Source organism: Pontibacter brevis, assembly GCF_054779655.1.
Window position 1 is genome coordinate 1 of record NZ_BAAGXV010000003.1, and the last position, 52895, is coordinate 52895.

42 protein-coding genes and 1 pseudogene are annotated in these 52895 nt (G+C 43.9%); 17 read left to right on the forward strand and 26 right to left on the reverse strand.

Annotated features, from left to right (window positions below; genetic code table 11):
* The 5 genes and pseudogenes from ACYVB1_RS00490 to ACYVB1_RS00510 form a co-directional block, all read right to left on the reverse strand.
* Positions 1–458, reverse strand: a 458-nt coding sequence (locus tag ACYVB1_RS00490; RefSeq protein WP_460919380.1) for a transposase, incomplete at its 3' end; no start/stop codon positions are given.
* Positions 459–528: 70 nt separating this feature from the next.
* Positions 529–747: pseudogene (locus ACYVB1_RS00495) on the reverse strand (transposase); the annotation flags it as partial.
* Positions 748–789: 42 nt separating this feature from the next.
* Entirely contained in the window at positions 790–1200 is a 411-nt protein-coding gene (locus ACYVB1_RS00500) for an acyltransferase family protein (RefSeq protein ID WP_460919382.1), read from the reverse strand.
* 12 nt (positions 1201–1212) lie between these two features.
* The gene (locus ACYVB1_RS00505) at positions 1213–1479 is read right to left on the reverse strand and encodes a hypothetical protein (RefSeq protein WP_460919384.1); all 267 of its coding nucleotides are present in this window, start codon (positions 1477–1479) and stop codon (positions 1213–1215) included.
* Positions 1480–1571: 92 nt separating this feature from the next.
* A complete protein-coding gene (locus ACYVB1_RS00510; protein WP_460919386.1) occupies positions 1572–2105 on the reverse strand; it encodes a DinB family protein in 534 nt (177 codons plus the stop codon).
* Between the two features lie 233 nt (positions 2106–2338).
* On the opposite strand from ACYVB1_RS00510, the gene ACYVB1_RS00515 reads away from it, so the two are divergent.
* The 3 genes from ACYVB1_RS00515 (at position 2339) to ACYVB1_RS00525 (ending at position 4829) form a co-directional block, all read left to right on the forward strand.
* On the forward strand, positions 2339–3055 hold the full coding sequence (locus ACYVB1_RS00515) for a class I SAM-dependent methyltransferase (protein WP_460919388.1): 717 nt from the start codon (positions 2339–2341) through the stop codon (positions 3053–3055).
* Between the two features lie 64 nt (positions 3056–3119).
* Positions 3120–3785 (forward strand): nitroreductase family protein, encoded by a 666-nt coding sequence (locus tag ACYVB1_RS00520; RefSeq protein WP_460919390.1) that lies wholly within the window; start codon positions 3120–3122, stop codon positions 3783–3785.
* Positions 3786–3920: 135 nt separating this feature from the next.
* On the forward strand, positions 3921–4829 hold the full coding sequence (locus tag ACYVB1_RS00525) for a YihY/virulence factor BrkB family protein (protein ID WP_460919392.1): 909 nt from the start codon (positions 3921–3923) through the stop codon (positions 4827–4829).
* 119 nt (positions 4830–4948) lie between these two features.
* Here the strand turns inward: ACYVB1_RS00525 and ACYVB1_RS00530 are convergent, their stop codons facing one another.
* Together ACYVB1_RS00530 and ACYVB1_RS00535 are read right to left on the reverse strand one after the other, a co-directional pair.
* The gene (locus tag ACYVB1_RS00530; protein WP_460919394.1) at positions 4949–5935 is read right to left on the reverse strand and encodes a pyruvate dehydrogenase complex E1 component subunit beta; all 987 of its coding nucleotides are present in this window, start codon (positions 5933–5935) and stop codon (positions 4949–4951) included.
* Positions 5936–6023: 88 nt separating this feature from the next.
* Positions 6024–7802 (reverse strand): tetratricopeptide repeat protein, encoded by a 1779-nt coding sequence (locus tag ACYVB1_RS00535; RefSeq protein ID WP_460919396.1) that lies wholly within the window; start codon positions 7800–7802, stop codon positions 6024–6026.
* 138 nt (positions 7803–7940) lie between these two features.
* On the opposite strand from ACYVB1_RS00535, the gene ACYVB1_RS00540 reads away from it, so the two are divergent.
* Positions 7941–8159 carry a PspC domain-containing protein gene (locus ACYVB1_RS00540; RefSeq protein WP_460919398.1) on the forward strand — a complete coding sequence of 73 codons (219 nt, stop codon included), beginning with the start codon at positions 7941–7943 and terminating at the stop codon, positions 8157–8159.
* Here the strand turns inward: ACYVB1_RS00540 and ACYVB1_RS00545 are convergent.
* From ACYVB1_RS00545 to ACYVB1_RS00630, 18 genes are all read right to left on the reverse strand, one after another.
* The gene (locus ACYVB1_RS00545; RefSeq protein ID WP_460919400.1) at positions 8154–9176 is read right to left on the reverse strand and encodes a glycosyltransferase family 2 protein; all 1023 of its coding nucleotides are present in this window, start codon (positions 9174–9176) and stop codon (positions 8154–8156) included. The genes ACYVB1_RS00540 and ACYVB1_RS00545 overlap by 6 nt on opposite strands.
* Positions 9166–9501, reverse strand: a complete 336-nt coding sequence (locus ACYVB1_RS00550; protein WP_460919402.1) for a YbaB/EbfC family nucleoid-associated protein — start codon at positions 9499–9501, stop codon at positions 9166–9168. Before ACYVB1_RS00550 ends, ACYVB1_RS00545 begins: the two co-directional genes overlap by 11 nt.
* Positions 9502–9701: 200 nt before the next feature.
* Positions 9702–11609 (reverse strand): T9SS type B sorting domain-containing protein, encoded by a 1908-nt coding sequence (locus ACYVB1_RS00555; protein WP_460919404.1) that lies wholly within the window; start codon positions 11607–11609, stop codon positions 9702–9704.
* A gap of 105 nt (positions 11610–11714) precedes the next feature.
* Entirely contained in the window at positions 11715–13205 is a 1491-nt protein-coding gene (gene hutH / locus ACYVB1_RS00560) for a histidine ammonia-lyase (RefSeq protein WP_460919406.1), read from the reverse strand.
* Between the two features lie 7 nt (positions 13206–13212).
* Positions 13213–14607 (reverse strand): histidine--tRNA ligase, encoded by a 1395-nt coding sequence (gene hisS / locus ACYVB1_RS00565; protein WP_460919407.1) that lies wholly within the window; start codon positions 14605–14607, stop codon positions 13213–13215.
* 98 nt (positions 14608–14705) lie between these two features.
* Positions 14706–16088: an undecaprenyl-phosphate glucose phosphotransferase gene (locus ACYVB1_RS00570; RefSeq protein WP_460919409.1), complete on the reverse strand. Its 1383-nt coding sequence runs from the start codon at positions 16086–16088 to the stop codon at positions 14706–14708.
* A 36-nt stretch (positions 16089–16124) separates the two neighbouring features.
* Positions 16125–17255: a glycosyltransferase family 4 protein gene (locus ACYVB1_RS00575; protein WP_460919411.1), complete on the reverse strand. Its 1131-nt coding sequence runs from the start codon at positions 17253–17255 to the stop codon at positions 16125–16127.
* A 307-nt stretch (positions 17256–17562) separates the two neighbouring features.
* Positions 17563–18786, reverse strand: coding sequence for an O-antigen ligase family protein (locus tag ACYVB1_RS00580; protein ID WP_460919413.1), 1224 nt, complete (start codon positions 18784–18786; stop codon positions 17563–17565).
* Positions 18770–19876, reverse strand: a complete 1107-nt coding sequence (locus ACYVB1_RS00585) for a glycosyltransferase family 4 protein (RefSeq protein ID WP_460919415.1) — start codon at positions 19874–19876, stop codon at positions 18770–18772. The genes ACYVB1_RS00580 and ACYVB1_RS00585 overlap by 17 nt, the downstream gene beginning before the upstream one ends.
* Positions 19852–21021 (reverse strand): hypothetical protein, encoded by a 1170-nt coding sequence (locus tag ACYVB1_RS00590; RefSeq protein WP_460919417.1) that lies wholly within the window; start codon positions 21019–21021, stop codon positions 19852–19854. The genes ACYVB1_RS00585 and ACYVB1_RS00590 overlap by 25 nt, the downstream gene beginning before the upstream one ends.
* On the reverse strand, positions 21000–22112 hold the full coding sequence (locus ACYVB1_RS00595; RefSeq protein ID WP_460919419.1) for a GumK N-terminal domain-containing glycosyltransferase: 1113 nt from the start codon (positions 22110–22112) through the stop codon (positions 21000–21002). Before ACYVB1_RS00595 ends, ACYVB1_RS00590 begins: the two co-directional genes overlap by 22 nt.
* Before the next feature lie 90 nt (positions 22113–22202).
* Positions 22203–24107 (reverse strand): asparagine synthase (glutamine-hydrolyzing), encoded by a 1905-nt coding sequence (asnB, locus tag ACYVB1_RS00600; protein ID WP_460919421.1) that lies wholly within the window; start codon positions 24105–24107, stop codon positions 22203–22205.
* A gap of 51 nt (positions 24108–24158) precedes the next feature.
* Positions 24159–25373: a glycosyltransferase gene (locus tag ACYVB1_RS00605; RefSeq protein WP_460919423.1), complete on the reverse strand. Its 1215-nt coding sequence runs from the start codon at positions 25371–25373 to the stop codon at positions 24159–24161.
* Entirely contained in the window at positions 25373–26206 is an 834-nt protein-coding gene (locus ACYVB1_RS00610; RefSeq protein ID WP_460919425.1) for an FkbM family methyltransferase, read from the reverse strand. The genes ACYVB1_RS00605 and ACYVB1_RS00610 overlap by 1 nt, the downstream gene beginning before the upstream one ends.
* The gene (locus ACYVB1_RS00615; protein ID WP_460919427.1) at positions 26206–27507 is read right to left on the reverse strand and encodes a lipopolysaccharide biosynthesis protein; all 1302 of its coding nucleotides are present in this window, start codon (positions 27505–27507) and stop codon (positions 26206–26208) included. Before ACYVB1_RS00615 ends, ACYVB1_RS00610 begins: the two co-directional genes overlap by 1 nt.
* Positions 27508–27621: 114 nt before the next feature.
* Positions 27622–28599, reverse strand: coding sequence for a Gfo/Idh/MocA family protein (locus ACYVB1_RS00620; RefSeq protein WP_460919429.1), 978 nt, complete (start codon positions 28597–28599; stop codon positions 27622–27624).
* 6 nt (positions 28600–28605) lie between these two features.
* The gene (locus ACYVB1_RS00625; protein WP_460919431.1) at positions 28606–29175 is read right to left on the reverse strand and encodes an acyltransferase; all 570 of its coding nucleotides are present in this window, start codon (positions 29173–29175) and stop codon (positions 28606–28608) included.
* Positions 29175–30314, reverse strand: a complete 1140-nt coding sequence (locus ACYVB1_RS00630; RefSeq protein WP_460919433.1) for a DegT/DnrJ/EryC1/StrS family aminotransferase — start codon at positions 30312–30314, stop codon at positions 29175–29177. The genes ACYVB1_RS00625 and ACYVB1_RS00630 overlap by 1 nt, the downstream gene beginning before the upstream one ends.
* Before the next feature lie 162 nt (positions 30315–30476).
* On the opposite strand from ACYVB1_RS00630, the gene ACYVB1_RS00635 reads away from it, so the two are divergent.
* From ACYVB1_RS00635 to ACYVB1_RS00690, 12 genes are all read left to right on the forward strand, one after another.
* On the forward strand, positions 30477–31388 hold the full coding sequence (locus ACYVB1_RS00635) for a chain length determinant protein (protein WP_460919435.1): 912 nt from the start codon (positions 30477–30479) through the stop codon (positions 31386–31388).
* Between the two features lie 193 nt (positions 31389–31581).
* Positions 31582–32397 (forward strand): glycosyltransferase, encoded by an 816-nt coding sequence (locus ACYVB1_RS00640; RefSeq protein ID WP_460919437.1) that lies wholly within the window; start codon positions 31582–31584, stop codon positions 32395–32397.
* A gap of 187 nt (positions 32398–32584) precedes the next feature.
* The gene (locus tag ACYVB1_RS00645) at positions 32585–33703 is read left to right on the forward strand and encodes a glycosyltransferase (protein WP_460919439.1); all 1119 of its coding nucleotides are present in this window, start codon (positions 32585–32587) and stop codon (positions 33701–33703) included.
* A 31-nt stretch (positions 33704–33734) separates the two neighbouring features.
* Entirely contained in the window at positions 33735–34118 is a 384-nt protein-coding gene (locus ACYVB1_RS00650) for a hypothetical protein (RefSeq protein WP_460919441.1), read from the forward strand.
* Between the two features lie 33 nt (positions 34119–34151).
* Positions 34152–35969 carry a glycosyltransferase family 4 protein gene (locus ACYVB1_RS00655; protein ID WP_460919443.1) on the forward strand — a complete coding sequence of 606 codons (1818 nt, stop codon included), beginning with the start codon at positions 34152–34154 and terminating at the stop codon, positions 35967–35969.
* 19 nt (positions 35970–35988) lie between these two features.
* Positions 35989–37134 carry a non-hydrolyzing UDP-N-acetylglucosamine 2-epimerase gene (wecB, locus tag ACYVB1_RS00660; RefSeq protein WP_460919445.1) on the forward strand — a complete coding sequence of 382 codons (1146 nt, stop codon included), beginning with the start codon at positions 35989–35991 and terminating at the stop codon, positions 37132–37134.
* Positions 37135–37179: 45 nt separating this feature from the next.
* Positions 37180–40434 (forward strand): PQQ-dependent sugar dehydrogenase, encoded by a 3255-nt coding sequence (locus ACYVB1_RS00665; protein WP_460919447.1) that lies wholly within the window; start codon positions 37180–37182, stop codon positions 40432–40434.
* A 192-nt stretch (positions 40435–40626) separates the two neighbouring features.
* A complete protein-coding gene (locus tag ACYVB1_RS00670) occupies positions 40627–44448 on the forward strand; it encodes a glycosyltransferase (protein ID WP_460919449.1) in 3822 nt (1273 codons plus the stop codon).
* 2 nt (positions 44449–44450) lie between these two features.
* On the forward strand, positions 44451–45575 hold the full coding sequence (locus ACYVB1_RS00675; protein ID WP_460919451.1) for a glycosyltransferase: 1125 nt from the start codon (positions 44451–44453) through the stop codon (positions 45573–45575).
* A 2-nt stretch (positions 45576–45577) separates the two neighbouring features.
* Positions 45578–47743, forward strand: coding sequence for a glycosyltransferase (locus ACYVB1_RS00680; protein WP_460919453.1), 2166 nt, complete (start codon positions 45578–45580; stop codon positions 47741–47743).
* Positions 47744–47752: 9 nt separating this feature from the next.
* Positions 47753–48547, forward strand: coding sequence for an ABC transporter permease (locus ACYVB1_RS00685; protein WP_460919455.1), 795 nt, complete (start codon positions 47753–47755; stop codon positions 48545–48547).
* 11 nt (positions 48548–48558) lie between these two features.
* Positions 48559–49362 carry an ABC transporter ATP-binding protein gene (locus tag ACYVB1_RS00690; RefSeq protein WP_460919457.1) on the forward strand — a complete coding sequence of 268 codons (804 nt, stop codon included), beginning with the start codon at positions 48559–48561 and terminating at the stop codon, positions 49360–49362.
* A 68-nt stretch (positions 49363–49430) separates the two neighbouring features.
* Here the strand turns inward: ACYVB1_RS00690 and ACYVB1_RS00695 are convergent, their stop codons facing one another.
* A complete protein-coding gene (locus ACYVB1_RS00695) occupies positions 49431–50750 on the reverse strand; it encodes an O-antigen ligase family protein (protein WP_460919459.1) in 1320 nt (439 codons plus the stop codon).
* 354 nt (positions 50751–51104) lie between these two features.
* On the opposite strand from ACYVB1_RS00695, the gene ACYVB1_RS00700 reads away from it, so the two are divergent.
* Positions 51105–52742, forward strand: a complete 1638-nt coding sequence (locus tag ACYVB1_RS00700) for a T9SS type A sorting domain-containing protein (protein ID WP_460919461.1) — start codon at positions 51105–51107, stop codon at positions 52740–52742.
* Positions 52743–52895: the final 153 nt, after the last annotated feature.

A 52895-nucleotide genomic window follows, 5' to 3' on the forward strand; every position in this document is an offset into this window, starting at 1 on the left:
CGCTCCACAATCCAGCGTTTGGGCAAGGCCACAAAAGCCTTCTTGTGAATCTTGTTCACTATCTGAAGTCTCCATCCCAGTTCCCTGAAGGTGCTCCTGACCCAACCCCGCATCCTTTGCCCTCCCTGCTGCACGGTTTTCACGCTCTGCGAGTCCAGGATGCCCACACTCGGGGAATGTGCTTTGCCGTGCCTGCTCCTCACTTTCTTGTGGAGGCAGTCATGGAGCAAGTCCCAGAAACCATTGTGCCGCCATTTGCGGTAATAGTAGTAGACTGTTTGCCAAGGCGGAAGCTCCAAAGGCATCATGCGCCACTGGATGCCCCCTTTGCTCACATAAAAGATGGCGTTGAGAATGCTGCGAAGGGGCCAGATGCGCTTCCTGTCAAGCATTTCATCTTCTACTATCTTTTCTATACATTGCCATTGGGTGTCGGTTAAGTCGCTTGGGTAAGCCATAAGTCTGCAAACTTTTCTTATCCAACAACCGGCACCTATTTTTTTACTCAACTAAATCAAAACAGCCTCTTAGATCCGCCACCAACTGCTTGAGTTGACGGTTCTCCTCCTCCAGTTGCCGCAGCTTGCGCAGCTCACTCACCCCTAAACCACCGTATTTTTTCTTCCAGTTGTAGAAGGTGGCATCCGAGATGCCCATCTTGCGGCATACCTCCTCCACCTTGACACCCGTCTCTGCTTGCTTGATGGCGAAGATGATTTGCGCCTCTGTGAACTTTGATTTTTTCATGGCAATTCGCTTTTGGTTCTATACGATTATTGCCCGTTTTCTCTAATTTACAAAGGTCCGGTTTTGCGGGGGGAGGTCACTGATGATTCCGCCAAGTAAAAAGTAGAATAAGGAAAAGGAGAAGTAGGTGGTAAAAGGGTTAAGGTAGCCGCCTATGTTTATCTTCTCCTGTAGATAGCGCTCTTTTTGCAGCAGGTAGCTCCCCACATGAAGCAGGTTTTCCTGTGCGACACCTCCGAAAGTGAAAAGGAAAACAAGGGAGAACAGGTAGGTTCTGTGCTCTGCTTTAGGAGAGTCGTAAAGAGCCTTTAGTAACGGGAAGAGTAAATAAATATATATAAGTGCCTGCAGGAACCAGAGGTGAGATGTTTCCTGACGCCCCAGCAGAAAACCGTGCAGAAGCAGTGGGGTCAGGGAATATGTACCTTCACTTAAAGGCTGTGTCAGGAGCAAAGTCAGCGCCGCTCACAGCAGCAAAAGCATCAGAATGGCACCTGTTTTAAACAGGTGCTTTTTTAAATCATACCCCTTGTTGAGGAGCAGGGCACCGTTCACCATCAGAAACAGCAGAACCCCTGTGCTTGAAACGCCAAGCAGGAAATAGTTGATATAAGAGGAGTGGCCTGGATTGTTTATAAAGTCATAGCCATCTATTCCGTAGTGATACAGGCAAACCAGGTAGATAGCAACAACCTTTATAAATTCATAATAAGAAACGCGCTGCTCTATCATTCACAAGTCCGGATTCAACCACACATACACTGTACTCCTGGCTCAGCTTCTTTTGCTCCAATGCAAATGTAATAGCTTTTCTGTAGCACGCGCTAAGATATTAACTGTTGCTTCAGCTGCTGTATGGTGCGGAGGTGATGGTTGAAATGGTCCTGCAGAAAGGTAAGGGTTTGGGGAAGGGTAAGCGGACCTGCATACGGATGCCTGAAGAGGCATTTGTCCAGCAGTTCATCTGGTACGGCAGTCAGTACGTCTTCTAACTCAAACCGCACGTCGTCCCACTCTTTGCGTAAGGCTGAAAGTACAGCTGTGTCCGGTACGGTGGCCACGGGGGCAGGGGCTTTGAATTTCCTCCCCGACTGTAGCGCCAGTTTCAGAAGAACAGATTTAAAGTAACCAGAGAAAGTAGCGGAGGGCAGTTCTTCCTTTTTCTTCAGTTTGTGTTGAACATAACCCATTGTAACCCTATCCACCAGTATTAGGTGCGCCAGGTGCTGGTTAATAGACCATTTTCCTCCCGGGGCTGGAGAGTTCAATATATCTTCATCAAGGCCCTCCAACTCATCAAGCAGGCGGTTTCTGGACTTCTCCATGCGAAGGTATTTTGCTTCCAGTTTTAAATTCATAAGCTCTACATGGCTATAAATTTCTGTACTCATGGTCTCGGGGTATGAAAACATAGGCTAAAGCTACAGTAATTTTCAATAAAAGCAATGTAATATATAGTAAAATATTATGTAACAAAATTGTACATAAAAGCTATGCGACACCTACATGTTTCTGTTATTGTTAGCTTTAATCCAAAGCTGTTTTTACTTTAAGCTTTTGTGCCGAAATTGCATCAAATAAGTATAAGCAGATGAAAAATGACCCGATAGGTGCCGCTCTGGCAGATTATTTACAAGGAGCAAAGGACGCTGAGGTGGTGGTAGCCAGCAACCTGGCCGAGGATGATGTGATTCCGGTGCATTACCTTTTCCGCAGCTTTAACGAGATGCCTGAGCTGGAGCGCCTGGCTTTGAAAGAATGCAGGGGGGCTGTGTTGGATATAGGTGCAGGCGCAGGTAGCCACAGCCTGGTACTGCAGGAGCGGGGGCAGGAGGTAACAGCACTGGATATATCGGCCGGGGCAGTAGCCATTATGCAGAAGCGGGGTGTGCGCCGGGTGCTGCATCAGGACGTGTTCGAACTGAAAGGGCAGCAGTATGATACGCTCCTGATGCTTATGAACGGAATCGGTATTGCCGGAAACCTGATGGGGCTGGAGCGTTTTCTGGAGCAGGCTAAAATGCTCCTGAAGCCGGGAGGGCAAATCCTGCTGGAGTCTTCTGACATCCTGTATATGTATGAAGACGAAGAGGGAGGGGTTTTGCTGGACCTCAACGCAGGCTATTATGGCGAGGTGAGGTATAACATGCGCTACAAGGATCAGGATACGGGGTGGTTCAACTGGCTCTTTATCGATCCGGCTATTTTAGAGGACTATGCCACACAGCATGGTTTTACTTTCGAAATTCTGTATGAAGGGGAGTCTGGGGAATACCTGGCAAAGCTTCAATATACGGAAAACAGGTAGCTTTCTTATATTCAGTTTTATACGCTTCAAAGTATCTTTTATATCTGTTACGCCTTTTCCTTTTGTGCCTTATTACCCCGAGCAGCTATCAGAAGAAGAAACACGGCTGCGTGCACGGGAGTTTTACCAGTTTATGGACAAGCGCCGCACCGTCCGTGATTTTTCAAATAAGCCCGTGGCAAAAGAAGTGATAGAACAACTCCTGCTGTCTGCCTCCACAGCGCCGTCAGGGGCACACAAGCAGCCCTGGACCTTCTGTGTCGTTTCTGATCCCCTCCTGAAGAAACAGATAAGAGAGGCGGCTGAGAAAGAAGAGTTCGACTCTTACAATGGCCGCATGACACCAGAATGGCTTGAAGATCTGGCGCCCTTAGGAACCGACTGGCAAAAGCCTTTTTTAGAGGTGGCACCTTACCTGATTGTGGTGTTCAAGAAAGCCTATGATATCAGGCCAGACGGTGTGAAGCGCACTAATTATTATGTATCTGAGTCAGTGCGCTTTGCCTGTGGCTTCCTGATCGCGGCCATACACCAGGCTGGTCTGGTTACCCTGACCCACACGCCCAGCCCTATGAACTTCCTGACAAAGCTGTTGAAGCGGCCCGAGAATGAGCGGCCTTTTCTGCTCCTGCCCGTTGGCTATCCTGCAGAAGCGGTAAAGGTACCAGACCTGAAGCGTAAGCCTCTGGAGGAGGTGGCGGTATGGTATGAGCAAAATCCGGAAATTTAGTTCGTACTGCTTTCTTATCATGCTGTTGTGACATCGTGATAGTTGATGTGCCGTAATAGAAAACAATAGTGCCTGTTTAAGCAGCTTGGTAAAGGCTGTAGCAGCAGGCATCACATTGGAATTCAGTTATAGCACATGAAAGAAGGATTAAAAACTACCTGGAATATCATTAAGAGTACATTCAAGGAATTTGCAGACGACAGGCCTTTAGATTATGCTGCCATCATAGGCTTCTACACCATCTTTTCAATGCCTGCTGTGCTCATTATCCTTATCCGCATAGCAGGTGCTGCCTTTGGCCAAGAGGCAGTGAGAGGAGAAGTGGTGAACCAGGTGGGAGGCATCATTGGCCGGAGCAGCGCAGCGCAGATACAAAGTATCATTGAGAACGCCAGCCAGTCGGAGTCAAGCACTGTCGGCACCATAATCGGTATTGCTACCATGGTTTTTTCAGCCACTACGGTTTTTGTGGCCCTGCAGGATTCTATCAATGCCATGTGGGAGGTAAGGGCAAAGCCTGAAAAAGGATGGTTAAAACTGATTGTAGACCGGGTACTTTCGCTTGCCCTGGTTGTTAGCCTCGGTTTTTTATTGCTTGTATCGCTTTCTGTTGATATTGTGCTGGGGATAATAGACGACTACCTGCGGGAGCAAATAACAGGTATAGCGGTGTACTTTATGACAGTAGCCAACGTTGTGGTTTCTATTTCGATTAGCATCCTCATTTTCGCGGTTATCTTTAAAGTGCTCCCGGATGCTCAGATCAGGTGGCGCAATGTTTGGGTAGGGGCTTCCGTTACGGCTATTTTGTTTGTGCTGGGCAAGTTCGTGCTCAACATTTACTTTCAGCACGACCCGCTTTCAGACACCTATGGCGCTGCAGGATCCCTGGTGCTGATACTTGTGTGGGTCTACTATGCTTCCATTATTTTTCTGCTGGGTGCAGAATTTACCCAGGTATACTCCCGTGTGCATGACAGGGGCATCAAGCCGCAGGATAACGCAGTGAAAGTACGTACTCAGGAAATTGAGTCAGAGCAGTAAGCAGTAGCACGAGTGTAAGGTGCTGCTTACTTCAGGTTCAGTAAGAAATGTGTATAAAAAGCAAAAGCGAAGCACCTGCAGAGGGCTTCGCTTTTGCTTTTTATAGAAAATCAGCTGTTTTAAGCTTCTTTCTGATACATTACTTGCTTCACGGCATCAATAGTACGCTCAATGTTCGGAAGCGATGCTTCTATCAGGGTAGGAGCGTAAGGAAGAGGCACGTCGCGGCAGGTTACACGCTTAACAGGTGCATCCATGTAATCGAACGCGTTGCTCTGGATGTGGTAAGCCAGTTCAGCAGAGATGGAAGCCAATGGCCACGCTTCTTCTACCACTACCATACGGTTTGTCTTTTTAACAGACTTGATCAGTGTTTTATAGTCGATTGGGCGAACAGTTCGCAGGTCTATAACTTCTGCATTCACACCGTCTTTTGCCAGTTCGTCGGCAGCAGCCAGGGCTACTTTCATGATTTTACCGAAAGAAACGATGGTTACATCAGAACCTTCGCGCTTGATATCGGCTACACCAATCGGAATTGTGTACTCCTCTTCAGGTACCTCGCCTTTGTCGCCGTACATCTGCTCAGATTCCATGAAGATAACCGGGTCGTTATCACGGATAGCAGACTTCAGCAGTCCTTTGGCATCGTAAGGATTAGAAGGAACGATCACTTTTAAACCAGGTGTGTTGGCAAACCAGTTCTCAAAGTTCTGTGAGTGCTGAGAAGAGAGCATACCCGCGCTACCAGTAGGGCCACGAAAAACCATGGGAGCACTGTACTGGCCACCGGACATTGACATTATTTTTGCGGCAGAGTTTATAACCTGGTCTATCGCTACGAGCGAGAAGTTGAAGGTCATGAACTCAATGATAGGGCGGAGGCCATTCATGGCAGAACCCACACCGATACCGGCAAAGCCTAGTTCCGCAATAGGGGTATCGATTACGCGCTCCGGACCAAATTCATCCAGCATGCCCTGGCTCACTTTATAGGCACCATTGTAATCAGCTACTTCTTCACCCATCAGGTAAACGCGTTCATCGCGGCGCATTTCCTCTGACATGGCTTCGCGCAGAGCTTCTCTAAATTGTATACTTCGCATATATGATGTTTTTTGTCTTCTGTTCAGAAAGTAAAATTAAAAGAAGTATGTCAATTTCCAACGTACTTACTTCTTTTCTGCCCTTGCATTAAAGTCTAAAGGCGTCTTTGTAGGCTTGTGTGCTGCGGTACAGCTCAAATTCAGGGTCGTTGATGGCCCGTTCCATATACGTCCGGTCTGCCTGAATGGCCCTTATGAGCCCATGTTTCAGCATCGCCTCATTTTTGGTGCGGGCACCAAGTAAGGCTGTGCTGTAGTAGGCAAGGGCATCGTTTGGCTTTAGCTCCAGGGCGCGGGTATAATAACGCTCGGCTCCCTCATAGTTTTCTTTCAGCATGTAACTGAGTCCAAGGTTCATGTTTGTCTGATAGCTGTCGCCGGCATAGCGCAGGCTTCCGATGGCATCGTCGTACTGCCCGATCTCTATTTCCAGGGCTGCTTTTTCGGCAAATATCCTGTTCAGCACAGCCTCCTCTGTGCCTAGCCTGATTGCATAGTCGTAGTACTGGAGTGCCTCCAGCATATCGCCCCGCTGATGGTAGGCGCTGGCCAGGCTGTAATATACTTCCGCAGTAGGGTTTCGGAAGCCGGCAAAGGAAAGGTTATGAATGGCCCGATCCAGCAGCGCCTTCTTCGCTTCAGGCCGGTAGTCTTTGCGGGCCATTTCGTTGTACACCACCCCCAGGTTGTAATAGGCCGGCCACTTATCCGTGGACTTAACGGCTGCTTCGTAAAACTTCCGCTTCTCAGCCAGCAGGGGCGTCAGGGTGGCGGCATACTGCAGCTCTTCTTCCGTCAGTTCGTCTGCGTCGGCCTTTTCTTCTGCAATTTTCTTTGCGAGGATGTACAGCTCATAATCCGATTTGCGGCTGCGGTTGTAATTGAACTCCACGCTGGCCGAGCGCAGACCCGGGAAGATGTACCGTTCAATGTAATCGTATGCCTGGGCCTGCTTCAGCGCCTTCAGCTTAGCGCTCTGGCTCTGGTCGCTGCTGAGGATGGCTATGGCCTCCTGCTTTTCCTCACCGGGCAGGGCGGAGGCTTTTAATTTCTGAAGGAGCAGGTCCAGGTCAGCCTTTTGTACATTTGTCTGGATGTCCACTTTCTTGTCGCTGTAATCAAGTATCCTGAGTTTTTTGCGGTAGTAGTCTTCCAGCGTCTGTGCCCGCTTTTCGGCTAACCTGCTTCCGTTTTCATCCGGCGACTGGCTTGCGGTGATAGTGATGCGCTGTGCGTCCACGTTATCCAGTACATACTGGTCCAGCACCTGCAGCCTGGAACCCAGGTTACTGCGGAGCTCGGTTTTATCTTCCTCAAAAAAGAAAGTAAACTTTGCAGGTTGATTTGCCTTCTCTTTATAGGTATCCGTTACAAAATCAAAGTCGTTGTTGCGTACCAGCAGCAGGGGGGTAGTGACCAAGCCTGTTGCTACCTGTTGTGGAGCCGTGTAGCGCACATCGTCATCTTTGTTGTCGATGGCGCGGCCCTGCACCATCAGGCGGCCCTTGTTTTTCTCTGGTGCGTAGGGGAAGGATAGCTGTTTGGTGATAGTGGGTTCACCACCTTCGTAAACAAACTCTCCGAACTGGAAATTGTAAGTAGCTATGTTTTCACGCTCCAGCCCATATTCATAGTAAACATCCAGCTTGTAGGTTTGCTTGTCTTTTACGAGTTTCTCCGGCACCTGCGCTTTCAGTTCAAAGTTTACCTGCTGGCCATTGGCCGCTAAGGGATTGGGTTGTACTATAACCTTCTGCTTTTTCTCGGCTGTCCTTACCATGCGCTGCAGTGTACAACTGGTGCCGCCGATGCTGAGGGAGAGGGAGAGGAACAGAATTAAACTTTTCTTTTTGTTGTACTGTTGCATATCCTGTTATTGGCTTTGAACGTAAAAAGTACTTAAGGCACCAACCGCTCAAGCTGGTGGCCAAATTGTACCGATTCAAGCGTGGTAGTTTTGCTTTTCTGAAACAAAGCGTAAATTAGTGAATTAAATTTAACGTAAATGAAGCGTCTGCAATACTTTATCGAGTCCCGGGCATTTGGTGTATGTACGATGCTGGGTGATAAGCTTGGCATTGCTACCAGTAGCATCCGCCTTTCATTTATATACCTGTCTTTCCTGACAATGGGCTCTCCGGTGCTCCTTTACCTGATGTTGGCGTTCTGGATGAACGTGCATAAGCACTGGCGCCGTGAGCGCAGCACTGTATGGGATTTATAATTCCTGTACAGTTCTTTTCTGCCTGATAAAATACTCCCAGACAATACTGCCTTTGTAAACGCCCGCCATGTTCGGGAAATTGCCTTTTGGGTGCTGTGCTTTTCTTTGTTTTTGCCAGTAGCGCCTGTGGCGTAACAGGTCGGCGTGTGCCTTCAGTACTGCCTTAGCATCTTTTGTCTGGCCGGCTAACACCATACGTAGGGCAGCCACCCAGTCCAGCACCACGCGTAGCCCGATAGTAGACAGAAGTGTACCGGACGGGATGTTCTTGTAAAGCAAGGCAAGGCCATTCCGGAAGTTTAGGTACGTTTTCCTGGGATTTGATTTGTGTAGCGTGCCACCCCCTACATGGTAGACGTGGCTGTGGCCGTTGTACATCACCTTGTAGCCTGCATTCTTGGCGCGCCAGCAGAAGTCAATTTCCTCCATGTGGGCAAAAAAGGCAGGTTCCAAACCTCCCAAAGCATGAAAAGCATCGGCCCGGACAAACATGCAGGCCCCGGTAGCCCAGAAAATCTCCTGCACATCATTATATTGGCCCATGTCTTCCTCCAGCGTTTCAAACAGGCGGCCCCGACAATAAGGATAACCTAAGCTGTCTAAAAGTCCGCCTCCGGCTCCGGCATATTCAAAAAAGCCGGGATGCTGCAGCGCGTTTATTTTTGGCTGGCACACTGCTATGCGGGCATCGGCAGCCATCAGTTCGGTGATGGGGTCCAGCCAGCCGGGAGGTACAGAAACATCAGAGTTCAGCAGTACGTAATAAGTTGCTTTTACCTGCCGGAGCGCTTTGTTATAGCCCTCGCAAAAGCCATAATTTTCGGGTAACAGAATAAGGCGCACCTGCGGGAAGTGCTCCTGTAAAAAGGGAACGGAACCATCGGTGGAGGCATTATCAGCTACAATAACCTGGCAGCCGGCACTGTGAGCCACCACCGATGGCAGAAACTCCTGCAAATAACGCAGCCCGTTCCAGTTAAGGATAACAATGGCTGTCTGAGGGCTGTTAAAGGCCAAAGCTTCCTAAGTCTAAGCCAGGGATGTTTGGCAATAGGCCTTCGGTATTCTTTTTCATTTCTTCCTGTGCACGCTCAGCTGCTGTCAGCATGGCGTTATTTACAGCGGCAACAACTAAGTCATTTACCATTTCGCGGTCATTCACATTCATGATTGTCTCATCGATTTCTACCTTCAGGAGCTTGCGCTGCCCGTTTACCGTTGCTTTCACCAGTCCGGCACCCGATTCGGCCGTAACGGTTATATCCTGTAGTTTATCTTGCGCTTCTTTTAGTTTGGCCTGGACTTCTTTCATCTTGCCCATCATGCCCATCATATCAAACATAGTTTTTCTGTTTTGGTAAGTGTATTTGTACGAGGTTCAGGCTTCATTGCCTGTTGTTTCTGCAAATATACGCATACAAACTGCTTTTTATATATTTGTAGAAGTGTATGGGAGTTACTTCTCCCGGAGCCGCTCCTTCTCCTATACATCAGTCCTTCAGTAGTATTTTATTGGGCTCACAAATCAACTGCGCGTGCCGTTTACCGCAGCAAAGTAATGGTGCCCGTGCGTCGCCTGGTGGTTCCAAAGCTGTTTCGGGCACTGATCTCATACACGTAAGCTCCATCAGGCAGCATTTTGCCTTTGTGCGTGCCGTCCCAGGCTGCATCTGCTTCAGTTCCGCTATAAATCACCTGGCCCAGGCTGTTGTATATCCTGATACTGTAGCTTTCGTACAAGCGCCCTTTGATAACAAACGTGTCATTCAGGCCGTCTCCGTTGGGGGTGAAGCCGGAAGGCACATGCAGCACCAGGTCCTGCTCCACCACCACGATATTGGAGTATGTAACTGCAGCGCCATTTGCTGATGTTGCCCTTATGCGGTAGCGAAGCAGTTGCAGCTCATCGCTGAGGGTGCGATCGGTATAGGTTGTTCCGTAGACCGTATGGCTGCGTACGATGGTATTGTTTTCATCCAGCAGTTCTACAGTGTATTGCCTTACATTGGTCAGGAAACCCTCGTATGCTGACCAGCGCAGTAAGACTGCGGCCCCATTATCCTGCTTTTGTGCCTGTAATATTATGGGGCAGGAAATGTTACTGATGGTTGAGGTGTTGCCACAGGCATTACGGAAGGTGGCGCGGTAGCATAAAGGCTCCGGCAGCGCTTTCTCGTCTGTAAAAGTCGTTTGCTGGGTATGCCCAATAAAAGCAAAAGCGCCTCCTCTGGTGCTCCGTTCTATTTCCAGTTGTTGTACTCCCTCGCCCTGCGGCAGCTCCAGGTTGAGCAATACCTGGTTGTTCAGGTCAAAGGTAGAGAACAGGTATGGCGCATCCGGGACAGTGGTGGAAGTAGCCTGCACCTCCTGCACAGCAGAAACAGACATGGTGCCATCAACAGTAACACCCCGAACCTCATACCGGTAGGGCTGCCCACAGGTCACTTCTGTATCAGTGAAGGTATTGGTGGAACTGTTGAGTGTCTGGAGCAAAGTGCCGTTCCTGTACAGTTCAAAGGTGCCGGTAAACGGCATGCTCTGCCAGGATAATGCAATCTGTTCATTACCGGAAGCGGCTTCCAAGGCAATTGAACTGATGCGGTTTGAGTTTGGAAGCGCGGTGCCACAGGCATCCACAGGTTTTATAAGGTAGTTTGTACCCGCTGTGGTGTTTACATTCTGAAGCAGATGGCTCATGCTTACCTGTGAGACGTTCCGGATGGTATCGATGGATGCAAAGGCATTGCCGTTCCACTGCTGCACCACATACCTGTAGCCTGGCTGTAAGTTCTGTAAGGCAAACTGCAACTGTCCATTGGTTGCCTGCTGCAATACCGTTAGATTCCGGATGGCAGGCTGTGGTGCAGCAGGCAGGGTAGTAACTGTGGCTGAACTGACACCTGAGCAGCTTCCCCCGGTGAAGATACCGTTTACTGTAATCGTGTAGGAGCCCTGGGTGTTATAGGTATGGGACGTACTGCTTGCCGGCTGTGCACTCGCAGGCGTTTGGCCATCGCCGAAATCAATGCTGTAGCTGTCGTAGTGGCTGTCCCTGATGTCAACGGAAACAGTACCATTGGCGCAGTTTCGGATGCCGAACACAGGAGGAGGGACCTCCCTCACCTCAAAAACACGTGATACGGTGTCTGTCAAGGTATTACCACCGTAGTTGGCAATTTGCAGTACCCTGTACCTGCCCGGGGTGGTATAGGTATGTGTTTTAATATTTGAAGTGGGGGTGGGAATGGGAGTACCTTTCTTGTAATCGATGATGTAATACTCGGTTTCATCGGGTACCGTGTTACCGCAATCCCTGAACTCCACTTCCTGGCCAACACATAAAACATCGATTTCTTCTCCCTGCTGGTTAAAGGCTTCAAAGCACCTGTCGGTCATCGCCCGGGAGGTGAAGGAGATAAAAAGGAAGACGATGTACAGCAGGTATTTCAAGTAGCAAGCTTTAATTGTACCAGGAAACTACAGGTATAATGCAGGACTCCCATATTTATTGTATAGCCCTTGCTTTGAAACCCGGATGAAATATCCGGCAAGGACTTATACTGTTTCTGTTCTTAAGAAGTCGATGCTGGCCTTTATATCGGTATGAAGTACACGGTCCGTGGTCACAAAAGAAACTTTCTCCCTGTAACGGGCCACCAGTTCTTCCAGCACCTGTGATGTCTTCATTGGGCGCCTGAACTCCAGCGCCTGCGCAGCATTCATGAGTTCTATGGCCAGCACCCGCTCCAGGTTCTGCACCACCTGATATAGTTTTGTGGCCGCGTTTGCACCCATACTCACATGGTCCTCCTGGTTGTTGGAAGATGAGATAGAGTCGATGGAGGCAGGGGTGCACAGCTGTTTGCTCTGGCTTACAATGGAGGCGGCGGTGTACTGGCTAATCATGAAGCCTGAATTTAAGCCCGGTTCTGCTATGAGAAACTCCGGCAGGTTGCGCCCGCCCGACATGAGCTGATAAATGCGCCTTTCAGATATATTACCTAACTCTGCAAGCGCGATTGCCAGGAAATCAAGGGCCAGTGCGAGGGGTTGACCGTGAAAATTACCCCCGGACAAAATAGCATCTTCATCCGGAAAGATGTTCGGGTTATCTGTTACCGCGTTAATCTCCGTCAGAAACACCTGCTCCACATAGGCCAGGGCGTCTTTGGTGGCGCCATGCACCTGCGGCATGCAGCGGAAGGAGTAAGGGTCCTGCACATGCTCTTTCGCCTGCTGTACCAGTTCGCTACCGTCCAGTAAAACACGTATTGCCGCTGCTGTCTCCATTTGACCTTTGTGTGGACGCAGGCGGTGAATGGCTTCATGAAAAGGCTCCAGCAACCCATCGAAGGCATCCAGCGAGAGAGCTCCGATAACGTCTGCCTGCCGTGACAGCCGTTTAGCCTGCAGGAGTGCCAGCACCCCATAGGCAGCCATAAACTGTGTTCCGTTCAGCAGGGCCAGTCCTTCTTTGGCTTTCAAGACCACGGGCTCCCAGCTGAACATATCCAGCACATGCTCACTTGCCAGTTTATACCCCTGGAAGCTGACTTCGCCCATTCCTATCAGGGGCAGGCAAAGGTGCGCTAAGGGTGCTAAATCGCCGCTGGCTCCTAAAGAGCCCTGCTGGTACACCACCGGGTATATGTCGCGGTTAAAGAAGTCAATAAGCCGCTTCACAGTTTTCAGCTGCACACCACTGTGCCCGTAGGCCAGCGACTGGATTTTGAGCAGCAGCATAAGTTTAACAACCTCCTGAGGCACTTCCGGCCCCGTGCCACAAGCATGTGACATCACCAGGTTGCGCTGCAGTTGCTCCAGGTCAGCAGAAGACACTTTCTTCGTGCAGAGTGCGCCGAAGCCGGTATTGATACCATAAAGGCTCCGGCCGTGGCTGTTAATTTTCTGCTGCAGGTACTCGTGGCAGTCCACTATCCGTTGCTCTGCCTCCTCCGACAGGGCCAGGGTATGCTGCTTCGTCAGAATTTCATCTATCGCCTCCAGGCTCAGGAACGCATTGGAGATGTAGTGGACTTGGCCCATAGGATTGCTATTTCAACTGGCTGATAATATCATTAATTGTCAGGTCCTGCTGCTCGCCCAATGCCATGTTGCGCAGCTTCAGCTTACCACTGGCCATTTCTTCAGAGCCAATCAGGATAACGTATGGAATGCTCTTCTGGTCTGCATATCCCATCTGCTTCTTTAGTTTGGCTGGCTCAGGATAAAGTTCAGAGGAGATGCCTGCATCGCGTAACTGTTGCAGCACGGGTAAAGCGTAGCGTTCTGATTCTTTATCAAACTGCACCAGGAGCACTTGGGTGCCTACCTGGCTGCTGTCAGGAAACAGCTGTAGTTCTTCCAGTACATCATAGATGCGGTCTACGCCAAAAGAGAAGCCAACGCCCGAAACGCCCGGTAAGCCGAACATGCCGGTCAGGTTATCATAGCGGCCGCCTCCGCTGATGCTGCCCATGCTTACGTTGTTCACCTTTACTTCAAATATACAGCCGGTGTAGTAGGAGAGCCCCCTTGCCAGGGTTACATCCGGCATCAGTCGTGGGTTGCCGGATTCGTTTTGTGCCGAAAGTGCCTTGCTGCCCAGCCTGTTGAGGTAGTTCCAAACTTCGTGCAGGTCTTTCAGGCCACGCTGCCCTTCTGCTGTTTCGCCTAGTAAAGTTTGCAGTTGCTCTAAAATGGCTTCATTGCTTCCTTCCAAGGCGTAAAGCGGCTCCAGCCTGGTAACAGCCTTTTCCGAGATGCCCCGCTCCAGTAACTCTTTCCGTACACCTTCCTGCCCGATTTTGTCAAGCTTGTCGATGGCTACACAGATGTCGCCTTCGCGTCCTTTTTCTCCTATTGCCTCCGCTATACCGGCCAGTATACCCCTGTGGTTTATTTTTATGGTGAAGTCTGTCAGTCCCAAGGTTGTCAGCACTTCATTTATCATTTGTACAATCTCAGCTTCGCAAAGCAGCGAGTTGGTGCCCACCACATCCGCATCGCACTGGTAAAACTCGCGGTACCGGCCTTTCTGCGGCCGGTCGGCGCGCCATACCGGCTGTATCTGGTAGCGTTTGAAAGGAAAGGTGATGTCGTTGCGGTTCATCACCACGTAGCGCGCAAAGGGTACGGTCAGGTCATAGCGCAATGCTTTTTCAGAGATTTTGCGCGTCAGGTGCTTATGCCCCTCGTCTATGTCCGTTTGTTTTGTCTTTGCCAGGAAGTCGCCTGAATTCAAAATCTTGAAGATCAGCTGGTCTCCCTCGTCGCCATACTTGCCTGTCAGCACCGACAGTTGCTCCATGGCAGGTGTTTCCAGGGGCAGGTAGCCAAACTTCTCGAACGTGCGCTTTATAACGCCGAAAATATAATTTCTTTTGACCACGACTGCCGGGCCAAAATCGCGGGTTCCTTTCGGTATAGATGGTTTTTCTTTACTCATGCTCATGCAGGTTTGCAGGCGCAAGTTACTAAAAGCTGCAGAAAGGTGGGAGTTAATTCACCTAAAGGTGTACAACCTATAGGGGAAGGCAGCAAATTCTAAAAAGCGGCCTTGTCGCCTCTGATAGCATTGTAGATGGTGTAAAAGATGATCTTCAGGTCCAGCAGGAAGGTCCAGTTCTCCAAGTAGAAGATATCCAGCTTTACCCGGCCACGCACCTGGTAATCTGCGGTTGTGTCGCCCCGGTAGCCGCGTACCTGCGACAGGCCCGTAACCCCTGGTTTTATAAAGTGGCGCACCATGTACTTCTCCGCAATGAGCGCATATTCCTGATCAGCCTTTAACATGTGTGGTCTTGGACCAACTATAGACATCTGCCCCATCAGCACATTAAAGAATTGTGGCAGTTCATCGAGGCTCGTCTTTCTTAAAAAGGCACCTACGGGCGTGATTCGGGAGTCACCCCGGCGGGCAAGCTTAGAATTAGCCTCCGTATTCACGTACATAGACCGCAGTTTCCAGCAACGAAAGGTCTTGTTGTTAATACCAGAGCGCTCCTGGCCAAAGAACACTGGTCCTTTAGAATCCAGTTTAATGATGACTGCCAGTATAGGCAGAAGCCACGACAAAATGAAGATGATGACGAAGAGGGAAAACACCAGGTCAAACGAGCGCTTCAGGATCTTGTTTATGACATCATCGAGGGGAATAGAACGGGCCACCAGGATGGGCAGCATGTCGTAGAAGTCAATTTTAAGCTTTTGATACCGGAAGCTATCGGGCTCCGGCAAGAACTTCATGCGTACCAGGTTGTTGTCCGAGAACTCCATCAAAGAAGTAATCTGGTCCTTGTTCAGTTCAAATGCAGAGCAATAGATTTCGTTTACTTCATTGTCCAGCACAAACTTTTCGACGTCTTTTACTTTACCTATTACCTGTGGTTCGCCAATGGCATGATCGTCAAAAAAGCCTTCAAACCTGTAGGCATACTCTGGATGGTTGTAGAAGAAGTCCCTCAGTTCTTTTCCTGTCTTACCATATCCTACAATAATGACTTTCACAGAATTATAGCCCTTGCGGCGCAAGTACCGGATCATGAATGTTACAACCACTCTCCATGATAAAACCAGGAGGCCCAGGGTAGCATATTGGTAGAGGAGGAAAAGCCTGGAAAAGGAGAAGTAAGGAACGATGTTTAACGTGGCCTCAATAAGCAGTATATAGAGCAGCACTGCTTTGAGGGCATCAAACAGTACCCATAACCTGCGGCCAACCCGGTAATGTTTGTATGTGTTCAGAAGCACAGTACATATTATCCAAGCCAGTAAAGAATAGAGCAGGAAGGCGCTGTAACTTGAGGCCAGGAAACTGTCTGGTGCCTCACCGACTAAAAAGAAAGCAGCTACAGTTGAAACCGTAACAGCCGCCAGGTCGCCTAAGGAGTAAGTTAACTTTATGTATCTATTATATAACCCCGGCATAATCTAATTTGAGCACAAATATGCTGAAATACTGCGTCATTTTACTATATCTTCAACCGTATTGTTAGCTGCAAGCTTTTCCTGGATAAAGCTGGCAATACTGTTCCTGAAGGTTTTATTGCTGAATCTCTCCGCATTTTCCCTGATATCGAAAGGATTGAAAGAGGCAGACATTTCTTCGAAGTGAAGAATAGCCTCCGTAAGAGAAGCCACCGACTGTTCTTCGAAAAGCAGGCCAGTTCTGCCATGTATCACCGTTTCGCAGGCTCCCCCTTTGCCATAGGCAATCACGGGTGTGCCACAGGCCTGCGCTTCCACCGGGACAATCCCGAAATCCTCCTCAGCAGCAAAAATAAAAGCTTTGGCCTGCTGCAGGTGGCTTTTTAAAACTTCGTAAGGCTGGTAGCCCAGTATCGTAATATTGGCCGTTGCTTTTGCTTTTATTTTGTTACAATCAGGCCCTTCGCCAATAACGATGAGCTTCTTGTCTGGTTGCTTACTGAATGCTTCTACTATCAGGTCTATCTTTTTATATGGGACGAGCCTGGATGCTGTAAGATAGAAGTCCCCTTTTTCTGTTGCAAGTGTATAGCGCTCCACATCCACCGGCGGGTAGATTACAGTAGCCTTCTTATTATACACCTTTTGTATCCTTCGGCTGATGTATGCAGAATTAGCGACAAAATAATCAACTCTGTTGGCTGTTGTATAGTCCCACATCCTGACATAGTGCAGCATCATTTTGGCTATAAAACCTTTCAGGCCTTTGGAGAGACCTGTTTCCCTGATGTATTGATGGTAAAGGTCCCAGGCGTAGCGGATAGGAGAGTGGCAGTAACAGATATGGAGCTGGTTAGAGTGAGTTAGCACCCCTTTGGCAACCGCATGGCTGCTGGTTAAAACCAGGTCATATGCCGAAACATCAAGCTGTTCGATTGCCAGCGGCATCAAAGCCAGGTAGTTTCTGTAGTGTTTTTGGGCGAACGGCAGCTTCTGGATGAAGGAAGTCGATACTTTTTTATGCTGGATGTGCTGCCGCAGGTGCTCTGGCATGAATTCAATGAGAGCGAACAGATCTGCTTCAGGAAATATATTCAGCAGCTGCTCCACAACCCTTTCAGAACCAGAATAATCTACAAACCACTCATGTACAATTGCTACTTTCACTTCTACAGCTGCTTGTTTAAAACATTATACCCCTGCATTGCTGAACCAGGTTGCAGGCAACGCATGGTGCTAATTTCCTGCAATATTAACCAATTTGCCCTGATGGGGCAGCAGGAAAGCAGCATTGTCGGATCTAAAAAATTATTCACTAACCAGCATGAAAAAAATATAAGCCTTTGTGGCTATATAAAGCATTGAAATTCACCTTTCGATTGGGTTAGTATTGAGTATGCCTCTCCGTAGGGAACCCTGCAATGTAATCTGTAACGCTTCTTTCGTGCTGTTTATTCTGTCTGAGTTTTACCTGCTATCTGCCTCTCTTCAGGCCGCCTGCATTACCCGGTAACTCTTGCCGGTGTTCATTTATGTGCAGGTTCAGGAACAAAGGGTAGAACAAAGAAAACAACATAATGCCCAGGTATCTGGCAAGGATTACCTCTGTTAAAAAAGCGAACAAAAAGCTTATCAGGAAAAGGGAAAAGAACAAATCCTGATGAGCGAAGGCTTTCCTGAAACCAATGATGAAGATGGAAACAAAAAAGCTGAACCCGATGATACCATAAGTCATTAGTTCATGCAGGTACTGGTTATGGACGTTGATATCGGCATAGGTCATGTCAGGTAACTCTTTGTTTAATTCTGCCTGTATATCTCCTATCCCAACCCCAATAAGAGGGTTGTCTATAATAACTTCTGATGCAGCACCTGCAGCTATTACGCGATGGTTTACCCCATAAGCTGCTTCTGTTAGCTTAGATATTTTAGTATGCAGGTAAGGGACATTTGCAATAGCGACATAACAGATGCCTGTTATAAGCAGAAGGTTTAGGAGGGCAACCAACATGCCTTTCTTCTTAATGAGGTAATAGGAAGACAGGCCTGCAATATAGAGCCAGTTAACCGCTAAAGCAGACCTGGAAGAAATCAGGAATAAGAAAATATTATTGGTTAAGAATATAACCAGGACCAGCGCACGTTGCTTCTTTTGAAGAAAAAAGTAAAAGCAGAGCACATTGGAGACTACTAAGTACAAGGCTAAATAAGGTGCATGGAAACCAATGGTCTGGGGCAAATACCAAAGTGCTTTTTCCAGGTAGTATTCTGCAGGGTTGTTTAAAAAATAGTGTGTTGTTAGCGTTGATGCCACCAGGCAGCTTGCTGCTATTGAGAGAACAAAAGCCAAAAATGTTGTTTCAATACTCTTCCTTTTGAAGGGAGTTGAGAAGAGAATGAGCGGAAGAAGTAATATCGGTATCCTTCGTTCAAGTGTGGAGAGTGCTTCTCTTGTATCTGAGGAGTAGAGGACACTTACCAGGTAAGCAAGGAACAGCAGGACAAAGGGAAGTACGTACCTGAAGTTCTCTTTTAAGACAGGAAGATGTTTCTGTGTCACCAAATCCCAGAGCCATATCAGGCCAAGAACTATCACAAATAGATTTGTAGTAGATATAGAATAAGGAAGCAGAAAGATGATGATGCAAAGTAGATAGGTGTAATACTCTTTATTGAGCAACTCAAAGGATGTATTCATTGAACAAACGGAGGTGTTCCTGCCTGGATTTTTCCCAGGAGAAGCCCTGGCAAATTTTTAAAGCAGTTTGTTTCAGGTTTCTCTTTTCTTCAGTAGATAAATTTAAAGCCTTCTGGAGGACACTTTCAATATCATCCTTTTTATACGGGTCAAAATAAAGGGCACCTTGCTGGCATACCTCAGGCAGGGAAGCCTGATTAGAGACCGCCGTTAAGGTGTTTGCCGCCATCGCCTCTAAAGGTGGAAGGCCAAAGCCTTCATATACGGAGGGCATCACAAACAAGCTTGCGTTCTGGTAAATGAAAGGTAAATCTTCCTGATCAGCAAAGCCAGTGAATATGGTTCGCTCTTTAAGAAGGGGAGAGGCTTCTATGATTTTACCTACCTGGGTATCGCCAGTGATAAAGCCGTCCTTTTTGCCCACGATAACCAAAGACAGGTGGTGATGTTGCTTAAAAAGAGAAGGTAAAGCATGTACCAGGTTTAGCAGGTTCTTATGCGGCTTTACGTTTCCTACAAATAAAATGTAACCTAGGGGTAGGTTATATTTCTTCCGGATGGATTCCGCCTGCCCCGCAGAGAACCTCTGGGCAAACTGTTCCTGGTGCACGCCATTATAAATCACATTTATTCTTCCTGGTTTTGCCTTGGTATGTTTTAAAATTTCCTGTTTCGAAAAATGAGACACCGTAATGATGCGGTCACTACGCGTGGCTGCAAGGTTGTAGAATAGCTTTGCAAACAGCTTTTGCTTTATGTCTAAGGTCTGGTAATAAGCCAGGTGGAATACATCATGTATTGTTGTCACCAGGTGCTCGGCCCTTTTTGCTGTAAGAGGCACATTGAAATGCGGAGACCAGAAAACTTTACAGGCAGGAATCATGAACGGTAAAGCAGCTAGCTCTTTGACAGAATAAACAGGTGCGTTAAACTCTATGACTTCTGCATCATAGGCTGCAAGCTTTTCTTTCTCCCCAATTAAAACTGTTCTATAGGTGCTACAGATAGCAGGTAAGATGTTTTGCAGATAAGTACCTATACCCGAGGCATGGATCATACGGGCATCTACTGCAATCTCATATTTCTCCATGTGGATTTAGATAAGAAGATGGTGATGAATATGACCAGGACAGGAAAAACAACCAACGTTATCATGATACCTGTTCCAAACCAATATAGCCTCCAGAATTCAGCAAAGGCATAGAGTATGGTCAACACAGACAGGTACAGGTAATTGTTTCTTTGCTTCTTCAGGAACCCGGCTATATAGGAAAACAGGGCGACTGTCAGCATCATAACTAAAAAAGAGTACCAGCCATAGGCCTGGTACAGCTGCAGGAAGGCTGAATTAGTAGATAATGACTCCTCGATATAGGCATAGCCGGTCCAGTTAAAGGGCTGCTGGGTGATGAATTCAGGATTGTTGCCCACAGCAATGGCTCCCTGAAAGGGCGCACCCAGGTAGGTGACTATTTCTGATATGCCAGCTGACCAAAACCCATGCCCTTTCGCTTCATAAAAGCCTTTGTTTCTGGAGTATGATAGCGCGCTCAACAGCACAAACAGCACGATGCCCGCTGCCGTTAATTTCATGGGTTTTATCTTTATTCTCTCTGAATGGGTGATAAAGAGAATCAGGCAGATAAACAGCATCATTACAAGCGAAAGACGGCTGGAGATAATCACAGTAGAAAGCAACAGGAAGATGTTCAGAAAGTCCAGCTTGCTTTTTTGTTTAAGTTTATAACGCCTGAAAATGGCCATGGCACAGCTATGAATAGCTAGGTACCTCAGCGACAACACACCAGCAGAGTAATCTTCATACAAGATGTACTTCAGCTGATTAGCCTGGCCTGAAGTGATATAACCAATGATGGTGTTAAAACCTGCGCTGGATAGAATGACCATGTAGGAAGCCATGCCACCAATAAACGCGAACAGGGACAGAATAACATAAGGACCTTTCCTGTTCAGGGAGGCATACCTGTCAAAAATGGCAGGCGACAGTTTGGTTTTCAAAGCAAGGGCATACCCCAGAAAAGCCACTGCTATTGCTGACAGGTACCACGTCAGGGCCAGGAAGAAACCGAACGAGCCCATACTGAACTGCCTGCTGAAACCTTTTCTTAATATCCCGAAGTCGGGCGTGAGCCAGGCAAGAAAACTCAGGAGCATGGTAAAGAAAATGATAGCATAAGGAGTAGCTACGCTTCTTAAGATTTTGCTGATTCCCATAAGTTCGCTGCTACCTCTTCCCAGGATTTGACCCCGATGTTGTTGAAACTCTCCTTCTTGCTATGGATAGCCTGTGCTATGGCGCCTGCTATAGATGCTCTGTCGCCAGGTTGGTAGCAAAATGTGTTTTTGCGCTGTGTCTTCAGAAAGTCTGGTGCAATGATAGGCAATTTGCAGTAAGAGTACTGCAAAACCTTCAGGCTATCCGTAAACGATTCTGAACCGGGCTTATAAGATAATGTGTGCAGTCCCGCATCTGCAAATTTTACGTACGGCACCGTGTCCAGGAAAGGCATTTCACCATACACGATGATGTTTTCTTTCTTTGGCAAATCTGCTATCGGTCCTATAATGTGAAACAGGTACTCTTTATAAGCGTCTGATGCAATATCTAAGAAGGAGTAATCAAAGTAGTCGTTCCCAATGAACACGAGGTTCTTCCTGCTATTGCCTGTATAAGGGTTGTGGTGCGCCTCATCATATACCTGCTTGTTTATGCCATGGTGATCCAGTTGAAGCTTTCTAGGGCTGTGTTCCGATAAAATGTTGTAGATGTAAGAACTGGGTACGCTGACAACATCAAAATCCGGAAGAATCTTTTCTTCTAATCTGATTAGTCCCGGGTGAACATTTAACAAGCGTAAATCATCTGAAACACGATAAGCGAATTTTGCTCTTGCGTTGAGTTGCTTAAAGCGCTGGAACAGAAACAAACCCGGAGCGCTCTCAAAAATGATGAGGTCAGATGAGCGGATGAAATCTTCTGCTTTGCTGAAGGAGTACTTGCTGTAGAAGGGCAAAAAAGGCCCGGATAATTTATTCAGCAGGCTGTGCCTCAGGTTAGCTACATGCCAGGGGGTAAAATGCACGTAGCTGTAGAGGTGCCTGTCTTTTTCAATGACTCTTCCTGCTTCTTCCTTCAGAGAATAATCAAAACGGTAATCTCCTTTCAGCTTCAGTAAATAACTTACCGGGGCAGTAAAAAAGAGCACCTCATAACCCAGGCTGCGGTACGCCTGGGCCAGATGATGAAATCCGGCTCTTCTTTTTGAACCCCAATAATGTCCGGTAACTAAAGTAACTTTAGTCATTTACTTTTGCTTTACAGGTAAGATTTTGTTAAAGATACTCATTGGAGCGGTAATGGTCGGTGTGCATCTCCTTACAATACACCCCATGCTTTAGTATACTTTGTTTAGTTCTGCCCATCTTACATAGTTCAGATAGCGCCAATGAGCGGTTGTGTACGGCTTTTTGTTAGCAAAAATATCTGTAAACTCTTTCTTCAGCATGTCCAGGTTTACGCCATGCACTGTGCCCGCACTGTGTAGAACATCAAAGGTCCAGGCGCTGGAGCTTTTAATCCATTTTTTCTCGGGCGTTTCAAAACCGATCTTATCTTTTCTGTGGTAGATTTCTGATGGCAGGAAATCCTTCATCGCTTCCCGAAGCAGCTTTTTAGTATAGCCCTCATTGGCTAAAATATATTCTTCCGGAAGGGAGTAGACAAACTCCACCAAGTCTTTCGTCAGGAATGGTACTCTTCCTTCAACAGAAAAAGCCATGGCATTTCTGTCCTGGTAACGCAGCATAGAAGGCAAGTCTGTATGGCTCAATCCTTTGTAAAGGGATGCTTTCAGGTAATTGTCCTCAAAGCCTGAACCATCAAATAAAGCCTCTTCGTGCTCAAAGAGGTCTTTGTTCATTAAGCGCGTTGTGTGGGAGGCGTACCTTTTCCGTACTTCCTTTTGAAAGTGCTTTGGCAGGTACTTGTACAGTGTTTTCAATATCTCTTTTGCTATGGATATGTTCAGGGCCGGGTCTATTCTCCTGATAAAAGCCAGGTACTTTACAAATCCTTCTTTCCGGAGAATGGACATGGCCCGCTCTGTAAAGTAGATGGGGTAGCCAGCAAAAATTTCATCCGCTCCCTGCCCGTCCAGCACCACCTTTATGTTGTTTTTCCCAATCAGCTCGAACACCTTGTACTGCGCATAAATGCTGGTACTACCAAAAGGCTCGTCCTGAAGCCTGATGATGTTCTCTATCTCTGATATAAAAGTCGCTTCGGACGGCTGTGTGTAAAAAGGCTGCGCATGAACCTGGTGATTGACTATATCGATCCATTTTTTTTCGCTTTTCTCCTCGTAATTAGGCAGGTAACTAAAGGCCTGTTTCTTGGTTTGCGGCAGAAGGTCTTTAGCCACACATATGACGGAAGAAGAATCGATGCCACCCGATAAGGTATATCCTACTTCTACATCGCTTCTCAGGTGGATTCGGATATTGTTATGTAAGATCTCCCTGACTTGCTCTACTGCATCCCCGAATGATAAGTCTCTTCGCTCTACAGGATTTACCGTCCAGTAAGGCTTTGTTTCTACTGTTTTATAATCGGCTGCGGTGATGATGGTATAATGAGCGGCTGGAATTTCTTTTATCTCACTGTAAATGGTTTCCGTGCTCTGGTTAACCCAGCCAAATTTGAGATATTCATTCAAGCGGCCGGGGTTAATCTTCCTCTTTACCTTTGGCTCCGCTAACAGCCCCTTTATTTCAGAGCAAAACAGGAAGAATTGTTCGTTCTGCACGTAGTACAGGGGCTTGATGCCAAAAGGGTCACGGGCAAGCAAAAGTGTATTTGTAGCAGCATCATGAATGGCAAAGGCAAACATGCCATTGAAACGGGCTAAACAATCTACTCCCCACTCCTGAAAAGCATACAAGATAACTTCTGTATCTGTCTCTGTCCGGAAATGGTAGCCGCTTTGAAGGAGAATCTCTCTTAGCTCAATGTAGTTGTAGATTTCCCCATTAAAAGATATGGTATACCGCCTGTCTGCTGTCTGCATCGGCTGCCACCCTCTTTCTGTCAGATCAAGAATAGAAAGCCTGCGGTGGAGGAGGGCTACATTAAAGTCAAAGCCCTCGTGTACATTTCGTGTCAGAACCTTTGCGCCACCGGCAGATAAATAAAACCCAAAGTCGTTGGGGCCTCGGTGTGCAATGGTTTTACTGATTTCCTGTAAGGTTTCTAAAGCAATCCCGGACCTTTTATAGTTAATAGCCCCACCTATTCCGCACATATAGTAGTTTTAGTTTGCCTGATATTGTTCCTGCAGTTACACAGATTAAGTTTATTCTGATGCTGTTCGTAGCAATGACTGGTACACCTCCATGATCTGGGGTATTACCACCTTTTTAGAAAATCTGGCTTCAAACCCTTTCCGGGTTTTCTCTGAGTCATAAGTTTCGTAGTGGTGTAGCATGTACTCAATTTTATCAGCTAAATCCTGTGGGTCTTTTACATTGGCAAGTAAGCCATTCTCTTCATCCACAATACATTCCGGGCCGCCACAACGGGTGGCAATAACAGGTATGCCACAGGCAATAGCTTCTGCATATACCACTCCAAACGTTTCGCCATGGCTCGGTAGTACAAAAGCATGACTATGCTGATATTGTTCTCTTGCCTCACTTCTTGTTAGTTCGCCCATCCATTCAACGTGCTGCTCCAATCCCAGTGTGCTGGTCTTTTCTTTATAGTGGTTCAAAAGACTTCCGCCTCCGCCAATTTTAAATTTAACATTCTTATGGGTTTTTACCACAAGAGAGACGGCACGAAGGAGGTCATCGATCCCTTTTTCCGGTGACAGTGTGGCCAAAGTGAAGAACTGGAAGGGTGCGTGTTTTACCGTTTCTTTAGGAACAAAGAAGTCTTCGTTGATTACATTTGGAATAAAGAGGGGTTGCTGTAAGTTAAACCGGGTGATATCATCCCTTAGCCTTGGACTCACAGCAATAACTTTATTTGCCCTGTTGATGGGTAAACTCAGTACATGCTTTATTTGCCCGTCCCTTGTAAGAAAGTCCTTGAAAGGAAAGGGGCCCATATGCTCTGTAATGAGGTAGGGGATTTTGAAGTGCTCCGCCAGCACCATCGCTATGTATCCAGCAGGGTAGCTGACATGGGCATGAATGATGTCTATCCTGCCGAACTGCTCCTGGTATGCCCGGAAGTTTGCAAAATTGGCTTTTAAGATGGCGCTGATGTTTCCACCCAAGACCTTGACAGGTAAGTTCAGGACAGGGGTGAACACCTCATGAAGATTAGCCTTCAGGGAGTTGATGCAGGTTTTCTTGTTTGCCCTGGTGTAATGATACAAAGCCTTCAAAGAGGGGAGGAGCTTCCTGTTTATAGCGAAATCAGCATCATTCTGCCCCCACAGGCTTATTCCTACATGTGTGTTGTCATATAGTTCTGCAAGGTATGATGCCTGTTCTTTGAAAAAGATGCCCGCTATGGGGTTGTCTTTAGAGGGATACCAGGAAGGAATGACAAAAATATTCATCAATGTTCCTTAATAAATATGAAGTCGGCGTTCTGATTTGTTTTGAATGTTTCTTTTGAAATAGGTTGCAGGGCGATGTCGTACATCTTAAAACTGGCATCATACAACATTTGCCGGACTTCTTCATAGAGGCTGTTATCTTTCTCAAACAGCATTTCTATAATGATGATGATGCCCTTGTTGTTTCTGATATACGCTAGAAAGCCCTTGATTACTTTCAGTTCGGCACCCTCTACATCTATTTTAACCAGCACATAGCCCTCTTTTTCTTTATCCAGGTTCTCCTCTAAAAGTGAGGTCAGGGTACTAGCCTGTACCTCTATTTTTCTTGTCTCTTCTCTAAAGCTGTCCAGGTTAATGCTGGTCATGCCGGAGTTAAACTTGCCGTAATCATACTCTTTTTGCGTTTTAGGCAGGTAAAGCTTAAGTGGTTCCTCAGAATCGGAAACAGCTATGTTCTGTAGGTTGTACTCCAAATCGTTCAACAGCATAGAGGAGGCATGTTGCCTGTAGTTTTTATAGTAGGCCTCAAAAGACAGAACTTTTACACGCGGAAAGTTTTTGGCAACATACAAACTCATCTGTCCGATGTTCGACCCTACATCTACAAAGGCCGTTACATTCTTTCTTTCCACAAGTAGTTTTATCGCCTTTAATACCTGCGGTTCGAATTGATCTTTTACAAATATCAGGTAGTCTATGTAGTTGTCCAGGTTCAGCAAAAAGTACAGGTTCAGCTTTTTGCTATAGTGTATTTTCCAACCCTTCAGCAGGCCCGCACGCTTGTTCTTATAATTTATCCTGATAGACCGCAGTATGTGTGTCAGATTCATTAAGTAGCCTTTTTTATCAAGATAAAATTATATAGAATAATTAAGATCACATCAAAGGTGCCCCAGAGAATCAAACTTAAAAAGATGTCTCCTCTTAAATATCCTATGTAAAAGGCTAAAGGCCTGAGCACTATGAAAAGAAGGCCAAAAGCCAGTGAGTACTTCTGAATTCCAAAAACTATAAAAGCCGTGCTCGTGGGCGAACTGCAAAACATGAAGAGCAGCGGAATGGCAAGTATAGCTGCTATTCGTCCGGCCTCCTCCCATTCAGCACCAAACACCAGTATAAATAACTCGCTTCCAAAGAATAACAAAACCGTAAAGGGAACAATACCTACCAGGAAGAGCAGTCCCCACATCTTTAGTATAAGCCCTCTGCTGCTTTGCTGGTTGTGGTGAATTTCAGTTAGCTTTTGATAAAAAACCTGCCCCAGGCTAGCTCCTATAAGGCTTATGGGTAAGCTGAGTATCCGGTAAGCAAAAGAAAAGTGGCCTGCCAGTGCTTCCGTAAAGAATATAGTAATCAGGAAAACCGGGATTTGGGTCGTGAATGTGTCAAGAAAGGCAGTTGGCAATGTGAATTTGGGAAATTCCTGATACTCAGCTGCACAAGCCTTTAAACTCTTTATGTTGGTAACCGCTACCATTTCTTTCAGCAGGCCCCGACTTTTAAAAATTAGCAGGGATACAGCGATTACAGCACCCACCATAGCCCCCCAGATCAGTCCTGTTCCCAGGCTGAGAATTAGGCCAATCAAGACAGAGACGCCGACGTTTGTGCTGTTTTGGGCAACCTTCGATGAGGCCAGGAAGTTGTAGTTTTTTTCCCTGTTCGACCAGTAGGAGAGAATCTGGTAAGACCCCATAAACAGAAATGATACAGGAAGCAGCCAGATAGCCTGACCGAACTGGGGATGTTCCATCAGTTCAACTATCCTGTTGTGGAAGAGCACCAGCAGCAGCGTCACCAGGAAAAAGGAAAGTACCAGGAGAACAAAAGACAGCGAAACTAACTGAACAGCTTTTAACCTGAGTTTAGCTGATACAACGGCCATGTCATACCTGCCGGTGCAAAAAATAAGGAGAATGGATAAGGTGCTGTTATACAGGGCGAATGTTCCAAAATCTGCCGGCGTATACAACCGGGAAAGGACAGGAGATGCAGCAACCGCAATAATCTGCGCGAGCGCTGTTCCTGTTAACAGCTTTGCCGTGTTCTTCAGGTACTCTGACTGTACAGCGTATCTAAACAGGGGACCTATACTTTCTTTTTTCAAATTTTTAAAATAGAGTCCAATCATCTGGTAATGTGCTCCACAATTCTGTTCCCTATTTCCGAGTTTAAATTTGGCTCCATTGGGTTCATTGGCAGACAAAGTGCTTTTACTATGCTAACGGCTGCCTGTTTCCGGATCTTAACTATGAGTTTCCTGGAACGGATGTGCAGCCAACTTTTCTGTCGCTAAGGGATGATAATCGCCCTTGAGGCCAATCGGTTCCTGGTTACGGATATCGTGCACAATCTCTATTGATTGGCGTGCATCTTCTACGCCATAGCCGTTGCCGGCGATAATTTCTTTATAACTGATGGTGTGCAGATCTGTGAATCCTTCACTAAACTCCAGTTCTTCCCCCTCTATTGTAATAGAGCGATAGGTGGTTTTCCCTTTGGCCTTTACCTCAGCAGGCAAAACATCAAAATTAATGCTCAGGAACCAGCGCACACGGGCTTTTTCGAACTCCAGGTAGCCGGCAGCCCGGTCGTGGGTGTGCACATGCACCACATTCTGCTGTACTTTGCCGAATATCCAGCTGAGCATATCATAAAAGTGTACCCCTATGTTTGTCGCGATGCCCCCTGACTTTGTGACATCACCCTTCCAGGAAGTATAATACCAATGCCCCCGTGAGGTAAGGTAGGTAAGGTCCACATCGTACTTCTTGTCTTTGGGCCCGTTCTGGATTTTATCTCTCAGGGCGATGATGCTTGGGTGAACACGCAGCTGCAGGATGTTATTGATTTTTCTGCCGGTTTCCTTCTCTATATGTGCCAGTGCGTCCATGTTCCAGGGGTTCAGCACCAGTGGCTTTTCACAGATGGCATCGGCTCCACGACGGAGTGCCATCCGGATGTGAGAATCATGCAGGTAGTTTGGCGTACAGATGCTTACATAGTCTAGGTTAATGCCCTTGTCATACTTTAGCTTCTCCACATGGCGGTCAAAACGCTCAAATTCCACGAAGAAGTCTGCGTTAGGGAAGTAGCTGTCCATAATACCTACACTGTCAAATTTGTCGAGTGCGGCCACTAAGTTGTTTCCTGTTTCTTTTATCGCTTTCAGGTGGCGGGGGGCAACATATCCGGCTGCGCCGATAAGGGCAAAATTCTTCATGTTGTATTAAAGTTTGCGTACTTCTCCTTCGTGTAACTGGTATTTTTCTTTGCTTTCGGGGCAGGTAGCAAGCCCTTCCTGGTCAAACTCCAGTTTATGGCCATATTCACTCATCCAGCCGGTCTGTCGGGCCGGATTACCTACTACCAGGGCATAGGCCGGAATGGTTTTGGTGACTACTGCTCCTGCACCTATAAAAGCATATTCCCCAATGTCGTGGCCACAGACAATTGTTGCATTGGCGCCAATAGTGGCCCCTTTCCCTACATGTGTCTTTGCATATTGGTTTCGCCTGTTAATCGCACTCCGGGGATTGATGACGTTCGTGAAAACCATGGATGGACCCAAAAAGACATCATCATCGCAGGTTACCCCTGTGTAGATAGACACATTATTCTGCACTTTAACATTGCTTCCTAACACTACTTCGGGGGAAATAACAACGTTCTGACCAATGTTACAGTTTTTCCCGATGTGGCAGTTGGTCATGATGTGAGAGAAATGCCAGATTTTGGTACCCTCCCCAATTGTGCAGCCCTCATCAACGATGGCTGTTTCGTGGCTGAAGTAAGTCATTAGTTAAGGCCTTTGGAATGTAAGAACTCTTTTATAGTGTCTGAAATAAAGGACAGTTCTGCCTGCTCTTGCTCCGTATGGATGGGCAGTGACAAAACCTGCCTGCACAGCTGCTCAGATACCTGCAAGTTCTCGTTATTCCTTTCATAGTGGCTGTATGCCTTTTGCTGATGTAGTGGCACGGGGTAATACACCATTGTGGGAATGCCTTTTGCCTGGAGAAATGAACGCAAGTCTTCTCTGTCAAAACCATGGCACCTCAGAGTATACTGATGAAAGACATGAGAAGAGTTCTGAGCTCGTGCGGGTATGCTGATGGAGGTATAACCACCTAGTTGTGCATCGTAAACAGCCGCTGATGCATTTCTTTTACGGCTGAAGTCATCCAGGTGAGGTAACTTTACTCTCAGTATAGCAGCCTGTAAGGTGTCCAACCTTGAATTGACGCCAATGATGTCGTGGTAGTACTTCACGCGTTGGCCATGGTTGGCAATCATCTTCAGCTTTGCAGCCAGCGAATCATCATTCACAAATAATGCACCGCCGTCACCATAGCAACCCAGGTTTTTCGACGGGAAAAATGAAGTTGTACCTATGTGCCCGATAGTGCCCGCTTTTTTAACCGTGCCATCAGAAAAAGTGTATGCTGCCCCAATCGCCTGGGCCGTATCCTCAATCACATAAATATCATGTTTCGCAGCTATAGCCATAATTCCTTCCATATCGGCACATTGACCGAAAAGGTGTACCGGAACTATGGCCCTGGTCTTAGAGGTAATATTTCTTTCAATTTCTTCTACTGACACCTGAAAGGTATCCGGGTCTACATCCACAAAGACAGGGATAAGCCCGAGTAAAGCGATTACTTCTGCCGTTGCTACATACGTGAAGGCAGGTACAATCACTTCATCTCCGGGTTGGAGGTCCAGCGCCATCATGGCAAGTTGTAAAGCGTCGGTTCCGTTGGCGCAGGGAACGACGTGCTTTATATGATTGTACGCAGCAAGTTCTTGTGCAAACTGGCCTACAGCTGGCCCATTGATGAAGGAGGCATTTTGTATAACATCTTCAATAGCAGCGTCAATATCAGGTTTTATTCTTTGGTATTGACCCTGAAGGTCTACCATTTGTATTTTCATAGTTTATAAAGCGTAGAATGCAGATGAAGCCACCGGCAAGGTTATAAGCTGGTGCGCCCGGAAGGCTAAATCCTGCTGCAAATTACTAAAAAATATCAAAATGAGATTAAGGGGCATAGGCGTATAGAACTATACCTGTATATTTGTCACAAAAGAGGAAATATGCATCATTTAGAGGAACGGGATCAGCGTAACATGCGCGGGAATCAAGATGAGATTGATATAGCAGTCATATTCGAATATATAGGCAGGTTTTTCCAGAGAATTGGAGAAGGTATAGCCTATACCTTTCGGGCTATCTGGCGTCATCTTACGCTTGTGGTTTTAATTTGTATGGTAGGAGTGGGGTTAGGTTATGCTGCCTTCAAAGTAACTAAACCCTATTTTGTTTCTTCCATGACACTGGTGTTGGCTGATATACGGAATGAGTTTGTTGAGAACCAGTTAAACAACCTCGCGGAAATGATCAGGGAGGAAAACTTCGTAGCTGTTTCCAGTAATTTGGAAATTAGCCCGGAAGATGCCCGGAAGATAAAAGACTTGAGTTTTACCAACCTGGATCAGAACCGTGTTCCCGTAGACAGTGTGTTGCAGAGCACGCCTTTCAGGCTCGAACTATCGCTTTATGATAATGTAATGTTCGAATCAATGGAGCCTGCTATTACGAACTACCTGGAGAGCAACCGATACTTTCTAAGACAGAAGCTTATCAGGCAGCGAAAGATAGAAAGCCTTATTGCAAAGATAAAAGATGATATAGCCACCCTGGATAGCCTGAAAACCAATGTGGCTTCTCCACGAGGACCTGTAAATGGTTTTGTTTATGGAGAACCGATTGATCCTACTAATTTGTACCGCGAGAGTATGGCTTTATATGAGGAGCAGGTAAAACTGCAGGCTGAGCTCGAGCAAATAGAGACTATCCAGGTGGTGAATGGGTTTGCTCCTCGTTTTAGGCCAACAGGTCCCAGCCTGTTAAGATTCCTGTTAATTGGCGGGGCACTGGCATTGACGATTGGCATTGTTGCTGCTCTTGCTTTAGAGGCCCGCAACAGGAACAGGCTATCGTATTAGAAGTAAGTGCCACAAGCTCATAAAAAAAGCCGCTGAAGTGCATATTCAGTGGCTTTTTTGTTGCTGATTTTTCATGCGTCCTCCCTTTCAAACATGCCATAGTGCTCAGATCTTAACTGCATCCCTGGTTTGACCTTGTTTATGTAAGGGGCAAGCGTTAAAATTGCATTGTTTCTATTTATGCCTAACTGACTTGAGCCACTTTACAGAGCCTCTCGATTTATGTGTCCTGATCCCTTGTTACAACAACCTGCCAGGTCTGATACAGTCTTTGAAAAGCATCCATTATTATCCACAAAAACTGCTGGTCCTGGTTGTTGATGATGGTAGCACCACACCTATAAGTTTAAATATATTAGAAAAATCTAATATTAATGCACTGCAGATAGAAGTGCTCCAACTAGCAAAAAACAGCGGTATTACGCATGCTCTAAATACCGGATTAAAGTGGATTCAAAATCACCTTACAGTAAAATACATAGCCCGACTTGATTGTGCAGATATATGTAGTGCGGAGCGATTTTACGAACAAGTAACATTCATGAATACCAATCAGGATATTGGTATGATCGGAAGCTGGTGTGTTTTCAGGAAGCCTGATACAGCATACCAGTATAACTACACCACCCCAGAAACACATGAAGACATTGTAAAAGAAATGCATGTTCGGAATGTTTTTATACATCCTACTGTGCTGTTTCGGGCGGAGTTGCTCCATACTGTTGGGTACTATCCAGTAAAATACCAGCATGTGGAGGATTATGCTTACTTCTGGCAAATCATAAAACACACCAGGGCCGCTGTGCTCAACCAGTTCCTGGTGACCTGCGAAATAAATGAAAGTGGCATATCAATCAAAAACAGGAACACGCAGTTGCAGGGCAGGTATAATGTTGTTTCAGAGTTTGGTACTCTGCCTTACCGTAAACTGTTGGGGCTAATGAAGTTAAAGGCACTCATGCTGGTGCCCTACAAGGCCTTGCTGTTGTTAAAGCGCATTAAGGTATAATATCAAAAAGCACGATAGGTAATTAGGATTAACTAAAGAATATCTATAATTAAAAAAAATATATATAGAAATCCTCAATACTGGAAGTTACAACACTTTTTTTGTTCAAAATTATAGCTACTTTAGCGCCTGAATAAGCCACTTGAAAACACCTTATTCTTCTATTTAGCTCTGACTATACAAACTTATGATTGTTGTACATGTTGTTGAACCCTTTGCTGCTGGTGTAGCCGTTTTTGTACGTTCCCTTACGGAAACGATGCCAGAAGAGTTGCACATCGTGATACATGGTGAGCGTACACAAGTGATGCCGGCAAAGGAGGTGAAACATTCCTTTCCTAAAAAGAATGTACGGTTCATTAGGTGGAAGTCAGCGCAGCGATCTATTAACCCTCTCAAAGACCTTCAGGCGCTTAATGAATTATACAAGATCCTTAGAAGACTAAAGCGCAAGAACCTTGTAGACGCAGTGCATCTTCACTCTTCTAAAAGTGGCCTTTTAGGCAGAATAGCCTGTCGGATGGCTGGAATACATAAAGTAATTTATACTCCCAATGGTGCTCCTTTTTTGTCTGGTGGTAGCAAACTGAACAGTTACTTTTACCAGCAGTTGGAAAAGTTTGGCAGCAGAATTGGTGGCGAAGTGGTTTGTTGCTCTGCCTCTGAATTGGTGGAGTACCAGAAACGCGGAATCAAGGCTACTTATGTAAACAATGGTATCTCTATGGCTTTGGCTACAGAGAATACGGTACAAAAAGCATCGAATGATAAGTTTTGCATTATCACAACTGGCAGAATAGAAGACCAGAAAAATCCATCTTTGTTCAATACCATTGCTTCTTACTTTGAGGAGTTTGACCAGTTTGAATTTATATGGGCGGGAGACGGGAAAGATCGCCCCTGTCTGACAGCAAAAAACATCCAGGTAACAGGTTGGTTGCCATCCTCTCAAATTAAACAATTAGTGGCTCAGGCCGATGTCTATATTTCTACCTCCGTATTTGAGGGTCTTTCTTTTGGCGTGCTAGAGGCTTTGGCCTTAAAGAAGCCGGTGCTCCTGAGCGAATGCGTGGGGAATAAAGACGTGATAAAAAGGGGCGTGAATGGAGACATCTTCACAAACCAGACAGAAGCCATTATCAAAATATTGAGTTACTTCAATAACCGTGATATGGTGGATGTGATGGGCCAGCACTCTCATGATATTTGCACTGCTGAATTTGATATGCACCAGAATTTCAGGAGTTATAAGATGATTTACCAGGGTAACCACAGTTTAACACCTACTCTGTCTGCTGTTTCCTGAACCAGGAGGCGTATGATTACTTAATTTGCTCATGAGAAAAACTTTACTCTTTCAGGAATTCAATTCTTCCTCCGAACATCACTTAGAAGGTATTTACAAATCCTTAGAATTACTTCATCAAAAGCTTGTTAGCGAAATAGAGGCGAAGCAAGCATCTATTCAATTACTGGAAGATAAGGTAGGCAGGTTAGGCAGTATGTTGGATGAAAAAAATGAGCAAATCACTTTGCTGAATGTCGATCTGGACCTTAGCCGCCGCATTGCGGATGGAAACAGGCAGCTCGTGAACAAGCTACTCAATGATATAGACAGGCTTCAGCAGGACGTTGAGTGGTATAAGCGGACATATGAGAGCAGGAGCTTTATAGGAACATTGAAGCAAAAGCTTGCTTGGATGTTTAGACGAGATAAATAATTAAAGCAGTATCTAAAAATTGCATTGTTGGAGATGGTGAGTGAATTAGATGTTCCGAAGCATAAAAATATATTAATAGTTACAGAAAATTTTACTTTTGGAGGGCTTGAAACGCACTTACAGGGTAAAATAAAGCATTTAAAAAATTGCGGGCATGAAATTTTTTTGGTAACAGGACCATCATTTCTTGATCAAAATCTGCCGTACAGTATTTGTAAGAAGGTCTATACAGGATTTAATTTATCTGGCAGTATCACCTCGCAGGAAGCGGTTGAGGTCTCTTATAAATTAGCTGAGATTATTCGGGAGAATGAGATAAATGTTGTTGACGCACATCCTTTTTTCTCCGCTCTTCCCGCTTTTTTCTCCGCACTCATAACAACCACCCCTTTTATTTACACACTACATGGTCCCGCTTCTGTCATGGAAGAATTTGGAGCCTTCACGGAGTGGTTTACCAAATGTATAATGTTTGAAAGTGCCTCTCTGGTGAATAATGTTTCCAGAGAAACTTATGCTCTCACGAAGAACTTCGTGCCTCTTGACAGAAACTTCATTTTTAACAATGCAGTGGATGTAGATGTGTTCAGCCCTGAATTTAATTCAGATAATAAAGTTGAAGGTTGCTGTATTGTAAGTAGACTGGACAGTGCTAAAGTTAAAGGCATAAAAGAGTTTCTCACCTTAGCTACTTATACCAATATTTCAGTTGTTGATATTTATGGAGATGGTCCGGAATACAACAACTTAGTTGAATGGATTTCCTTTAATATCAATAAAGATACTTTATTGGTACAGCTCAAGGGTATCTGTTTTGATATGGCTAGTATTTATAGAAATTATTCTATTGTTGCTGGAATGGGAAGAGTTGCTTTAGAGGCAGCATCCTTAAACAAGCCAGTGATACTAGTCGGGTACGATGGTGTTAAAGGCATACTGGATCAAGATTTAACTGAGCGTGCCTCTTTTTACAACTTATCTGGCAGAGGTTTAAAAAACATAGACAAAGCTTTACTGATTCAGCAACTTGAACGGTTAAGGTTGGATGATACACCTTACCGCTTGGCGCAGTGGATACGGGATAATGCTAATGAGAAAACAAACTGGAAGGTGTTTTCTAAGCAAATTGATCAGATTGGCTGCCATCTCTCTGAATTAGTTCATGATGTTTTTCAATGTTTTCAAAACCATACATCTACTGTTCCTTATGCTTTCGATGAGGTTTTAGCAGGTAACATAAAGAACGTTTTAAGAAGTGCTCGGCACATAGGCAGCAACGCCTATGCCTTTATGCGAGACCTCGAGCTAACTAGGAGTCAAAACTCTCTTATAGCCAGGCAGCAACAGTTTGAAGATTCCTTAAAACTTCATATAGACCAAAGCTTGACTCTTGTTTTAAAAGAAAGAGCAGAAGATTACAGGAACTTCTGTGCCGAAAAAGAAGAGGTGATAAGATCGAAACAGAGTGAAATTAATGAGCTAACGAAGCAGCTACAAGATAAAAACCTGGCGCTTCAGGCATCTCTTCAGGCGGCTCAGGAGGCCGACCGGGGTAACTCAGAAAAAGAGCTGCGGATCCTAGAGTTGGAGGCTCAGTTGGCTCTTTCTGTACAGGCAGCCACTGTTGCGGAAAAGAGCCTTGCTGAACGGGAGCAGCGTGTTAAAGCTTTGGAGTGTCAGATAATAGAAAGCGAACGAAGCCTACATGATGTAAAACTGGTAGAAAAGGGGCTGCTGTATAAGCAAAAGTGTTTGGAGTTAGACTTAAACTGGTATAGGGCTACTTTTGAGGATAGGTGTTTATTCGGAATCATTAAAGACAAGACTCTTAAAGTTGCCCACAAGAAATAAGAATTTTTTAATAAGCTATATGATGAACAACAAAATACTCTTTGTGTTTGGCACACGCCCTGAAGCTATCAAAATGGTGCCTCTGATTAAGGAGATGGCAGGAGACGCAGACTTTGAAGTAAAAGTTTGTGTTACTGGTCAGCACAGGAAGATGCTTGATCAGGTTCTTAATTTTTTTAATGTTAAGCCTGACTACGACTTAGAACTGATGAAAGTAAATCAGTCTTTAATGGATATAACAGTTGATGTACTTAAAGGAGTAGATGCAATCATTAAAGAAGACTTCAACCCAGATTATGTAGTTGTTCAGGGAGACACAACTACTGCTATGGCTGGTGCTCTCGCAGCTTTTTACACAAAGGCTAACGTTATACATTTGGAAGCAGGCCTCAGGAGCTTCGAAAAATACTCCCCTTATCCTGAAGAAGTCAATAGAAAGTTAGTTGGTAAGTTAGCAGATCTTCATTTTGCACCAACACAAAAAGCTGTAGAGAATTTAATAGCGGAAGGAGTAATGCCATCCTCCATATGGAATGTAGGAAATACTGTGATCGATGCTCTTCTTTTGGGGCTTGACATGATAAATCAGCAAAAAACTACAGTTTATGAGGATTATTTCAGTTTCCTTGACAGAACCAAGAAAATTATATTAGTAACAGGGCATAGGAGGGAAAACTTTGGAGAGCCTTTTGAAAAAATATGTCTGGCATTGAAAACAATAGTTGAAAATAATGCAGATGTTGAAATAGTCTATCCGGTGCACCTCAATCCAAATGTAAGAGTACCAGTAGATCGCATATTAAAAAATACAGAAAGAATACATCTTATAGAGCCGCTTGACTATTCTCACCTTATATGGCTATTAAACATTTCCTATCTTGTTATCACAGATTCTGGGGGAATACAAGAAGAGGCACCCGCTCTGGGTAAACCAGTTCTGGTAATGCGGGAAGTTACCGAGAGAATGGAAGGTGTGGATGCCGGAACAGCCAGACTGGTAGGGACCAATGTTGAGAAAATTGTGTCAGAGTGCCAAAACCTGCTTACAAATACTACAGAATATGAGAAAATGGCTAAATCCGTGAATCCATACGGTGATGGCACAACAAGCACGCAAATCTTAAAGGTTCTTAAAGAAGAACTTAGTAGTGTTATGATTAACTAATAGTTTAGTAAAACTACCGGAACCTACCATAATAGCCTATTGATAATGTTTACGCGAATTAGTTTCATTACCTTTCTTCTTCACTTTTGTTTCGTTGCCAGCCAAGCGGGTGTCTTTCCAACTGGTTTTTCGCAAACATTGATCGCTGAAAACCTGAATCCGGTAATGATGACAACAGCTCCGGATGGAAGAGTTTTTGTAACAGAGAAAGACGGACGTGTGCGCATCATTGAGGAGAACGTTTTGCTTGCGGATCCTTTTGTTACGCTGGATGTTGATGATGACAATGAGCGTGGATTACAGGGTATAGCATTAGATCCTGACTTTGAGATGAATGGCTATGTTTATGTTTATTACACGGTTTCTGGTAAAAACCATAATCGGGTAAGTCGCTTTACTTCTAACGGCAATTATGCTGTTCCCGGAAGTGAAAGAATTCTTTTAGAGCTTGACCCCCTTTCATGGCTGATACATAATGGAGGGGCTTTGGCTTTCGGAAAAGATGGTAAACTGTATATTGCTACTGGCGATGGTGCAAGTCCTCAAAGTGCACAGAGTTTAAACAGCCTGCATGGAAAAGTGCTCCGCATAAATGTGGATGGTAGCATACCAGAAGATAACCCTTTTGTTGAGCAGACTACAGGTAAATATAAGTCTATTTGGGCTTTAGGCTTCCGTAATCCTTTTACTTTTGAGTTTGATTCGGACAGTGGTTCATTGTTTCTAAACGATGTTGGCGGGGAAGATTATGAAGAAGTTAATGTAGTAGAGGCTGGAATGAACTATGGATGGCCGCTAGTTGAGGGCGTACAGACCACCCAATCAGCCCCTGCAAACTACAAAGATCCTTTATATGCTTACAATCATCAGATAGGATGTGCCATAGTTGGTGCTGCCTTTTATAAACCTTTAAAGCCTACTTTTCCATCAAAATATGTTGGGAAATACTTTTTTGCAGATTACTGTAATAGCAAAATCAATATACTTGATCCGGCTACAGGCGAGGTACTGGAGACTTTTGCTTCAGGCATCATCAGGCCGTTGTCTATAAAAATTACTGGTAATGGAGACTTGTATTACTTGGAAAGAGAAATGCCTTCTGGTACAGGTATGGATGATAACACAAGCTCTAAACAGGGTAAGCTTTGGAAGGTAGTATATACCGGTAGCGGAGCACCTGTAGTGGCTAGCCAACCAGCCAATACATTGGCAGTAGTAGGTGAGGGTGCCAGTTTTCATGTTATAGCTTCAGGTACGGCTCCTTATACATACAGCTGGTACAAAAATGGTATTGCTATACCCGGGGCTACACAAGCGTCTTTTCTATTTGAAGATGCACAATTATCTGATAACGATTCCAGGTTTACCTGCCGAATAACCAATAGCTTCGGTTCTGTGGTATCACAAGAGGCAATCCTAACAGTTACTGCTAACTCTAGGCCTGAACCTGCCATAACTAGTCCTGCTATAAACAGCTTTTACAAGGCTGGGGATGTGATACATTACGAAGGAACAGCTTTTGACGCAGAAGATGGAGAAATTGCACCTGCCTCATTGAGCTGGTGGATCAATTTTCACCATGATTTGCATACGCACCCAGTAATGAGTTCAACATCAGATATCACTTCTGGTTCGTTTGAAGTGCCTCGTTCAGGAGAAACATCAGACAATGTCTGGTACCGTATACACCTTCAAGCCACAGACAATTCAGGCTTATCTAAAACCACTTATCGCGACGTTCTACCCATCAAGGGCGAAATCAAAGCGAGCACCTCACCGGAAGGTCTTCAACTCAATTTTGACGGACAGTACAAGATTTCTCCCATAGCTGTTATAGGAGTGGCCGGTATTATACGAACATTAGAAGCGCCACTAAAGCAGGTAAAGGATGGACATACCTATGTATTCAAGCAATGGTCTGATGGTACTTCCCAACGCATAGTCAATGTGAATACAATTGAGGGCACTTATGAAATCATCGCGCAGTATGAAGAACTGCCATACGGTGAAGGAACGGGTCTCGCTGCTGAATATTTTGTTAATGATAAATATTTCAGGACTTTACCGGTCCTGGCAAGAGTAGATCCGATTGTGGACTTTGAATGGAGTATGGGTGCGCCAGACCCACAGCTACAGGTTGACAATTTTTCTGCTCGTTGGAGTGGAAAATTAATGCCTTATCGTAGCGGCACTTATACATTTTATGTTGCGTCAGATGATGGTGTAAGGCTATGGATAGATGATGAGTTACTGATAGACCAGTGGGTGCTAGCAAGAGATGAATATGCGGCAACAATAGAACTTACAGCATTCAAAGCCTATGATATCCGCCTTGAGTATTTTGAAGCAAGTTTAGGAGCAATGGTCAGTCTCTCTTGGAGCGGTGAGGGCTTAGAGAAGCAGGTAATTCCGCAGGCTCAGCTTTATCCGGATGCTACTTTGGCGGTGCCTAATGTAGAAATCGATACACCAGTTTCCGAGGCAAGATATATGATAGGTGAAGTATTAGCATTTTCCGGCAGTGGCAGTAGTGCCGATAACTTACCCGTGCCTGCAAGTGATATGAGTTGGTGGATAGACTATCACGACAACGGTAAAATAAGCAGACGTATGGATGTAACATACGGATTGAACGCAGGCACATTCTTGGTTCCTCTTGAAGAGACAACTGGCTCTCTTGACAACGTCTGGTATCGTATCTATTTGAAGGCTGTAGATGAAACCGGATTATCTAAAATTACCTATCGTGATGTTTTAGCCATGAAAGGTAAAATAAGAGCTAATACATCACCGGAAGGATTACAACTAAATATTGATGGGCAAGACAAAGTGGGTCCTATCACGGCCACTAGTGTAGCTGGTTTAACAAGGCAAATAGAAGCACCACTTAAACAACTCTTTGAAGACAAAGAGTACTTCTTTCAAGAATGGTCTGATGGTACTTTAGAACCTGTTATAACTATTACCACAGGGGAGACTGTTCTATCTATCACAGCCATTTACATAGCAAAAGAGGAAGTATTGGGTATTGAGCATGAAAAACAAAATGCCCCCCTGAACATATATCCTGTTCCTGTCCACAATAAACTGTACATTGATTTAAGTGGTGTTAATGAGAAGTACATGACTTTACACATCTATTCTGCCTTAGGTAAAATGCATATAAATAGAAGAATAAGTAGTGGCGACCTCATCGATGGCTTGTTAGAGTTGGATGTTTCATCTTTGATGAATGGCCTATACATGATTAAAATCAGTGGAGAAAGATTTTCAGGCATCAGGAAGTTTATTAAAGATTAAAAGCAGATACTTGATTAAGGAAACGAACTTAAGCTGGTCTTCTGCCCTTTAATAGCAGTCACAAAACTCATAAAAACTGTAATTAGCCGGGTCTTTCATATTCAGTAACGTTTAGTTAAAGTTGAATTTCATAGAAGAACTTGCTCAACATTTACAGCACAATTTATTCATTCATACTTTTACCTCTGTTTCATGCAACCCAAAGTTGGTATCGTAATTGTATCTTATAATGCTTCTTTAGCAGTTAGAGCAACACTTGCTAGTTTAAGACAAGCTAAAAATGCTGTTCCTTTCAAAGTTCTGCTAATCGATAACGCCTCCAGAACTAATGAACGCCAAACCATTCGTGCAGCTTTTGAGAAGCATGTATCAGAGGAGAAATTAGACTGGAAATTTATTCAACTGAACAAAAACAAGGGATTTGCAGGAGGTAATAACTACGGTATAAAAGAATTCCAGAAAGACAATGAACTAACCCACTTGTGTTTATTAAACAGTGATGTTATTGTGTCGGATTACTGGCTCGACAGGCTTGTTGAAAAACAAATACCGGTTATAAGTGCTGTTACAAACAAAGCAGACAGTGAGCAGTGTGTGCCCGTGGATTACGAGGTTGAGCTTGTTGCCTGTTTAGACACTCAAACTGAATGTGTGCCTGCGAATTCATTTTCTACTATAAATAATTTTGCTCAAAACTGGTATCAAGCGTGGAAAGGAAATGTAGTTTTTACAGATGTTACTTTCTTCTGTGTGCTTATCAAAATGTCTGTATTCAACCAGGTTGGGCTACTTGATGAGAACTTTTTTCCTGGTGGCTATGAAGATGATGATTATTGTGCACGTTTAACCGCAATGGGTATAGACATCGGGCTGTCACGTGATGTCTTTATGCATCACTTTGGTTCAGCATCATTTGGACAGTTACAACAGGAATACTTCAAAGGTAAGGCTTCTAAAAACAGAGAATACCTGGAAAAGAAGCATGGCTTTACCTGGAAAAGACGTCCGGAAAAACCTATTATTTCTTATGCACAGGATATTGTTTTTGCTCTAAAAGGACTTGGTGAGCGTACTTTACAGTTAGAATACCAGACCACTTATGTGGAGAGTTTAACTAAATTGATAAACCATTACGATAATGAGTTCACAGCCATAAAAAATCACTTACTTAACTGCGGACATGCCATACCTGAGCAGTTACTTGTGCTAATCAATGAAGCCAGTCAGTTTACTGACAGTAAGGCAGACTGGTCGAATGCCCTGGATAGTATTAATATAGGGCTTAAAAAGGTGCCATGTGATACTCTGCTTATAGCTAAAATTGAACAAAAGCTTGCAAACGTTTCTGATGGTATCTACGCCAAAGCAGAGTGTAATTTAGCAATGGTCGATTTCCTTGTTAAAATTGGTGTTTTTTCTTCTGGTCAGCCAGCTTCTACTAAAAGTGCCCTTAAAAAAGCGAAATGGCTTTTTAAAAATGGCTTGTCTTTTATCTTCAACCTGAGGGGAATTGTGTTTTTTGGTGGTTATCCATATCCGAAATGGGAAAGAGACGGATATTGGCAGCGAATTAGATCCATTGATAACCTTTTTAAAGATAGATGGCGGGTTTACGTAGACCACTTCAAAACTGAAGGTATAGATACCTGGTATGACAGGCCAGAACCTAATGTTCTTGTTCTACATATCAATAACCACCGCTACAAATGGTTCATGAAGCTTCTTGTTAATCTTTGTGTGCTCCGGTGTAGAACGGTTTATTATCACAGTGTTCTCCGAATGGAGGATAGCAAGTTTGGCTCTTTTATGAATTGGCGTGGTGTCAAGAAAGTGATTGACATTCACGGTGTTGTACCAGAAGAGTTTCGCTTGCACAACGATTTTTATAGTGCGTGTCTCTATGATGAACATGAAAAACTGGCTGTGAAAGAGGCCGACCTTTTTATTGTTGTATCAGAAGCTATGCATCAGTACTTTCAGCAAAAGTATCGGGAAGCTTTATACGGAACAAAAGTTATTACCTTACCTATTTTCCCAAACATCAGTTCTGTAAGCTTTGCAAAACCATACATTCAGGGCAAGCCAATTGTTGTTTACGCTGGTGGAACACACAAATGGCAGCAGGTGCCAAAAATGATTGATGCTATTGTCGCTACAAGAGAGCATTGCATACATAAATTTTATTGTCCAAATCCTGCTGAAGTATTAGAGATGCTTCCAGCGTATATCAAAGAGGAGAATCTTGTCACAGTGGATAGTAAACCACACCATGAATTGCTGAAATGCTACGAGGAGTGCCATTATGGATTTATACTTCGTGAAGATATTATTGTTAATCATGCGGCATGTCCTACTAAACTGGTAGAGTACATAGCTATGGGGATTGTACCTATTGTGGACTGTGAACATATGGGGGATTTTACCTCTCTTGGCATGCAGTACATCAGGATTAGAGATTTTATTTCAGGAAACATGCCAACTGAAACCTTAAGAAACAGCATGGCAGAAGCTAATTTGCAGGTTTATAGTAAACTGCAGGAGATGAATAATAGTGGTAAAAGATACCTCCAAGAATCTCTGTTATCTAAACATGCTATTGAAAGCAGGGAAGACAATACATTATATCATGAATCTCTCAAAAAGAAGCTTGTAAAGAAGGCGCTTCCTTACCATACCTTACGTGGTAAAGTTGCCCGTAAAATCTGGCTAAAAGCCAATTTCAAAAGCTATAGTCCAGAATGTCTGCCTTCAGTAGATAATACGACAGCAACACACAGCGCTCCTGACGTGGGTGCTAATGTGCCATTCATTGCTCCTTGTGATATTCTGGTACAGGTCGATAATTTTCTTGCAGGTGGACTTGAGAATGTTGTTTTAGATTTGAATGAGACATTAATAAGTTCAGGTTACAAAATTACGATGCTCGTTCTCGGTGAAGCTGGAGCAGGAGTAGATCGCGCCATTAACAAAGGAATGAATGTCTGTGTTACAGAATATAGTCCGATGACGTATGGCTTACTCCTTAAAGCAGCAAAACCAAAGCTAATCATCTGTCATTACTCTATTCATGGTGCAGAGACATGTTTTCAAATGAATATACCGCTGATACAGGTTATTCATAATACCTATATGTGGTTCTCTCATGAACAGGCTGAAGAGTATATTAAAGCTGCGAACTCTACGACTGCCTTCATCTGTGTTTCTGAGTTTGTAAAAGACTATAGTATCAGCAGGTTAGGTATACAGGCTGAGAAATGCTTTGTTATTCCGAACGGAATCAATACTTCCTTCTTCAAAAAAATGGATGTCGAGCATGAACGTGAGGCATTGAGAAAAAAACACCAATTTTCCACCAGTGATTTTGTTTTTTTAAGTGTAGGGTCCATAACCCATCAAAAAAATCATTTAAGTGCAGTAAAGTCTTTTCATCAGGCTTTCAAAAATAACCCGAATATCAAGCTGATAATTCTGGGAAAAGTATATGAGCAACAACTCTGGAGCAATATCCAAAAGTATATTTCCAGAAATAGATTAGAAAGCAATATTATGTATGCCGGTGAAACACCAAATCCTGCGGCTTATTATTATATGGCTGACGCTTTTGTGCATAGTGCTTTCTTCGAGGGAGGTCCTTTGGTTTTATTAGAGGCTTTAGCTGCAAACTTGCCGATAGTTTCAACTGAAACTGGTGTTGCTAGCCAGTTTTCAGGGTTAAATGGAGTTGCTTTGGTTCCGCCTCCGGTAAACATCTCTAGGTACAAGGGACAAATCTGGGAACTTGAATCTACTTCTGAATTTGAGAAAAATCTGGCTTTGGAAATGCAAAAAGCGTTTGAAAATAAAGTAAGACCCAACCTGTCATCTGAATTTGTTGAACAGCTTGATACACGGCACACTTACCTGCATTATGTAGCGTTTATATCTAATTTGCTCCGTCACCATGATAGTGGTACCGGATATTCCCTAGCTAAGTTGGCCATGGATATTACAGAACCTGCTCAGCCTACATTCTGAATATGAGCATGATGCCCCTAATTTCTATTGTACTGCCCACTTTTAATGGTGGTGAATTTATAGTTAAGGCTATTGAGAGTTGTTTAAAGCAGACGTACAAAAATTTCGAATTGATTATAGTGAATGACTGCTCTACGGACAATACACGGAATATAGTGGAGGAGTACTGTAAGCATGACACCAGAATCCGTGTCATCAATAATGAGGTTAATTGTAAGCTGCCAAAATCGCTTAATATTGGTTTTGATAGTGCTAGAGGTGATTATTTGACCTGGACATCAGATGATAATTACTTTGCACCACAAGCTTTAGAAACTCTCTTAGGTGAATTAGAGAGGAATGTGGATACAGATATTATTTACTCATCCTACAGCTTCGTTGATGAAAAAGACAATGTGCTGGAGTATTATGGAGGTGCTCCGGAGAACTTGTTGTTTAGCTGTATTATTGGAGCATGCTTCTTATACCGCAGGAATGTACATGTAGAATTAAAGGGCTATGCGCTAGATAAGTTCAGAATGGAAGACATGGATTTTTGGCTCAGAGCTGCCGCAAAATTCCGCTTTCAGTTTATAGATGATAAAAGTCTGTACTTTTACCGAAAACACAAGAACTCGCTAACCAGTCACATTTATTCCAATCAAGCAGTCTTAGCTGAATACCGGCAGAATTACTTTGCCTCCTTCAAACATTTTTTCAATAATTTTCTTGAAGCTAATTTCTCAGATGAAGATCTAGAAATTCATGTTAAGATATTTTTCGAAGACATTTTATCGAAAAAGAAATTTGATTTTAGCTTAAGTGACGAAGTGCTTTTGTGTCTTCATCATTTGGAAAAGCTGTCTAATTTAGATTGGAACAAGGTGTCTTTTAACAGAGAAAGGGTACAAGATTTAGTTACGAAGAAAAAAGACAGGATAATAAGTATAGTTATCAATGATTTGATATTTCATAATAAGCAACTAATTCAACAAAATCCTGCTCTTGCTGCGCATATAGATAAGCCAATTTCCTGGTACTACAGAGAGTATGAGGTACTACCGAGGTGGTATAAACGTATTGGGCATTTAATTAAGATGCTGCAAGGGAATAAACCAATCCCATTTTTTTCTAGCCAAAAATCGTAGCAATGAAATATTGGTTGTTGACTACTGAATATCCTCCTTTTTTTGGAGGTGGGATTAGCACTTATTGCTTTTACACTGCAAAAATGCTTGCTGAAAATGGACATCAGGTTACGGTGTTTATTAATGACAGCTCTATTAGTACCCTTAAAGTTGAGCAGCAGCCTGGCATTAGAGTAGTTCGTTTTAATCCCACTTTATCAGAGTCTTCATCTTTTTTAGGCTATTCGACATGTGTAAGTTATGAGTTTGCACAGATCGTTAAAAGCTTCATCGAAAGAGAAGGAAAGCCAGATATTATAGAGTCACAGGAGTATTTAGGTATCGCATACTACCTGTTACAATATAAACACCTACATTATGACTGGTGTAAAGATATACCTGTGCTAATAACGATGCATTCACCCGCTTTCCTTTATTTAGAGTTTAATCACGTTCCGCTTTACACGTACCCCAATTTCTGGATAGGAGAAATGGAGCGATTCTGCATCAAGTCAGCAGACATTTTAATATCTCCTAGCAGGTACCTTGTTGAAGAAGTATCAAAAAGATTTAGCTTAGAAGGACAAGAAATAATTGTTCTGCCTAATCCTTACAGAGGTGATTGTAGAATTCAAAAGAGAGCTACTGATACAGAGCCAGGTAAAATCGTCTTTTTGGGGAAATTGTCAGTGCAAAAAGGCTCTTTTGAGTTGCTGCGTTATTTCACCGAACTTTGGGATAATGGTTTTTCAGAACCATTAAATATGATTGGAGCACAAGATATTGTGTACCACCCTGAAGGTAAAACCATGGGTGACATCATCAGAAAAAAATATAAAGGTGCTATAGACAGAGGTTTACTGCACTTAGAGCACAAAATTGACCCATCCCAATTACACAAGCGCTTACATGATTCTAAAGTAGTTATTGTTCCAAGCACTGTTGATAATCTTCCATACGTTGTCATGGAGATGATGAGCATGGGGTTGATAGTTCTTGTTTCAAAGCAGGGGGGGCAGACAGAAATTGTTGATGATGGGATTAACGGATTTGTGTTCGACCATACATTCCCGGAAAGTTTTTATTCGCAACTGAATCGGATTTTAGAACTTACACCTGTACAGAGACTAGAAATAAGCAACAATGCAATTCGCAAAATTAAGGAATGCTTTGATCCCCAAAGCATATACATTGAAAAAGTAGCACTACTGCAAAGCGTGATCTTTTCCAAGACACGAAGCAAACAGTTCCCTTTTTGTCACCATTTGGTCTCCACGTGTAAGCAGGAAACAACTGACTCAAAAAAAGCTGATTTTCTTTCTATTGTAATTCCCTACTATAATATGGGGCAGTATATCGAAGACACAATAGAATCGCTTACTAAGGTTACACATAATAACATTGAAATAATCATTGTAAATGATGGCACTACAGATAAAGCAAGCTTGGTAAAGCTTAAAGAATTAGAGGGACGCCCGAAGACAAAGATTATCTCAACGCCTAACAGAGGGCTTGCTGCTGCCCGAAACTTAGGTGCAAGTATAGCTACAGGTAAATACTTGGCTTTTTTAGATGCCGATGATATTGTCTTGCCGGAATATTATTCAAAAGCAATAAATGTACTTCAACATCAGGACAATGTTAGCTTTGTAGGCTGCTGGACGCGGTACTTTGAAAAGTCAAGTGATGTATGGCCGACCTTTACTCCTGAACCACCAATCTTAATGTATCATAATCTAATCAATTCTAGTTCATTGGTCTATAAAACCGAAGCTTATTTAACCAGTGGATTGAATGATGAAAATATGCCTTTCCAAGGACTTGAAGACTATGATAGTGTTATATCTTTGGTGAGTAACGGGTATAGAGGTGTAGTGTTACCCGAAGTTCTGTTTCACTACAGAGTGAGGAAAACCTCTATGATAAGAGGAGTTTCAAAAGAGAAAAAGCTACTTCTACTAAATTATATAACTACGAAACATAGATCTCTATATACTAAATTTGCCTATGATTTACACAACTTACAAATGTCCAATGGTTCAGGGTTGTTCATAGATAATCCATCTCTAGATTACCTTACCTTAAGTAAATTTCCCTTTAGTAGAAAAATTTCGAATAAGATTTTGCTGCTTATAAAGAGAAACAGATATGCCAGAAAAATTGCATATCATGTAAAACAGTTATATTAAAATGACATCATGATTAGTATTTTAAACAATTGGTTTGTTAACACTAACAGATCCGAAAGGCTGTGGCTTTTAGCCAAAATTGAATTCAAACTCAGGTATTACGAAAATACGCTCGGTCTGCTCTGGGCTTTACTTAAACCTGTTATAGATGTTAGTATTTATTATATAGTATTCAAAGTGATACTAAGTGCTGACATTCCTGCATTCGCCTCTTATATATTTATAGGCCTTGTATTTTGGAATTTCTTTCTGGAAAGTACAACCGGTACAATATCTATCCTAAACACAAAGAAGCACCTCTATGAATACACGAATATGGATAAACTTGAAATTTATATTTCAACCATCATTAGTAACTCCATTGGGTTTTGCTTCAATATCTTGATGTTTATCGTTTTCTACGTTTTTATTGAAAATGAATCGTTGGGGTTTAATATCAATAACTTGTGGATATTCCCTCTGTTTATAAATATTTTTATTTTATCTCTTGGTCTATCAATCATACTATCATGCATTTACATTGTAGCGAAAGATATAGCTCAGATATGGCAGGTTTTTACTACTTTTCTTTTCTTCTTATCCCCAATATTTTACAAGTTATCTGTGTTCAAGGAAGCATTGCCTACTTTTGATTATGCGAATCCATTAGCTGGTATCATCATAAATGCTCGCCGGGTGATGATGCAAGGACAAACACCGGACTTCGAACTTATGATTTTCGATTATGGCTATGCTTTTATATTTTTATTTTTAGGTCTTATACTCTTAAACAAACTTGGGTCGAAAGCTGCCGAGAAGCTTTAATATTGTTGATCATGGAAAAGAACATAGCTATAAAAGCAAGAAATATTAGTAAGACCTTTCAGATTTCTGAAGATAGTCATAATACTGTAAAGCATAGGCTCTTCAATATATTCAACCCTTCAAGAAAAAAATATATACCTGCTCTTAAAAGTATGTCGCTTGATATTCTGAAAGGGGAGTGTATCGGATTATTAGGCCGTAATGGTTGTGGAAAGTCAACGCTTATCAAATTATTGGCAGGCGTATATCCTACGGATAGTGGGTATATTGATATCCAAGGCTCCACCATGTTGATGAACTTAGGTGTTGGAATGAGTCATGAACTAACAGCAAGAGAGAATATTTATGTTTCTGGCTCTGTATTAGGACTGAAAATCAAAGAAATTGATGCAATTTTTAATGAGATTGTAGCCTTCGCTGAACTGGAGGGTTTTATTGATACAAAAATTAAATTTTTTTCTTCAGGTATGGTGGCACGCCTAGGATTCTCCATCGCGGTGAATGCTGGAGCTGATATCATGTTTCTGGATGAAATCTTCGCTGTTGGAGATGCTAAGTTTCAGGAGAAGGCGATAAAAGTTTTCGAGAGTTCCTGGATAAAAGGTAAGACCGTTATTTTAGTTAGTCACTCCATGGACGTTATCCGCCAGTATTGTAACAGAGCAGCATTCCTAAAGAATGGTGAGCTGAAATTCATTGGAGATACAGAAGAGGCTATAGACATGTATCTGAAGGACAATGAGATAACAGTTAAAAGAGAGGTGACACAGCCTAAAGAAGAGGAACAACTTCCGGCTGAGGCACTGTCTGCCTAGCTCTGTCTGTAGTAAATTGCCAGCCTAAAAAGGACTGCTTTATAAGTGAAAATCAGAAAAGGACAGCACTACGGCTGTCCTTTTTTTGTTTTGTCTGCTAAGAGAAAGGGCACAAAAAATCCTGCAATAATACCCCCGAAACTCCTGTCTAAATAAATTTCCGTAACTAAGGCTAGGGTTAGTGTCAGCAGCATCATCGCGGCCAGCGTATCCTTGCTTTGGATTGCACTTACAAGCGGAAACACAATCCATGCGGCCAGAAAGGCAGCCAAGCCTATAAAGCCCATGCTGTATAAAATATCCAGGTAATTGTTGTGGACATTCTTTTTTGTATCAAAAGCAAAGTAAAATTTCTTTTGCTGGTATTTCTGCATAAGAACTTCCTTTTTATCTCCCAAATCTACCCCAACCAGGGGGTTCTCCTTAAACAACTCCCACCCACAATTCCACGCTGCTAACCTGAAATTTGCTCCGTTCCACTGGTCAGTCGTTAGTTCCATATTGTAATGGCTTTCTCTCCCCTTGTTTTCATAAGAATAGTTGCTGTAAGCCAGTTCCCGGTAGCGGTTCAGCATTTGAGGCTGAAATTTAAATACCAGAAAAGCACTGATAAGTAAGGCAAATGACAGAGCCAGCCCCTCCAGCAGCATACGTTTCCTGACGATGTAATAGGCACATAGGCCAATACAAAGAGCCAGTAAAGCAGCCATATTGATACGGCTGCCTAAAAGGTAGCTGATACCAAACATAAATAATACCGCTACAGCCATCCATCCTTTGTGTGCTGTTCTGCGGAACAGGATAAAGTATAAGAATATGTAAATCGCAAAGTTTACCAGAAGCGCAATGTACACCGACTGCTGCTTTATAAGGAGCGTGAGGTTGTCGTTATAGACTGCATCGTTTCGTTGAAGTGTGAAGTAATGGTATAAAGCGGTTCCCAAACAGAGTAAACATACAAGTGTTGTAATACCCGCATAGGTTAAAAGCAGCTTTTCTTTAAAGCTTTTACGCAGGTAAACCAATCCTAGACTTATCGGAAACAATAGCAGGGGGAGACGGAGCACCAGGTAGCTTATTCCTTTATCAATGTTATCTGATAAACCTGTGCTTATGAGTACCAGCAGGAAAAAGAACAGCATCAACTGAATGGATTTCCGCTGCCGAAGCACTTCTAACTTTTCCTTCAACGAAGTTATTGTAATGCAGTATACTACTATTCCTCCTGTGATGATGATATTGACTATACGAAGGTATGACGGGAACAGTGTTACAAAGAATAATACAATCAGGGTGTATAGGATTTTCTCCTGCTTTGTCATGGAATTTAGCGTATGAAAGAGCACAAATTTACATTTAATTCCGGCTCCTAAAAGAACTATTTGCATCTGTATTAGCTATTTAGTGATAGTTTTTAAACAACTGCTAAGTGCTGTCATTATTGATGCTCTGCAATCTTCAACGGGATTTTTGAGCAGCTGCAACTTGCTGTTTCCATTCCTGAAAAGGGAGATGCGTTCACTTAAATAACTAAGTGCTAGCTGCATATAACAATAAGAACTGTGTGATGTCGGCTCCGATAAATGCTTGATAAATAGAGATCTGCGTGCCATAAGATTTGTCTCGCTTCAAATCTGATAGTATTGCCCATTTTAAAGTTTTCTATATCACAAACAATTAGGTTATCATTTCTGTATAAAGCCTCAGGCCAGTATGAAATTTTTAACAAAAGCAAGAGGTATATGAGGAAATATTTACTGATAGGTTTTTTTTTGCTTTTTAATTTCATTGCATCTGCTCAATCGCTTGATTTGAGAGATTATTCTATAAATACCTATAAAACACAGTTTAAGCACACTAAAAAATCACCTGCTTTCTGGAATGAGGCACCTCCCTTGGTGATAAAAGGGGAGTCCTACCAGTACATTTTCACAACACATTTTTCTTCTATGTGGAAGAGTTTTTTTTCACTTGGTCAGCCAAAGGATGATATTCTGCACGTGGGTAGCTGGCAAGGTGGTGAAGTCAAATGGATTGTCTCTTCTTCTCATTGGTGGGGGAAATTTTATGATCCCAATTTTCTTCAGAGTCCGGGATATGAGCATCAACCCCAATGGGAGAACTATCATTGGAGAAGAAACTACAACGGCATTTTTTCTGCGCATGTGGTAGAATATACACCTTCGGAACAGCCAATACTCTTCGCTATCAGTCATGGTGAAAACAAAAATGAGAAAATAGGTCACAACCTTTACCAGAATACTATAAGAACAGACTTTGTAATTGATAAAAATAACAGAAGCACCTATTCAGGTGGTGTACCTTACCAGGATTGCTGGGACGCTTACTTTGGTTTTTTGAACGGGAACTGGACTACTTACAGCAAAGACAATAACTGGGGCAGTGCGTATTTAAATGACATTGGCCCCATTGCCTGGCCGTCCGCAGGTTACCTGCATCAGGACGGCTCACAGGCTTCCACTGGGCTCAGACACCCTTCCTCCATAATAGATGGAGATTACCTGTACATTTTCGTAGTTGATGAATCTAGAAACAATAATGGTGGTGTAAAGCTTATTCGCTCTCATGTTGGCAATCTATTAACTCCTGCCCGTTACGAAACGTGGTCGGGAAGCGGGTGGGTTCCGTCGCTACCTGTAGGTTTTACAAAAGAAAAGGCAGCTGAATTTTTTAAGCAAGAAGGTCCCAAAAATAAGCCTGTTATCCCCCACGACAGAAACACCATCAGGTTTTCTGTAGCAAGAATAAAAGGCACAGAGGAATTTATAGGTATGGAAGAATTTATCATGGGAAGTGGAGATCATACTATTAAAGCAGCGTTTCGATTTTCCAATGATTTGATTCATTGGTCAGACAGAGTTCCTTTTTATGCTGCAGCTGATTGGAGTAGCTCTGCATTAAGATACCCTATCTTTCTCAACAACGATGGAACATCGAACACAGAAATAGACTTGGAGGAGTTTTATGTATTGGGTTCTGCCGGTGATGGAACGGTAACTAAAATGCACTTCAAGTTAGATCAGCGTATATACCCTAATGAGAGAGGGGGGCCGAATGGTTATGCTCCCAGTGCACTATTCCATAACAGTAGATTCAGTGCTACAGATGCGGGATTTACTGTTTCGCCTGTCCCTGCTTCTCTAAACATCGAAGTAAAATTAAGTATAGATGCTGCTTCTAACGTGCAGGTGAATCTCTACAACGCTACAGGAGTGAAAGTAAGAACGCTTCTGAATGATGTCCTGCAAGCCCAGGTTGTCACAAAGACGTTCGATATTTCACAGCTCCAGCATGGGCTTTATGTACTGGAACTCATAAAGAATGATAAAAGCTATTATCACAAAATAATTAAACTTTAATAGTTGCCTCTTCAGTAGTCTCATCTCTATACCAGCATCTATAGATAAAGGGCTGTGTTCTAGAATGTATGATGTTGGAATAAGTATGGCAGCAAGGGTGTTTATAGGAAGTTATGTGCGAGATAACTATCCAGGTAAACTGCCCCTACTGCC

What these genes read in the sequence shown, in the direction of transcription:
- ACYVB1_RS00505 (WP_460919384.1), bottom strand. Translation starts at nt 1,479, where the DNA reads ATGATAGAGCAGCGCGTTTCTTATTATGAATTTATAAAGGTTGTTGCT.
- ACYVB1_RS00510 (WP_460919386.1), bottom strand. Translation starts at nt 2,105, where the DNA reads ATGAATTTAAAACTGGAAGCAAAATACCTTCGCATGGAGAAGTCCAGA.
- ACYVB1_RS00515 (WP_460919388.1), top strand. Translation starts at nt 2,339, where the DNA reads ATGAAAAATGACCCGATAGGTGCCGCTCTGGCAGATTATTTACAAGGA.
- ACYVB1_RS00525 (WP_460919392.1), top strand. Translation starts at nt 3,921, where the DNA reads ATGAAAGAAGGATTAAAAACTACCTGGAATATCATTAAGAGTACATTC.
- ACYVB1_RS00530 (WP_460919394.1), bottom strand. Translation starts at nt 5,935, where the DNA reads ATGCGAAGTATACAATTTAGAGAAGCTCTGCGCGAAGCCATGTCAGAG.
- ACYVB1_RS00535 (WP_460919396.1), bottom strand. Translation starts at nt 7,802, where the DNA reads ATGCAACAGTACAACAAAAAGAAAAGTTTAATTCTGTTCCTCTCCCTC.
- ACYVB1_RS00540 (WP_460919398.1), top strand. Translation starts at nt 7,941, where the DNA reads ATGAAGCGTCTGCAATACTTTATCGAGTCCCGGGCATTTGGTGTATGT.
- ACYVB1_RS00550 (WP_460919402.1), bottom strand. Translation starts at nt 9,501, where the DNA reads ATGTTTGATATGATGGGCATGATGGGCAAGATGAAAGAAGTCCAGGCC.
- hutH (WP_460919406.1), bottom strand. Translation starts at nt 13,205, where the DNA reads ATGGGCCAAGTCCACTACATCTCCAATGCGTTCCTGAGCCTGGAGGCG.
- hisS (WP_460919407.1), bottom strand. Translation starts at nt 14,607, where the DNA reads ATGAGTAAAGAAAAACCATCTATACCGAAAGGAACCCGCGATTTTGGC.
- ACYVB1_RS00570 (WP_460919409.1), bottom strand. Translation starts at nt 16,088, where the DNA reads ATGCCGGGGTTATATAATAGATACATAAAGTTAACTTACTCCTTAGGC.
- ACYVB1_RS00580 (WP_460919413.1), bottom strand. Translation starts at nt 18,786, where the DNA reads ATGAATACATCCTTTGAGTTGCTCAATAAAGAGTATTACACCTATCTA.
- ACYVB1_RS00585 (WP_460919415.1), bottom strand. Translation starts at nt 19,876, where the DNA reads ATGGAGAAATATGAGATTGCAGTAGATGCCCGTATGATCCATGCCTCG.
- ACYVB1_RS00590 (WP_460919417.1), bottom strand. Translation starts at nt 21,021, where the DNA reads ATGGGAATCAGCAAAATCTTAAGAAGCGTAGCTACTCCTTATGCTATC.
- ACYVB1_RS00595 (WP_460919419.1), bottom strand. Translation starts at nt 22,112, where the DNA reads ATGACTAAAGTTACTTTAGTTACCGGACATTATTGGGGTTCAAAAAGA.
- asnB (WP_460919421.1), bottom strand. Translation starts at nt 24,107, where the DNA reads ATGTGCGGAATAGGTGGGGCTATTAACTATAAAAGGTCCGGGATTGCT.
- ACYVB1_RS00605 (WP_460919423.1), bottom strand. Translation starts at nt 25,373, where the DNA reads ATGAATATTTTTGTCATTCCTTCCTGGTATCCCTCTAAAGACAACCCC.
- ACYVB1_RS00610 (WP_460919425.1), bottom strand. Translation starts at nt 26,206, where the DNA reads ATGAATCTGACACACATACTGCGGTCTATCAGGATAAATTATAAGAAC.
- ACYVB1_RS00615 (WP_460919427.1), bottom strand. Translation starts at nt 27,507, where the DNA reads ATGATTGGACTCTATTTTAAAAATTTGAAAAAAGAAAGTATAGGTCCC.
- ACYVB1_RS00620 (WP_460919429.1), bottom strand. Translation starts at nt 28,599, where the DNA reads ATGAAGAATTTTGCCCTTATCGGCGCAGCCGGATATGTTGCCCCCCGC.
- ACYVB1_RS00625 (WP_460919431.1), bottom strand. Translation starts at nt 29,175, where the DNA reads ATGACTTACTTCAGCCACGAAACAGCCATCGTTGATGAGGGCTGCACA.
- ACYVB1_RS00630 (WP_460919433.1), bottom strand. Translation starts at nt 30,314, where the DNA reads ATGAAAATACAAATGGTAGACCTTCAGGGTCAATACCAAAGAATAAAA.
- ACYVB1_RS00635 (WP_460919435.1), top strand. Translation starts at nt 30,477, where the DNA reads ATGCATCATTTAGAGGAACGGGATCAGCGTAACATGCGCGGGAATCAA.
- ACYVB1_RS00645 (WP_460919439.1), top strand. Translation starts at nt 32,585, where the DNA reads ATGATTGTTGTACATGTTGTTGAACCCTTTGCTGCTGGTGTAGCCGTT.
- ACYVB1_RS00650 (WP_460919441.1), top strand. Translation starts at nt 33,735, where the DNA reads ATGAGAAAAACTTTACTCTTTCAGGAATTCAATTCTTCCTCCGAACAT.
- ACYVB1_RS00655 (WP_460919443.1), top strand. Translation starts at nt 34,152, where the DNA reads ATGGTGAGTGAATTAGATGTTCCGAAGCATAAAAATATATTAATAGTT.
- wecB (WP_460919445.1), top strand. Translation starts at nt 35,989, where the DNA reads ATGATGAACAACAAAATACTCTTTGTGTTTGGCACACGCCCTGAAGCT.
- ACYVB1_RS00665 (WP_460919447.1), top strand. Translation starts at nt 37,180, where the DNA reads ATGTTTACGCGAATTAGTTTCATTACCTTTCTTCTTCACTTTTGTTTC.
- ACYVB1_RS00670 (WP_460919449.1), top strand. Translation starts at nt 40,627, where the DNA reads ATGCAACCCAAAGTTGGTATCGTAATTGTATCTTATAATGCTTCTTTA.
- ACYVB1_RS00675 (WP_460919451.1), top strand. Translation starts at nt 44,451, where the DNA reads ATGAGCATGATGCCCCTAATTTCTATTGTACTGCCCACTTTTAATGGT.
- ACYVB1_RS00680 (WP_460919453.1), top strand. Translation starts at nt 45,578, where the DNA reads ATGAAATATTGGTTGTTGACTACTGAATATCCTCCTTTTTTTGGAGGT.
- ACYVB1_RS00685 (WP_460919455.1), top strand. Translation starts at nt 47,753, where the DNA reads ATGATTAGTATTTTAAACAATTGGTTTGTTAACACTAACAGATCCGAA.
- ACYVB1_RS00690 (WP_460919457.1), top strand. Translation starts at nt 48,559, where the DNA reads ATGGAAAAGAACATAGCTATAAAAGCAAGAAATATTAGTAAGACCTTT.
- ACYVB1_RS00695 (WP_460919459.1), bottom strand. Translation starts at nt 50,750, where the DNA reads ATGCAAATAGTTCTTTTAGGAGCCGGAATTAAATGTAAATTTGTGCTC.
- ACYVB1_RS00700 (WP_460919461.1), top strand. Translation starts at nt 51,105, where the DNA reads ATGAGGAAATATTTACTGATAGGTTTTTTTTTGCTTTTTAATTTCATT.